Here is a 57,332-nt window from a genome sequence, read left to right as displayed (position 1 = left end):
GTAGTCTACTAGTATCTCAGGCAGTAACAACTTAAGGATATCGATAAAAGAATCTTGCATTAGGGTATAATTTGAAAATACAAATATCTAGATTTTAATATTTCCCCACAACAATATGTGTTGATCCGTTATTCTTGTAAATTTTAAAATCAAGTTTAAAATTTTACACTCGACTATATACTACTTTAGTTTGAATGTATTTTTTAGTATCCGCCTACAATGTTTCCTATTCGCAAAAGAATATCTCGAAAAAATAAAATTTCGTAAATTAATAGAAAAACCTCAATAAATACGGTTTAAAAATTTTATTCCCGTAAATTAAAGTTCTTTTATTTGCGTTATTCTCTTTATTATAATTGCTAATTTAGTATATTTATGCAAATTATATATACATGGAGATTTTATCATGCCCAAAATGCCAGGATAATCATATCATAAAAAGTGGCATCATTAATAGTAAACAAAGGTATTTATGTAAAAAATGCAACTATTTTTTTACCGTTAATAAAATCGGAAAAAAGATAGATGATTACTATGTTTCCAAAGCATTGCAACTTTATCTTGAAGGCCTTAGTTTTCGTGAAATAGAACGCATTATTGGCGTTTCTCATGTTACGATAAGCAATTGGGTAAAAACCTTTAACATAAAAAAACCTTCACATGCCAACTACCACCCTACTTATAAGATTTTAAGTCATTTAGAACTTATTGAATACCTTAAAAACAAAGCATTATTATCCGGAGCAGGAATGATTATTACAGAACTTGGAGACAAATTTATGCTGATAAAATGGGAAAGATTCAAGGACTAACTATACCTTTTACACAAAAATATATCTAAATTTTTTTTCCTAATAAAATAATAGAATTTGGTACTTTATTTACTAACGATCGTAACCAAAATTTTATTTATGAAAAAAATATTTTTTATCACGGCAATACTTTTAATGTCTGTGAAAAGTTTTTCACAAGGCTCTGCAGATTACGGTAGCGGAATGAAATTCAATTTGAACGAAGATGGTTCAAAATACATGCGATTTATTGTGTGGAACCAAATATGGTTTCGATCCGGAGAGATGAATCCCGGAACAATGATTGGAAATGAAGCAACTACAACCGGAACCGATATCGGGAACCGACGATTACGTTTTCTGGCCTACTCTCAATTGTCTAAAAGATACATGATTGTAACGCATTTTGGTATCAACAACCAAACCTTTACCAATGGTGGCGCTGCCGGAACTACGGGAACTGGTGGATACGGTGCCGGAAAAAAACCTGGCCTGTTTTTTCATGATGCCTGGAATGAATACGCATTAGTATTACCCGAAAAAGATAAAAAATTTAGTTTATCACTTGGAGGAGGATTACATTATTATATGGGACTATCCAGATCAACAATGGCTTCTACCTTGAATTTCTTAACCATAGACGCCCCTATATTCAACTGGCCGTTAATAGAAAACTCAGATCAGTTTGCTAGACAAATGGGGTTGTTTGCAAAAGGTAAATTTGGTAAATTAGAATACCGTTTAAGCTACAACAAGCCTTACGCTACAAACTTGGTTCCGGCTAACGCAATTACCGCAGATGAGGCCGTAGCTGTTGACAATAGTGGGAATACAAAATGGTCAAAAGCTGGTTATTTTGAATATCAATTTTTAGATCAGGAATCCAATTTACTGCCTTACAAAGTAGGAAGCTATTTAGGAACCAAAAAAGTATTTAATATTGGGGCTGGTTTTTATACAGCACCAGACGGAACAAGATCTTCGGTTAACAATACCATCAGTAAACATAACATCAATCTTTTTGCAGCTGACGTCTTTCTTGATTTGCCTCTTGGAAACAAAACAAACAAAATGGCTGTAACTGCCTACAGTGTTTTTTATGATTACGACTTTGGCCCTAATTATTTACGTAACGTAGGCATTATGAACATTGGTACTGCAGATCCAGGTTTTACTGGCAGCAGAGCATTGGCAGGAGCAGGAAACGCACAACCTTCTATTGGATCTGGAAACATCTGGTACACACAGGCGGGTGTTTTATTACCCAGCGCAGCAGAAAAACCAAAAGTACGGGTGCAGCCTTTTGGAGCTTTTACTTATAAAAGTTTTGATGCATTAGATAAATCAAGTACTCAATTTGATCTCGGAACCAACTTTTTCTTAGACGGTCAACACGCCAAAATAACGGCACAATATTCAACAAGACCCATTTATACCACACCTTCAACTACTTCAGGATCAAAAGGAGAATTTATACTGCAATTACAAATCTATCTATAAACTAACTAAAAAAAATAATTTATGAGTACTAAATCAACAAAAGGAATTTGGAAAGTCATTTCTGCATCCTCAATGGGAACCATGATAGAATGGTACGATTTTTACATCTTTGGAAGTTTGGCTGTTGTCATTTCCACTAAATTTTTTCCGTCAGATAATCCTACGGCAGCTTTCTTGTCTACGCTGGCAACATTTGCAGCAGGTTTTGTAGTTCGCCCTTTTGGAGCACTTTTCTTCGGTAGACTAGGTGATTTAATTGGTCGAAAATACACTTTTATGGTAACGTTACTTTTAATGGGCGGAGCCACCTTCTTGATTGGATGTATCCCCAGTTACGAAACCATTGGTTTTATGGCCCCTTTATTAGTTCTGATTCTTCGTTTGCTACAAGGTCTTGCTTTGGGAGGCGAATATGGCGGAGCAGCAACTTATGTCGCCGAGCATGCGCCAGTTGGACAAAGAGGATACTGGACTTCGTGGATTCAGACTACGGCAACGGTAGGGTTATTTATTTCTTTGATGGTCATTTTAGCCACAAGAAACATTCTTACACCTGAACAATTTGATGAATGGGGATGGAGAGTCCCGTTTTGGGTTTCGATCATCATGGTTGGAGTTTCGTATATTATTCGAAAAAACATGCATGAATCTCCTGTTTTCGCTAAAGCGAAAAGTGAAGGAAAAACAAGTACCAATCCATTAAAGGAAAGTTTTGGAAATCGTTATAACTTAAAATTTGTATTGTTGGCTTTATTTGGAGCAACAATGGGACAAGGTGTTGTTTGGTATACCGGCCAATTTTATGCCATGAGTTTCATGAAAACCGTTATGTCTATCGACTCCTCTCAGGTAGATACTTTACTCGGAATCGCTCTGATTATCGGCACACCTTTCTTTATCGTTTTTGGATGGCTGAGTGACAAAGTGGGTAGAAAATACATCATGATGGGCGGAATGTTAATGGCCATTCTCTTGTACAGACCTATCTATAAACAAATGTACGAAACCACATCTGTGAAAAATAAAACTGAAATAGTCGAAAAAACCACACTACTTGCCGAATTAAAAGAAAACAAAAAACAAACATCAGACTCTATTTATACTACCAACAAAGAGTACACAGACGGAACAAAATTGGTAGAGATAAAAACGGTATCTTTAGAAAATGGTGTGGCTAAAATTGTCGATGGCAAACCAAAAATAGAAACCAAAACCACAATAAAGATTAACTCCAGTGACAATTGGGCTTTGATATTTTTAGTATTTGTACAAGTATTGTTTGTTACGATGGTATATGGGCCGATTGCAGCGTTTCTGGTAGAAATGTTTCCTGTAAAAATTAGATATACATCGATGTCATTACCGTATCACGTAGGAAATGGAATTTTTGGAGGATTACTGCCTGCTATTTCAACCTATTTTGTGACCAATGCAAAAGATTTAGGCCATACAGAATTCTATCTCGAAGGACTCTGGTATCCAATTATTATTGCTTCGGTATCCTTTATAATCGGAATGGTTTACATTAAAAATAAAGATAAAAACGCTCACGTATAAAAAACACAGCTATGAATCAGATAAAAAGAGTTTTAGGATTAGTTTGGATCGCATTAGCAGTAGCTGCAGCTTATTTTTGCATCTTTACTTTTGGATTACCCAAATTTATGTCAGGAAAACAAGAGGATTTAGTATTCGGAATTATTATCCTTTTTGTACTCACACCCTTAATCGTTTTAGGATTAGGAACCTTTGGCTATTATGCCTTAATGGGTGATTATGACGAAAAAAATAATTAAATTGCCCCAATAGAACAGTCTCTGCCTATATTGGTGGAGGCTGTCTATTTTTAAATAAAAAACACAGATTTAAGTAGATTATCTTTAAGAAATTAAGCAAATTTTGCTACCAAGTAAACAGCATCTTCTTATGAAAAAGAGACACGAACAAAAATTGGTTATCCTTTCACTGCTAATGTTATTAGCAATGAACGTACCGTTGTTGCTGCTATTTGATAGTTCAAAATCACTTTTTGGATTCCCAATCATCTATATTTACATCTTTTCGGCATGGATTTTTTCGATTGCCATATCTTACCTAATCATAAAGAGATATTATGAGTAGCATTGAACTTTTATTAATATTGGTGCTCTATTTATCGATTCTTTTTTACATTGCATATTGGTCTGAAAAAAGAAGCCACTCTAAATGGACAAATAATGCCTATATCTACTCTTTTTCATTAGCGGTATACTGCACAGCCTGGACCTATTACGGAAGTATTGGTGTTGCTGCAGAATCTGGCTTGGGTTATTTACCCATTTATATAGGCCCCATTTTAGTGATACCCACCTGGATGATTATTCTCAAGAGAATTATCCGAATTTCGAGAGTAAATAAAATTTCAAGCATTGCAGATTTTATTTCTTTACGATACGGAAACAGTAGATTTCTGGGAGCCTTGGTCACCATTATTTGCTTATTCGGAATCTTACCTTATATTTCTTTACAGCTAAAATCAATTTCTGACACCTTTTATATTGTTACTAAAACGCAGGCGAGTTCTAATATTTTTACAGATACTACCACCTATGTTTGTATTGCTTTGGCTTTATTTGCTTCCTATTACGGAACAAAATATGTAGACGCCTCAGAAAAAAGACGCGGTATCGTTACGGCAGTTGCCATAGAATCGATCCTAAAATTGATTTTCTTTTTGATAATTGGCAGCTACATTACCTTTTTTGTTTTTGATGGATTTGACGATATTTACGCCAAAGCATCTTTATTGGAAAATTTTGATAAAAAAAATACGATTGGAGGACTCTCGCAAGCCATTAACTGGTTCTTCCTTTGCATTTTGTCAATGTTTGCTATTTTTTTATTGCCAAGACAATTTCATACAGCAATTATTGAAAATAACAAAGAAAGACACATTCAGACCGCAATTTGGCTTTTTCCATTATACCTTTTATTGTTTAATATTTTTATTTATCCTATTGCGTGGGGAGGCAACATTCTTTTTGAAGGTAAAGGATTCAATTCAGATACTTATTCGTTGCTCATTCCGCAATATTTTGATAATAAATTCTTGACAGTATTGGTTTTTCTTGGCGGTTTTTCAGCAGCCATTTCTATGATTATTGTGTCTTCTATTTCATTGGCAACAATGCTGAGCAACAACCTTCTTATTCCCTATGGGTTTATAGGTTCACTAAAAGATATTTCTCAGGAAAAAAACAGCAAACGCATTGTTAATAGCAGAAAAATAGGGATTTTTTTACTGATAATTGTAGCGTATGCCATTTACAGAGGTTTCGTTTTAGACTATTCCTTGGTTTCCATTGGCTTGGTGTCGTTTGTCGTCATTGCACAATTGGCTCCTTCTTTTTTTGGCGCACTATTCTGGCGAAGAGGTTCAAAAAAAGGAGCGGTAACCGGAATCATCTTAGGTTTTTTAGTCTGTCTTTACACCATATTGATTCCGTACGCCATTGGCATAACAAAATCGTCAAGCACCTTTATTCAATCAGGACCTTGGGGAATTACATTACTCAAACCATTTCATATTTTAGGATTGGATTATTTAGACCCTATCCAGCATGCTTTTTTCTGGAGCATGCTCTTAAACACCATGAGTTATTTAGCCGTTTCGGTAAGTTTGAGAGGCAATTACAGAGAACGTAATTATGCCGAAATGTTTGTAGATATTGACCAATACATCACCAATCACGAAAATGCTTTTGTATGGAAAGGAATTGCTTATATATCTGACATTCAGAAAGTTTTAGAGCGATTTCTAGGAGAGTCAAGAACAAGACGAGCGCTTACTATTTTTAACTTGAAATACAACATAGACAAAAACGATAATACTGCAGATGCGCGATTTATCAAATTTGCCGAAAACTTACTTACGGGTCATATTGGTACAGCTTCCGCTAAAATTTTAATAGCAAATGTCATACAGGAAGACAAAATTAGCCTGCCGGAAGTGCTTAGAATTCTGGAAGAATCGAAAGAAAATATTATTATTAATAAAAAGCTAACGGATACTTCAAGAGAATTAAAAACCATTTCTGAAAAATTAAAAGTAGCCAATGAGCAACTCATTAATAAAGACATTCAAAAAGATGAATTTCTGGACACTGTAACCCATGAATTACGAACGCCAATTACGGCCATTCGTGCTGCGAGCGAAATTTTGCATGACGATGATGAGATTCCGCAAGAAATAAGAAAGCAATTTTTAAAAAGCATTATTACCGAATCTGACCGACTGAATCGCCTGATTGACAAAATTTTAGACTTAGAGAAATTTGAAACAGGGAAACAAAAACTTCATCTTTCTAAAAATGATCTGTCAATAACAATTAAAAACACTTTGGCATCCCTTAACCAATTAATAAAAAATAAAAATATTAGTATTGAAGTAAAAGCTTCGTCAAGCGAAATAAAAGCTTTTTATGACGAAGAAAGAATTATTCAGGTTATTCATAATCTACTTTCAAATGCTATAAAATTTTGTTCGGAAAAGGAAGGAAAAATCACTATTAGCATACTTGAAAACACTCAGAATGTGGTGATTAAAATTCATAATAATGGAAAAGGAATTAAAAAAGAAGAAATGGAATCTATTTTTGACAAATTCTATCAATCGCGAGATCAAAATGTAAAAAAACCCATTGGAAGCGGGCTAGGACTTGCGATCTGCAAACAAATTATAGAACATCATAAAGGGAAAATCTGGACAGAAGACACCGATAATAATGGTGCTACATTTGTTTTTACATTACCTAATTACAAGACCACTGAAAGCATATCGATATGAAGAAAATTTTAATTGTAGATGACGAACCCAATATTGTAATGTCGCTTGAGTATACTTTTAAAAAAAATAATTTTGAAGTTTTTATTGCTCGTGACGGTCAGGAAGCACTGGATATTCTTGAAAAACAGCTTCCGGATTTAATTATTTTGGATGTCATGATGCCAATGGTTGACGGATTCGCCACATTAGAAGAAATCAAAAAAGACAGCAGGCTACAGCATTGCAAAGTCATTTTCCTTTCGGCAAAAAACAAACAAAAAAATATTGAAAAAGGACTTGCATTAGGGGCTGACCTGTATGTGGTAAAACCTTTTTCGATAAAAAAATTAGTAGAACAGGTAAACGAATTGATACAATAAGTTTTAATGAAAACCAGAACGATTTTATAAAAAAGGCTGCCTCCTCCAGACAGCCCTCTTCACACTAACAAAATATTTATTTTTTTATAAATTTTATTACTTGGGTTTTATCATTACCATCCATTGCTTTTACAATATATAGTCCTGCTTTTAAATCACTTACGTGAAATTGAAAGTTTTGGTTTTCATTAGGAGTGAAACTTTTTACAAGTTGTCCCGAAACTGAATATAACTGAACTTTTTTGGCAGTCAGATTCAAAGTAAAATAGTCTGCGACCGGATTTGGATATAAAGTAACCAGGTTTCCTTTTTCGAAATTTTCGATAGCTAAATTGGCTTGTTTATTTCCGTAAATTCTAAATTCTCCAGGAGGAAGATTTATAGGAGCCGCAATATCAGCAACGTTGATGGTAGTATTATCCATCAAATTGTACCAAGTTCCGACGTATGGGAATCCCGTTGGAACATTCTGCGCTGTAACATCAAAATTGGCCAAAATTAACACGTCTTTCAACTGAGTCGAAGCTAATTCGGCATTGGTTATTTTTATATTCTGAAGCAATGTATTTGCATTTACGATTGTAGCAGTCCCCAGAAATACCGGTTCTACTGTTTTCATAGTAATCATTTTTGCCCAATCGTTATAAATTTTATTTCTATCTGAATTGCCTAACCAATTCCCTGTCCATTGTGGTTGTGGTTTTGTGTCTAATTTACAATCACCTGATGTTGCATCGCTACTTGTGTTTACAGTACCATTATTACAGGTAAAAATTGAAGATTCCCAGCCTAACTCTCCAAAATGCCAAATCATTTTTGGCCCGGGAACGAGTAATGATACTGCTCCAATGGCAGACATTCTTGACAAAGCTGTATTTAAATTTTTTACGTTATAGCTTCCGTTAGAATTTCCATATTGTACATTTTTATACATTAAGCGTTCTTCATCATGACTCTCTGCATAACCCACTAAACGATTGGCAGTAAAACCATGAGTGCTACTTACCATTCTGGAAATATTACTATCAGACGCATAACCCATTGCCAACTGGTTATAAGCATTATTAAAGTTACCCCAAAGCATAATTCCTTTACTTGGAGATTCTCCAACTCTGTAATTGGCCCATTGCAATTCTTCAGCATCTGTACCTAAATGTTCAAAAATCGTATAATGTGTCGGGTCAAGATTCCAAGAATAATCTGCATACGATTTTAAAACATCTATTCTGTCCTGTTGCAAATCATTGGTACATGCCTCATCGTTGGCAGTACAGTTTTGAGTAAAACCTTTGGTTAAATCCCAACGAAATCCATCAATTTTATATTCTTCTACCCATTGTTTGATCACTCTTTTTACATAATTCTGAGTTCTGATTTGTTGGTGATTAAAATCTTCTCCAACATTATAACTGTGTTTTGCAACTGTATTAAAATAAGGGTTTTCTACTGTTGACGAACCAAAACCATCACCATCTGGATCACTCATCCACATTCTAACCATCGGATTTCTTCCAAAAGCATGATTTAAAGCTACGTCCAGAATAACTGCAATTCCGTTTTGGTGACACAAGTCAATAAGTTCTTTTAATTTATTAGAAGTTCCGTAAAACTTATCCAAAGCCATGTGAAAAGAAGTATTGTAACCCCAGCTTTCATTACCTTCAAACTCCATTACTGGCATTAGCTGAATGGCATTTATTTTTAAGTTTTTAAAATAATCTATTTTATCAATTAAACTTTGATAGCTTCTATTCGCATCAAAATCACGAACCAAAACTTCATAAATTACTAATTTTTCTTTTTCCGGTTTTGTAAAATTGATCACTTGCCAATTGTATGACGTTTCTCCTGTTTTAAGAACGGTAACTTCAAAATTTTGTCCCGCCGGATAAGCTGCCATATTTGGATATGACGCGGCAGGAATCGAAGCGTCATCAAATGGAGATAATACTAAAGTTGAATATGGATCTGCTGTTTTTACTAATGAAGGAGAATTTGTTAATGGTGTTGCATCTACCACCCAATATTGGTAGGTATTGTTTACTCCCGAAACCAAACCATTTAATTCTAACCAGAATTTACCCGAAGCCGGATCTTTTTTCATAGCATACGTTATTGTTGGCTGCCAGTTGTTGAAACTTCCGGCCACATAAACAAAATCTTTTAAAGGCGCATCGAGAACCAATGTTGCTTTTGTGGCATCATCAGCATGATAATTAATTCCATCAACCAAACCAGCTGGCATAGCTTCCATAACTGTATTAGGATTGACAACTACTGAGAACTTTTTTATAATGGTAACCGCTCCTTGTGTTGCAGACAATTCATAATTTTGATTGTTTACAATATTCGTAGCAGTATAGGCGTAATTGGTTGTACTTGCGTTGGTATTTATAACAACCCCGTTTGCTTTTAGACTATAATTTGCAGCACCATTTGTGTTTGTGGCAGCAATATTAAAGCTGGCACCTGACGCAATAATTGTGGCACTATTTTCGACTGGAGCGGCCAGATTAACCTGAAAAGTGCCCACCTCGACCAAAATGTCTTGTGATTTTTTATCGCCAGTTCCGTTTTTAGCTTTAATTAAAAAGCCTATTTTACCGATCCCTGTAGTATTATAATAAGTTGTTGGTGTGATAGTTTTTGTGTAAGTATCTGTTCCGCTGTTATAGGTAAATCTGCTTGCCTCATCTGATGCTTCCCAAGTACCATTTAAAGGAGTGCCTTTTTGGGTGGTATCATTTAAATCAAAAGCCCAAGCCCACATATACAAAGCATTTCCGACAACACCCCAAGTGGTTTCGTTAATACTACTTCCATTAATTGTAATTGTAACTGAAGCTGTTTCTTCAAAAGTAGTAGGACTTATAGAATAAATTACCGTTTGTTGCTGGGCAAAAAGAGATACTGATAATAAAAGAAATAGTGATAGTATGGTTTTTTTCATATTGTGGTTGGTTTGGTTAGTTTTATCAAAAAAGGGCTACCTTTTAGATAGCCCTTTTAAATATTTCAAGAGAGATTAGTCTTGATTTGGAATCAATGAATAACTGCCATCTAAATCATTAAAATAAATTACATATTTAGATTTTGCTACTGGTATATTATCTCCAGTACCGCCCCCTGAGAAAGGAGTATTTCCTCCCCAAGAAACATCCCAAGCATCATTTGCTCTAAATTTAAGTTCTCCATCATTTAATGAAGTTACGCCAAGAGACCAAACATGAGCACTGAATGAGGATTTTACCATTGCAGTAGAAGCATCCCAACCTTTAGAAGTACTGCTTCCAATAATACCAACAGTTGAATGTGTTACTGCCGCAGTTGCGTTGTAGTCTACTAATGTATATTTTAAAGTAGTCGTATTGAATTGAAAAGTATAATATCCGTCGGCTGGAATCGTAAATTCGCCTGCATTATTCTTAATTTCAATTGCATCACCTCCTGCGTTTCCTAATTGAGAATCCCAACTTCCTTTTTCAGAAATAAGCTTAAAATTACCAGCTTTAAAAAATCCTGTAAATTTATAGAGATTTGCATTTTTCCCATCTCTATACATTGGTTGATGTTTAGTGTCGGTATTATTATCCCAACCTCCCTCTACAGCTGCTCCAATTAGATACCAATCTGTAAAATCATAAGTCACTTTACCCGTGTAAGGAGTAACATTTATAGAAATTAATGTTTTTGAAATTTGAGGAACACCACCTGAAACTGTTGATTTCACTTTTATATCAAACGATGAAACCTCTTCTGGTTTTCCTCCAAGCTCAATTGCTACCTGATTTAATTCTCTAACCAAAACTGATACATTTGTAACATTTTTTGTTGTAGCAAGAGTTTTTGCAGCTGTAAAATCACCCCCTTTTTTATCTATTAATAAAGTATATTCTACCACTACATCTTTAGAATATTCAGCAGCTGACCATTCAAATTTAGTAGCTTCTTCTGCTGGTTTATTTACATCCAAAACAAACTCTTTTCCAGTTGCTGGCGAAGTTATTTCTGATGTAGCAACAGCATCTACAATTGGTCGGTTATCTACATCATCAGCATTACATGATACAATCAACACGCCAATAAATGCGATTAAAATTTTATATATGTTTTTCATTTTAATATTATATTAAGATGTTAGTAACCCGGATTTTGTTTCAAAGTTGGATTTGCCTGAATGTTTCTTGCAGGAATAGGCATTAAATCTCTGTAAGACTCTGTTGCACTTCCATTTACAGAACCGCCTTTCCATTGCCAGATTTTAGATCCGCCTGTGAATTTTCCAAAACGAATTAAATCTGTTCTTCTGTGACATTCCCAAAATAATTCTCTCCCTCTTTCATCTAGGATAAAGTCAAGAGTTAATTGTCCAGCATTGATTGGCGCTGCATCCGCTCTATCTCTGATTTGATTGATATAACCCAAAGCTGTAGTTATGTTTCCTGTAGTAGCTCCTCTAAGTGTTGCTTCAGCGTACATTAAATAAGCATCTGTTAATCTGAACATTGGAAAATCGATATCCGGGATATCATTTCTTTGTGCTGCAGAACCATCTGCATTTTTGTTGATGTATTTTGTTACAGCATAACCGTCTGTAAATGTCCCAACATTAGCGATGTCTTTTGCTTGGCCTGTTGTATAAAAAGTTCCTCTTTTATCAGCAGTTGCGGTTTCGTCAGGAAAAAGATTTACAAACTCTCTACGAGTTCTAATTCCTTGCCATCCACCGTCCATACCGCGTGAAGCAGCATCCATACTACCTCCGATGGAAGCGTGCATGATAAAACTCATCCCTCCACCTGTAGCTCTAATAGCATTACCATCACTTACAATTGGAAAAATTACCTCACTTTGTGCACCGTTTCTATTATTATCTGCAGAGAACAAATAAGCGTAAGGTACATTAGCAAATGTATAACCAGAGTTATCAATAATATCTTTGCATAATGCTGCAGCCTCATTAAATTTAGGTGTTCCTACATATACATTCGCATTCAGATAAACCTGAGCTAATAAAAATTTAGCAGCAGCTTTATCCACTCTACCATATTCATTTGTTTTTGAAGCAGCCAAACCAGTATCTAAATCTTTCAATTCAGATTCTACAAAAGCAAAAACTTCTGCTCTGGATTTTTGTGCTGGGTAAAAGAAACCTACAGGATCATTTTCTGTAGTGATTGGCACATTCCCAAATAAATCCATTAAGTTATAGTATGAAAATGCTCTCAAGAAACGAGCCTCAGCTCTAAAAGTAGCGATTTCAGCTTTTAAAGTAGCATCAACACCTCTTGCCGTTAATTTTTCATCTGTAGTTTGTCTTAAAAACTCATTAGCAACACTAATGTGATAAAAAGCTCTAGAGAATGTTCCTTCCAGAAATTCATTTGCAGGCGACCAAGTTTGAGCATTCAATGTTGGTAAAGTACCATCCGCCCAAGCGATAATTGCTTCATCAGTAGTAAACTCCTGTGTTACAAAAAGCAAACGCAAATAACTACTAAAATCCCCACTCAATCCAGCAATATCTGCAGAACCATCTCCATCATTTCCTCCTACATACAGACCTGCATATAATTTTGCCAATACTTGCTTGTACGATGCGGGATCTTGAAAAAAGGTTTCAGATAAAAACTCATCATCATCCTTTGGCGTCACGTTTAGGTCGTCGGTACACGAAGTAAGCGTCATACTTAATCCTAAAATGAATAGGAAAAAATAAGATATATATTTAAATGATATTTTCATTTTGTTTATTTTTAAATTTTTGATTTCAGTCTACTATTAGAAATTGGCATTTACTCCAAACAAGAAAGTTCTGGCTCTTGGGTAAACATTATTATCAATTCCATTGAATCTTTCAGGATCTAAACCATTGTATTTCGTAAGAATGAAAACATTCTGAACACCAGCTGTAAATCTTAATGAAGCGGCTTTAATGATCGTTTTATCAAAAGTATACCCAAGCATAACATTATCTAATTTTACAAAAGAAGCATCTTTTACAAAATAATCAGACAAATAACGTTGTGTTCCATTATCTTCAAAAGTAAAGCCTGTATTAAAGTAATCAGAACTTACGTTAGATAAATCCGTTTGTCTTCTTAATCCAGCATCAGAGTAACCTAAATTTGAACTTACGTTATCAAAAATTTTGTTTCCAACACTAGCTCTCCAGTTCATTGTAAAATCAAAATTTTTGTAGTTTAAAGTAGAAAACAATCCAAAAGTATAATCTGGAGCCGTTTTACCAGCTCTGTAACGATCACCTGCATCAATTTTTCCATCTGAATTTCTATCAACATAAGCTCCTGCTATAGGTCTTTTGTCAGCATCATATAATTGTTCGTAAACAAAGAATGAATTTGGTGCATATCCTACTGAGTTAATAAGAACTTTATTCCCATTTCCTCCAGCTATGTTGTCTCCTGCCAAATAACCTTGAAAACCAGGAACAGTAATTCCTAATTCTGAGATTTTTTGATCGATGTAAGTAGCATTAAAAGCTACATTCCAAGTTAGGTTATCGGTTTTAACTACATCCGACTGAACATTAAACTCAACCCCTTTTGTTCTTACACTACCAATATTAAAGAAACCTTGATTTCTAAGATTTGCTCCATCAGGAACTGCAATATCTGCTAATAAATCTGTTGATTTCTTATCAAAATAGTTGATGGATCCTGTTATTCTTTCATTCAAAAATCCGTAATCAACACCCACGTTCATCTCTGCCAATTCTTCCCATTTGATATTTTCGTTATATCCTTCTGGTCTGGCAGTTGAATAAACAGTATTTCCAAAAATATACTGTGAATTAATTGTTCCTAAAGTTACTCTTCTCAGATAATCATACTGAGCAGAGATATCTTGTTGACCTGTAGTTCCGTAACCAACTCTTAATTTTAAAGTTGAAAGTGTAGCATTGTCTTTTAAAAATTCCTCTTCAGATACATTCCAAGCAAAAGCTCCTCCGGCAAAATTACCCCATCTGTTATCTTCAGAAAAACGTGAAGTCCCGTCTCTTCTGTAGTTTAAGGTCAATAAATATCTGCTGTCATAACCTAAATTCAAACGACCAAAGAAAGATTGTAAATTAACGTCTGGATCCGTAGCAACATCTTCATTTGGATTTGGCTGTCTTATTTCGCCAGATTGATATCTTTCTTTTTGAAACAATTGGTAGTTATAACCCGCTGTTGCGTCTACTTTAATTTTTCCTAAATCTTTGGTATAATTAAAATAAGCATTTAAGTTTTTGTTTTGAAGTGCATCAGTATAACTAGAATAGTTTCCTAAATTTACCCAGTTTCCTGAGCTAAATGGGTTTGGCTGATAACCCAACGCACTTTGAGTACTTACTTCTGTATATCCGCTACTATCAAATCTATCAATACCAGCTTCGGCTACAACTCTCAAATCTTCAAAGAAATGTAATTTATAGTCTAATCTAACATTACCCCATTTTCTGGTAGAAGTAGCTCTTCTATTATCCTGATTTAATCTTGCAACAGGATTTCTTGCCGGCAATAAGGGTAAATTTCCATTTGGTTCTAACCACTCATAATAACCTCCGTAACGTGAATTGGCATCGTAAACTGGCTGTGTAGGATCAAATCCGATAGCACTACCAATTACAGCTCCTTCATCCTGAAATTGATTTTTACCGAAAGATAAATTTCCGCTAATATCAATTTTTAAATGATTATCAAATAAAACAGGATTTAGCGATAACGATGTCGTAGTTCTCTCAAAAGATGTATTTCTTAAGATTCCCGGATTATCAACATTTCCAACTGATAACCTAACTGGCAATTTATTAAATAAAGAACCACTTACAGAAATATTGTTGTTTGTTGTAAGAGCAGTATGAAAAATTTCGTCCTGCCAGTTGGTATTTGCATTACCCAATAAAGCTTGTTGAGTTGCTGTTCCTTTTGTGTTTACTAAATCACGAAATTGATCTGCACTCATTACGTCAACTGTGTTGGCCACTGTATTGATACCTACCTGCGAACTAAAATTAACTTTTACACCACCTTTTGATCCTTTTTTGGTTGTAATCACAATTACACCATTTGCTGCACGCGAACCATAAATAGCTGCTGCAGAAGCATCTTTAAGAACTGTAAAAGACTCAATATCATTAGGATCAATAGTAGATAAAATACTTGTTGCTCCGCTAGGAACTGCATTACTCAAAGGCAATCCGTCTAAAACGATCAAAGGCTCATTTGAAGCATTTAAAGAGGAACCTCCACGAATACGGATATCTGCTTTTGCACCAGGAGCACCTCCTCCAACAACAGTTACACCCGAAATACGCCCACTAATTAAGCTTTCCGGAGTTACGTTGATTCCTTTATTAAACTCTTTTGAAGAGATTTGAGAAACAGAACCTGTAGCATCTTTTTTCTTAACAGTACCGTAACCTACTTGTACTACAACTTCTTTAAGTTGGTTTGTATCTTCCTCTAAGGTAACATTTAGTGTCTTTTGTCCGGTGTAATCAATAGTTGCCGTTTTATATCCAATAAAAGATACGACAATTTTGTTACCATTTTTTACATTTGAAAGTTGGTAAACCCCATCAAATCCGGTAGATGCGCCGCTTGGAGCACCCTGTACATTTACATTTACTCCTGGTATTGGTTGTCCTGTTGCTTTATCAACAACGGTTCCGCTTAAAGTGCTTTGAGCTAACACCGAAAAAGGCAACAGCAGGAATAAAAATAACAACTTTTTATAAATTGCTTTCATACTTTTTGTTTAAATTAGTTTGAGTTTGTGATTGTTAGTTAAGTTTTTAATTTTACTTCGAATTTCAAAATTAGGAATTTATTAACATGCGCAACGAGTTACAATTTTTATTGGTTTACGAAAACGTGATAGTGTTGAAAACTTTCTATTTTTTGTAATCTTTTAAGTCAAAAATTATCAATTATCAAAATATACAATACCTTTATTAATAATTAGATTTTTTTCAAATTAATACTATGAAACGAAAAATAACCTTAAAACAAATTGCAAAGGAGCTTGACGTATCGATTTCAACTGTCTCAAAATCACTTAGAAACAGTCTCGAAATCGGTGAAGAAACACGTCTGAAAGTACAGGCCTTTGCAAAGTTTTACAACTATAAACCCAACAACATTGCTCTTAGTCTAAAAAATCGAAAAACCAAAAGTATTGGTATTATCATTCCGGAAATTGTACATTATTTTTTCTCTACTGTGATCAACGGTATTGAGCAGGTGGCGAACGAACACGGCTACAGTGTTGTAATTTGCCTGTCTGATGATTCTTTTGATAAAGAGGTCCTTAATATGGAGATGTTGGCCAACGGAAGCATTGACGGCTTTATCATGTCGCTCTCTAAAGAAACCCAGTACAAAGGCGATTTTCACCATATTACAGAAGTAATTAATCAAGGAATGCCTGTGGTGATGTTTGACCGTGTGACCAATGATATTTTGTGCGACAAAGTGATTATTGATGACAAATCTGCTGCTTACGAAGCCGTTCAAAGCTTAATCGATAATGGTCGAAAAAAGATTGCACTTGTGACAACGGTAGATTATGTAAGTGTCGGAAAATTAAGGACGGATGGCTACGAAAAAGCACTTCTGGACAACGGATTACCTTTTAATGAAGACCTTATCATCAAAATTGAAGATGTAGATACTTGCGAAATCACCATTGGCCAACTCTTGCACGACAGGGCTTTTGATGCAGTTTTTGCGGTAAACGAACTTTTTGCGGTTACTATCATCAAAACAGCAAATAAGATGGGGCTTAAAATTCCTGAAGACCTGGCTGTAATTGCTTTTACCGACGGAATTATCTCGAAATACTCCACTCCAACAATTACCACTGTAAGCCAAAGTGGCGAAAAAATGGGAAACAAAGCCGCCAAAATGCTAATTGAAAGACTGGAAGCCGCTCATGATGACGACGATGAAGAAAATGAAAATTACACTACAGAAGTCATTGAAACACATCTTATAAAAAGAGAATCTACTGACTAATTTTCTTAAAATCAACATATTCTAAAGCCATAAAAAACATTTATGGCTTTTTTGTTAGTATATATCTAAAAATAATTTATACTTTTACGGCCATCAAAGCTTTTACTTTTACTTCGAAAAAACAGTAAGTTTTGATAAGCATAGCGCTTATCGTCTAATTAATTTTTTAATTACGATAATGGAAAAGCGTAAATTAAGTTTCTGGGAAATTTGGAACATGAGTTTCGGTTTCTTAGGAATACAAATGGGGTTTGCACTACAGAATGCGAATGCCAGCAGAATTCTTCAAATTTTTGGTGCCGACATACATGAACTATCATGGTTTTGGATTATTGCCCCCCTTATGGGATTAATAGTTCAGCCTATCATTGGTCATTACAGCGATAAAACTTGGGGAAGATTCGGAAGAAGAAAACCCTTTTTTCTTGTAGGTGCTATTTTGGCTTCCGTTGGATTAATTTTAATGCCTCAAGCTAATATTTTTATTTCTGTTTTACCTGCTTTATGGGTTGGAGCCGGAATGTTGATGATCATGGATGCATCTTTCAATATCGCTATGGAGCCATTTCGTGCTTTGGTTGGAGACAATTTAAGAACAGATCAGCGTACTGCAGGCTTTAGTATTCAAACTTCGTTAATTGGTTTTGGAGCCGTTATTGGTTCCGCATTGCCTTATGTCCTGACAAAATATTTTGATGTTTCAAATAGTGCTGTTCCCGGAAGTGTTCCATTAAACCTGACCCTTTCTTTTATTATCGGTGCGGGAGTTTTAGTGGGCTCAATATTAGTAACACTCATTACAACAAAAGAATATACTCCGGAAGAACTGGCCAATTTTGAAGATCCTCAAAATCATGACGTTATTGTTTCTGAAGAAAAATCAAAACTAAGCGACATTTTTACCGATTTTGCAAAAATGCCAACTACTATGCGTCAGCTAAGTTGGGTACAATTTTTCTCATGGTTCGGATTATTTGGTATGTGGGTTTTTACAACTCCAGCCATCGCACATCACATTTACGGATTGCCTTTAGATGACACTTCAAGTCAGCAATATCAAGACGCTGGTGACTGGGTCGGAATATTGTTTGGAGTCTATAATTTCGTTTCCGCTATTATTGCGCTGTTTTTCCTGCCGTACATCGCTAAAAAAATCGGACGAAAATCAACACACGCCCTTTCTTTAATTATTGGAGGAATCGGATTAATATCTATTTATTTTATGCCCAATGAAGACTGGGTAGTACTTCCAATGATTTTAATTGGAGTGGCATGGGCAAGTATTTTGGCAATGCCTTACGCAATTCTTGCAGGGTCAATAGCCCCGAAAAAAATGGGCGTTTACATGGGGATTTTTAACTTTTTTGTAGTTATCCCACAAATTGTTAACGCACTTATTGGAGGTCCAATTGTAAAATATCTTTACAACGGCGATGCAATCTATGCCTTAATTACCAGTGGAGTTAGTTTCTTAATTGCCGCTCTTTTAGTCTACAAAGTAAGAGATGTAGATGATACAATTCAAAAATCATAAATTAAGAATCCTACTTATAATGAACAAAAAAGCATTCATATTCGATCTTGATGGCGTAATCGTTGATACCGCAAAATATCATTTTTTGGCGTGGCAAAAAATCGCCAAAAGCCTCAATATTAATTTTACACACGAACACAACGAATTACTTAAAGGTGTAAGTCGCGTGCGCTCGCTCGATATAATTCTTGAACTAGGAAATGTTCAGGCTTCGCAAGATGACAAAGACAAATGGTTAATTCAGAAAAACGAAGATTATTTAACTTACTTGGTTGACATGGATGAAAGCGAAATTCTTCCAGGCGTTTTTAAAATTCTACAACTATTAAAAGAAAAAAATCAAGCGATTGCACTGGGTTCTGCAAGTAAAAATGCAAGACCAATTTTAGAAAAAACCGGAATTCTGTCCTATTTTGATGTTATTGTTGACGGAAATGACGTTACCAATGCCAAACCAGATCCGGAAGTTTTCTTAAAAGCGGCCCAATTATTACAAATTGATCCAAAAAATGCAATAGTATTCGAAGATTCTGTTGCTGGAGTTCAGGCAGCAAACGTAGGCGAAATGGTAAGTGTTGGAATTGGTGAGAAAACAATTTTACATGAAGCCCAATACATCTTTAAAGATTTCACCGTAATAGACGAAAGCTTTATCGAGAAGTTAATCAATTAGAAAATTTGACAATTAGAAAATAAGATAATGTCCTAAGCTAGAATTATCTATTTCCCTAATTTAAAATATGTCAATTTGATCATTAGAAAATGAATAATTATCAAATTAAACAACTAATTAATCGTTACAAACCATCAATCAAAAAAAGTAAAACAATCAGCAATAAAGATAAAATCAAATTAGAAACGTCAACCCAATAATTATCTAATTACCAAATTGACACATTCTCTAATTATCTCATTGCCCCATTATCTAATTAAAGAAAAATGAATCAAGATTATATAAAACCAGACAATTGGTCCATCATAGAAGAAGGATTTGACGCAGAAAGAGTAAAATCGTCTGAAAGTCTTTTCAGTATTGGAAACGGTGCTATGGGACAACGTGCCAATTTTGAAGAAACTTATTCCGGTAAAACGTTTCAAGGAAGTTATATCGCCGGAATTTATTACCCTGACAAAACCAAAGTAGGCTGGTGGAAAAACGGCTATCCAAAATATTTTGCGAAAGTTTTAAATGCTCCTAACTGGATTGGAATTGATATTGAAATCAACGAAGAAAACTTTGATTTGAATAAATGCACTCAGGTTAAAAATTTCCGCAGAGAATTGAATATGAAAGAAGGTTGGTACAATCGCTCTTTTGAAGCTACTCTAAAAAACGGAACTGAAATTGCCGTAAATGTGCGTCGTTTTCTTTCTTTAGATTTTGATGAAACAGGCTTGATCAAATACGAAATCACACCGTTGAATAAAGATGCCAAAATTGTTTACAAACCTTATGTTGATGCCGGTGTTACCAATGAAGATGCCAACTGGGAAGAAAAATTCTGGGAGCCATTAGAAGTAAAAAAAGCAGCTAATGAAGCTTTTGTAACAGCACAAACTTTTAAAACGCATTTTAAAGTGACCACTTTTATGCACAACACGATTTTTGCAAACGGCGAAAACGTCAACATTTCTGCTTCTACAATAGATTCTACTTCAGACAAAGTACAGTTTCATTATGGGACGATTATTGCAAAAGGACAAACCTCAGCGATACAAAAAATTGGCGGCTATACCGTTTCTTTAAACCATGAAAATACTTTGGCTGCAGCCGAAAAATGCATCAAAAAAGCATTGAATTTAGGATACGATCAATTACTTCAAAATCAAATTAAGGCTTGGAGCAAAATCTGGGAAATGTCGGATATTACGATTGATGGCGATGTAAAAGCACAGCAGGGAATTCGTTTCAACATCTTTCAATTAAATCAAACCTATTTAGGAAAAGATTCACGATTGAATATTGGCCCAAAAGGTTTTACCGGAGAAAAATACGGAGGCTCTACTTATTGGGATACCGAGGCCTATTGCATCCCGTTTTACATGGCTACCAAAGATCAGCAGGTTGCGCGCAATTTATTGACATACCGTTTCAATCAGTTGGACAAAGCAATTGAGAATGCCAAAGACAATTTAGGTTTCAAAAACGGAGCAGCTTTGTACCCGATGGTAACCATGAATGGCGAAGAATGTCATAACGAATGGGAAATTACGCACGAAGAAATTCATAGAAATGGCGCCATTGCTTTTGCCATTTTTAATTATCATCGTTTTACGGGAGATTACTCGTATATTCCTGAGAAAGGTTTAGAAGTTTTAATCGGAATTGCCCGTTTTTGGCACCAAAGAGCTTCTTTTTCTAAAGAAAAAAACCAATACGTGATTTTGGGAGTTACAGGCCCAAATGAATACGAAAACAACATCAATAATAATTTCTACACCAATTATATCGCAAAATGGTGTATCGATTATACCGCAGAACAAATTAAAAAAGTCGCTGCCGAGTATCCTGCAGATCACAAACGTGTGCTGGAAAAAGTAGTGCTTTCGGGAGCCGAAATTCAGGAATGGAAAAAAGTGGCCGATAATATGTACTTCCCTACTTCTAAAGAATTGGGTATTTATTTGCAGCAAGACGGTTTCTTGGACAAAGATTTGGTTCCCGTAAAAGATTTAGATCGCTCGCAACGACCAATCAATCAAAAATGGTCTTGGGATCGCGTTTTACGTTCTCCCTACATCAAACAAGCCGATGTTTTGCAGTGTTTTTATTTTTTTGAAGATCACTTTTCTAAAGAAGAATTACAGCGTAATTTTGAGTTTTACGAATCGTTTACTGTTCATGAAAGTTCGCTTTCGCCTTGCGTGCATTCGATTCAGGCTGCCGTATTAGACAAAATGGATATGGCGTATACTTTTTATTTAAGAACATCTCGTTTAGATCTGGACGATTACAATAAAGAAGTAGAAGAAGGCTGTCACATCACCTCAATGGCGGGAACCTGGATGAGTATTGTAGAAGGTTTTGGAGGCATGCGTGTTAAAAATGACCAACTTCATTTTTCGCCAAAAATTCCAAAAGAGTGGAAAGGTTATTCGTTTAAAATTAATTTCAGAAATCAAATTCTAAAAGTATCTGTTCAGCATAATGAAACTACTTTTACAGTTGATGGCGACCAGGACTTAGCGATCAACGTAAACGGAAAAACAATAATGGCTACTCCATTAGCCACAGCATAAACAAAAGTGAATCACTTTTAAAAACTATCAAAATGAAAAAATTATTTTTTACAAGCTTAATTTTATTCGCCTTCAGCACTTTAGCAGAAGCGCAACAATTAAAATCACCCGAAGGAAAATTTGTTATGGAATTTTCGCTTCAAAATGACGGAACACCAACTTACAGTTTAAAATACAAAAACAAAGAAGTTGTAAAAACCAGTAAATTAGGACTTGAACTTAAAAATGATAAAAAATCACTTTTGAATGATTTTGCCATTGCAGATACCAAAACATCTACTTTTGACGAAACCTGGAAACCAGTTTGGGGCGAAGTCGATGCTATTAGAAATCATTACAATGAATTGGCCGTTACTTTAGACCAAAAAAGTACCGACAGACAAATCGTGATTCGTTTTCGCTTATTTGATGATGGACTTGGATTTAGATATGAATTTCCAACTCAAAAAAACCTAACCTATTTTGTAATTAAAGAAGAAAGAACACAATTTGCTATGACGGGCGACCACACAGCATTCTGGATTCCGGGCGATTATGACACTCAGGAATATGATTACACTAAATCTAAATTATCGGAAATAAGAGGATTATCTGAGAAAGCTTATACAGCAAATGTTTCTCAAAAATCTTTTTCAAATACAGGCGTTCAGACTTCGTTAATGCTAAAAACCAATGACGGAATCTATATCAATTTACACGAAGCTGCTTTGATTGATTATTCTTGTATGCACCTGAATTTGGATGATAAAAACATGATTTTCGAATCTTGGTTAACACCAGATGCAAAAGGCGACAAAGGGTATATGCAGGCACCAAGCCACTCTCCTTGGAGAACAATTATGGTAAGTGATGATGCTCGTGATATTTTGGCTTCAAAAATGACTTTGAACTTAAACGAGCCTTCAAAAATTGAGGATACATCTTGGATAAAACCCGTAAAATATGTGGGTGTTTGGTGGGAAATGATTACCGGAAAAAGTTCTTGGTCGTACACAAACGATTTTCCAACCGTACAATTGGGAGTTACCGATTTCTCGAAAGCAAAACCAAACGGAACGCATGGTGCCAACAATGCCAACGTAAAAAAATACATCGATTTTGCTGCTAAAAATGGTTTTGACGCCGTTTTGGTCGAAGGTTGGAACGAAGGTTGGGAAGATTGGTTTGGTCATACCAAAGATTATGTATTTGACTTTGTGACGCCTTATCCAGATTTTGATGTAAAAGGTTTGCACGAATATGCAAAATCTAAAGGTATAAAAATCATAATGCACCACGAAACTTCGGGTTCTGTTCGTAACTACGAGCGCCACATGGATAAAGCCTACCAATTCATGAAAGACAACGGATACGATGCTGTAAAAAGCGGCTACGTTGGCGATATCTTGCCTCGCGGCGAAAATCATTATGACCAATGGATTGTAAACCACTACCAATATGCTATTGAAAAAGCTGCCGATTATAAAATCATGGTCAACGCTCACGAAGCAGTTCGCCCAACAGGAATTTGCAGAACCTATCCTAACTTAATTGGGAATGAAGCAGCAAGAGGAACAGAATATCAATCTTTTGGAGGATCTAAACCCAACCACGTTACTGTATTGCCATTTACACGCTTAATTGGTGGCCCAATGGATTATACTCCTGGGATTTTTGAAATGGATTTAACTAAAATGAATCCAGACAACAAATCGCATGTAAACAGTACGCTTGCCAACCAATTGGCTTTATATGTTACTATGTACAGCCCATTGCAAATGGCAGCCGATACTCCAGAGAACTACAACCGTTTTCCAGATGCTTTTCAATTCATAAAAGATGTGGCGATAGATTGGTCAGAAAGCAAATATATAGAAGCAGAACCAGGTGATTTTATTACGGTTGCCCGAAAAGCAAAAGGAACAAACAATTGGTTTGTTGGAAATGTAAACGGAGACAATTCCCGTACCTCAAATATCGATTTCAGTTTCCTTGAAAAAGGCAAAAAATACACCGCAACCCTTTATGTCGATGCAAAAGATGCGCATTACAAAACCAATCCGCAAGCGTATACCATCAAAAAAATGGTTGTAACCAATACATCAAAACTATCGCAGTTTTCTGCTCCGGGCGGAGGTTATGCGATTAGTATTATTGAAAATAAATAGTTTTTTAAGAGACAGGCGATTTTCCCCGAGATTGCTTGTCTTTTTTTTAACTGATATAGTAACCTGCAAGGTTTCCAAAACCTTGTAGGTTTTATAATCTACACAATCTATACCTATAAGATTTTGGAAACCTTACAGGAAACTAAAACTATAAATTATGAGACTTCAAACAAACCATTTTTTCAATAAATTAATTTTACTGATACTTTTGTTTTCCGCTTCCACAAAAGCGCAAATACAAAAAGTAGAACCGCCATTTTGGTACGCAGGAATGAAAAATCCTGAACTGCAAATCATGTTCTACGGAAAAAACATTGCCCAATACGAAGCTTCGGTATCTAATAATATCGTGATAAAAAACGTAGAGAAGACCGAAAACCCCAACTATCTTTTTATTACAATCGACACACAAAACCTAAAGGCTTCTGAAATGGTTTTCTCTTTCAAAAGCAAAAACAAAGTCGCTTTTACGCAAAAATATTCCCTTAAAGAAAGAAGATCCAATTCGGCCGAAAGAAAAAGTTACGATGCATCAGATGTAATGTACTTAATCATGCCGGATCGGTTTGCCAATGGAAATCCTAAAAATGACAGCGACGCTTCTTTAGCAGAAAAAGGAAATCGCGCATTACCGGGCGGTCGTCACGGCGGAGACATCGAAGGGATTATCAAAAACCTAGATTATATTGCTTCTTTGGGAGCAACCACTATCTGGAGTACTCCGTTATGCGAAGACAATGACAAAGAATACTCGTACCACACCTACGGACAATCTGATGTTTACAAAATCGATTCTCGCTACGGAACCAATGAAGACTACCTACGTTTATCGGCAGAAATGCATAAAAAAGACCTAAAACTGGTAATGGATTATGTGACCAATCACTGGGGAATTACCCACTGGATGATCAAAGATTTGCCAACAAAATCGTGGATCAATCAATTCGAAAATTATACCCAAACACATCACAGACGTGAAGTAATTACCGATATTCACGCATCAAAATTAGATCAGGAAGTTTGTGTTGACGGATGGTTTGTTCCTTCTATGCCCGATCTGAATTTAAGAAATCCTTTGGTGGCAAAATACTTAACTCAAAACGCTATTTGGTGGATTGAATACGCAGATTTAGATGGTTTTAGAGTAGATACTTATAATTATTCTGATGCTAATGCGATGGCAAATTGGGCAAAAGCAATTACTACAGAATATCCAAATTTTAATATTGTTGGAGAAATCTGGATGCACAATCAGGCGAATTTAGCCTACTGGCAAAAAGACAGCAAAATTGGGGCTATTGAAAACTACAATTCGAATTTACCAAGCGTCATGGATTTTACTTTACAGGATCAGATTGGTTCTGCATTTAATGAGGATAATGCTACCTGGGATAACGGAATGATTAAATTTTACAATAATTTTACTTTAGATTATTTATATCCAAATCCGAACAATATTTTGGTTTTTGCAGAAAATCACGATACAAACCGCATCAACGATGTATATAAATATGATTTTACAAAATACAAATTGGTCATGACTTTACTGGCGACAGTTCGTGGAATTCCACAGGTGTATTACGGCTCAGAAATTGGTATGGGCGGCGATAAAAGTAAAGGAGATGCAGGCATTCGTCAAGATTTTCCCGGCGGATGGAATAGCGACAAAAACAATGCTTTTACCAAAGAAGGGAGAACCGCAGAACAGGCCCAATATTTCGATTTTACGGCCAAATTATTCAACTGGAGAAAAACCAATGAAGCGGTTCATTTCGGGAAAATGACGCATTATATTCCGGAAAACAATATCTATGTTTATTTTAGATATACTGATGCAAAAACGGTAATGGTTGTTTTTAATAACAATTCGACAGAACAAACGATCAAAACCAATCGTTTTAAAGAAAATTGTAAAAACTTCAAATCTGGAAAGGATGCTCTAACCGGAAAAACATTTGATATTTCATCTGAAATTAAGTTAGAGCCAAAATCGGCTTTAGTTTTAGAATTGGAATAAAAACCCATAATCCCCGCAGAAACGCACAGCAGTGTGTCTTCTCAGCAGAGTTTGCCACAGATTAAAGATAGTAACACAGATTTTCAAAAATCTTTTTTAATACTTTAATCTGTGGCTATTATTTTTTTAAAGCTGTAAAGTTAAGAAACATTCGTTTTCTTTCTTTGCGCCTTTGTACCTTTGTATTTTAAAGATCATTAAAAAATGAATACATTTTTAAAAATTGCCCATCGCGGTGCCAAAGGTTACGAACCCGAAAACACCTTAAAAGCTTTTCAGAAAGCTTTAGATTTAAATGCTGACGGAGTAGAACTTGATGTTCATTTAAGTGCTGACGGGCATCTAATGGTGTTTCACGACGAAACCATCGATAGAATGACCAACGGAAAAGGTCTTGTAAATGCATTATCTTTGTCTGAATTGAAATCGTTTTTGATTGACGGTCAATATGAAATTCCGACTTTAAATGAAGTTCTTGATCTGGTCAATAAAAAAGGCATGATCAATATCGAATTAAAGAATTTTGAAACTTCAGAAAAAGTTGTCGCTTTAATCGAAGACTATATTGTAGAAAAAAATTGGAATTACGAGCATTTTATTGTCTCAAGTTTTGATTGGAATGCGCTTCAGAAAGTACATGATCTAAATTCAAAAATACAAATTGGCGTCTTAACCGAAGACGATCTGGATTTGGCTTTGGCTTTCGCCGAAAACATCCAGGCAAAAGCAATTCATCCGGATTATCTATTATTAAATTCAGAGAATGTCAAAAAAATGCAAGACAAAGGATTTCTGGTTTTACCTTGGACAGTAAACACGGAAGAAGAAATTCGAAAAATAAAAAGCTACAACGTAGACGGAATAATTTCTGATTTTCCAGATAAATTATAATAAAAAAAATAGCTTTAGATTTCACAGATTAATACAGATTTTTTAGTCTTTTAAAATTGTAAAATCTGTTCTAAAAAATAACATGATAAAAAATTTCGATATCATCATTGTAGGCGGAGGCGCCGCAGGTTTTTTTACGGCGATTAATATTGCTGAGAAAAATTCAAAACTAAAAATTGCCATTTTAGAAAGAGGAAAAGAAGTGCTTTCTAAAGTGCGCATTTCTGGTGGCGGAAGATGCAACGTAACACACGCTTGTTTTGAACCCAACGAACTGGTAAAATTTTATCCACGTGGCGAAAAAGAACTACGCGGACCTTTTCATCAATTCTGTTCTGGTGATACTATAGAATGGTTTGAAAAACATGGCGTTGCACTCAAAATTGAAGATGATGGCAGAATGTTTCCCGTTTCTAATTCTTCTCAAACTATTATCGATTGTTTTATCGAAGCAACCCATAAATTAGGCATAAAAGTATTAACGGGACAAAGTGTTCAATCGATTTTTAAAGCCGAAAATCATTGGAAAATTGATACTCAGGATACCAATTATGCTACAGAAAAATTAGTTTTGGCCACGGGAAGCAATCCTAAAATCTGGGAAATGCTGCAAACACAAGGGCATGCGATTGTAAATCCCGTTCCTTCCCTATTTACGTTTAATATCAAAGATTCCCGCATTAAAGAATTGCCAGGCGTTGCAGCTCAAGTGACAGTAAACGTAAAAGACACCAAACTCGAATCTACAGGACCATTGCTAATCACCCATTGGGGAATGAGTGGTCCAGCTATTTTAAAGCTTTCGGCTTGGGGAGCACGAGTTTTGCACGATAAAAATTATCAGTTTACCATTTTTGTGAATTGGCTAAACGATGTCGATACCAAGGATGCCGAAAAAATCCTAAAAGATTTAAAACAGGAACATGCCAAAAAAGCTGTTTCTAAAAAATCTCCTTTCGAATTCCCAAATCGTTTGTGGGAAAGTTTAGTTGTCGCTTCGGGAATAGAACACGAAACCAAATGGGCCGATTTGTCTAGAAATCAATTGCAAAATTTAGCTTCGCAACTCACCAAAGCACAGTTTCAAGTCAACGGAAAAAGTACTTTTAAAGAAGAATTTGTTACGGCTGGTGGAATAGATTTAAAAGAAATCAATTTTAAAACCATGGAAAGCAAATTGCATAAAAATCTTTATTTTGCTGGAGAAATCATGAATATTGACGCTATCACAGGAGGTTTCAATTTCCAAAATGCCTGGACAAGTGGCTTTATTGTGGCGGATAATATTTAGAATTCTCAGAACTTATTTTATTGAAATTCAGAGCTTAATAAAAAAACTGTTTTTATAGCAATGCTTAAATCAGTAAATTATTGTTTAAACAGTAATATCAAATTAACAAGAATTTACAGGTTTGATAAGTTTTCATTAAGACTATTCTAATAATTTTACTTTCAAATAAATACTATTAGATGAGAGTAAAATTACTTACTACAATTTCTTTATTTACCTATCAAATTGGATTATCGCAGACAGAAAAATTACTCCACGGAAAAGTTATTTCTGGGATTCTAAAACTCAAGAACGTCGAGGTCATCAATAAAACTGCTAAAACCAGCACTCGAACAGATGATTTAGGAGAATTTTCGATCTTGGTAAATAATAAAGATAGTTTGATTTTTTTCTCCAAAGATTATTTTTTTAAACGATTGCAAATTACCCCTGAAGACATAAAAACCAATAATCTTGTTGTAAATATGGTTTTAAAACCCGAGGAATTGAATGAAGTTGTCATTACTACTATAAAATTTGAGTCTGTAAAATTCGATCAATCGGCAATTAATCAGATCGATATAGATAAAAGAGCCGCGAATCTGACTCGGTTTATTCCGGGTTATAAAGACGGAACTATTCCAAACGGAATGTCCTTATCAATACCCATTGGCCAGCGAAAAAAGCCCAAAAAAAATGAATTTGAATTTGAATTTAAGAAACTCATCGCAAAAACCTGTCCGCCAGATTTTTTCTCTAAAGATTTAAAAATCAATACCGAAGAAAAGGATTTATTTATTGAATTCTGTGATGCCGACCCAAAGTCTAAAAAACTTTTAGAAAATAGCAATATCCTGTCTACAATGGATTTTTTATATGCCAAAAACGAGCAATTCAAAAAACTGCAAACGACTGAAAAAAATTAGACCAGAAAAAATCTATCTGTTTAGCCACCAAATGCTTGCATTCAAAATCATTGCAAAACTCACCCAAGCCAAATACGGAACAAGCAAATAACCACCTATTTTATTGATTTTGATGAATTTTAAATACGTTTCATAAATCATCAACCACAAAAGTGCAATTTCGATCAAAGCCAACATTGGATTTTTTAATCCGAAGAACAAATACGACCAAACAGCATTTAGAACCAACTGAATTAGAAAGAAACCTAAAGCTTTTTTTACGGCTTCGTTTTGTTCCTTTATTCTATCCCAAACCAACCCTGCGGCGATTCCCATTAAAACAAAAAGTAAGGTCCAGACGGGAGCAAAAATCCAGTTGGGCGGGTTAAAACTAGGTTTCACGATCGTTGGATACCATGTTTCAACCCCAGCTCTTGTAACTTGCGAAGACGAATATCCAACTGCCAAGCAAAGGATTACGCCTATTATGATTCGAATTATTTTGTTCATTTTTTATCTTTTTGAGTTATAAAGATAAACATTTTTACAACCTGTAAAAAGTGTAAAAGGTATAAACCAAAAAAAGTATCTTTGTCTAAATTTTTATTGAATGTTTACAACAACAGATTTTATTCCAAAAAAATATACGGGCTCAATTGAGAACGGAAACTTCGAATGGAGCGCTCCAAGCAACATTGCATTAGTAAAATATTGGGGAAAAAAAAACGACCAGATTCCGGCCAATCCTTCGGTGAGTTTTACACTAAATAATTGTAAAACGATTACCAAATTGGCTTTTGAAAAAAGATCAAATCAAAAGGTTTTTTCTTTTGATTTACTTTTTGAAGGAAAACCAAAAGAAGATTTTAAACCCAAAATTCAAAAATTCTTAGAAAGAGTCGAAGTTTATTTGCCTTTTTTAAAAGAATATCATTTTACGATTGATACTCAAAACACCTTTCCGCACAGTTCGGGCATTGCTTCTTCTGCATCTGGAATGGCAGCTTTGGCAATGAACTTTATGAATCTGGAAAAAGTTTTAAACCCAGAAATGACTGATGAATATTTTTATAAAAAAGCCTCTTTTCTAGCTCGTTTAGGTTCCGGAAGCGCATGCCGAAGCATCAAAGGAAATGTTGTCGTTTGGGGAAATCAAGAGAATATAAAAGACAGTTCGGATTTGTTTGGAGTTGAATTTCCGTATACAATTCACGAAAATTTCAAGAATTATCAAGATACCATTTTGTTGGTTGATAAAGGCGAGAAACAAGTTTCAAGCACCGTTGGGCACGATTTGATGCACGATCATCCTTATGCCGAAAGACGTTTTGCGCAGGCACATGAAAATCTGGATCAGCTTATTGGTATTTTTGAAAACGGAGATTTAGACGCATTTATAAAAGTAGTTGAAAGTGAAGCCTTGACATTGCACGCAATGATGATGACTTCTATGCCCTATTTTATTTTGATGAAACCAAACACATTGCAGATCATCAATGGTATTTGGAAATTTAGAAAAGAAACACAAATTCCGGTTTGTTTTACACTTGATGCTGGTGCAAATGTGCATGTTTTGTATCCTAAAAACGCTAAAGAAAAAGTACTGCAATTTATTCAGGCCGAATTAGTTGCATTTTGCCAGAATGGTCAGTACATTTGTGACGAAATTGGAGATGGTGCTATTGCATTGTAATTTTACGTATCTTTAATAAAAATTTAGGTTATGGACATTCAATTAGAAAAACTCGAGTTGATAAAGATGTTAGCTGAAACGCAAGATCCAGCGATAATTAAGTCTATTAGGAAGATTTTTAAGAAACAGAAAAAAGATTGGTGGGATGAATTGACTCAACAACAAAAAGAGGAAATTGAGCTTGGAATTAAGCAAGTTGAAAGAGGAGAAGTTGTAAGTTACGAATCGATCTTAGAAAGACACCACTACGTTGAGAAAAGTTAAATTTACTTTGAAAGCGGAAGAATCTTTCGAAATGATTTTAATTTATTTAGAAGATAATTGGTCAGAAAAAATAAAAAATAATTTTTTAAAAATATCTCATAATTCAATTTCAACCATTCTTCTGCATCCTGAAAGTTTTCCGTGCAGCGAAAGAAATAAAACAGTTAGAAAATGTGTTGTGACCAAACAAACGACGTTTTACTATGTTTTTAATGATAAAGAAATAACGATTATCTCTGTTTTTGACACACGACAAGACCCAAATAATATAAAGAAAGACATTAAATAAATATGAAAGGACCATTATTTTACTCAAAAATATTACTTTTTGGAGAATACGGAATCATCCGTGACTCAAAAGGACTTTCTATTCCTTATAATTTTTACAATGGTGCTCTAAAGAAAGACGAAAATCCTTCTGCAGAAGCTATTGCATCCAATGCAAGTTTAAAAAGATTTGCAATTTACCTTGAAAAGCTACAATCTGAACAATCTGATTTGGTTGCTTTTGATTTGGTGACTTTAAAAAACGATGTTGAAACAGGGATGTATTTTGACTCGAGTATTCCACAAGGATATGGAGTTGGCAGTAGTGGCGCATTGGTTGCTGCTATTTACGACAAGTATGCTGTTGATAAAATCACCGTTTTAGAGAATTTAACTCGTGAGAAATTGTTGCAACTCAAAACTATTTTCTCTCAAATGGAGAGTTTTTTCCACGGAAAAAGTTCTGGTTTAGATCCTTTAAACAGCTATTTAAGCATTCCAATTTTAATTAATTCTAAAGACAATATTGAAGCAACCGGTATTCCGACTCAGAGTTTTGACGGAAAAGGTGCTGTGTTTTTATTAGATTCCGGAATTGTAGGCGAAACGGCTCCGATGGTCAACATTTTTATGGAAAACCTGAAAGACAAAGGTTTCCGTGCGATGCTTAAAAACCAGTTTGTAAAATATACTGATGCCTGCGTAGAGAACTTTTTACATGGCGACATGAAGTCTCTATTTACCAATACCAAAAAACTTTCAAAAGTAGTTCTGAATAATTTTAAACCGATGATCCCTGAGCAATTTCACGGAATTTGGCAAAACGGAATCGACACCAACGATTATTACCTAAAACTTTGCGGTTCTGGCGGTGGTGGTTACATACTTGGTTTTACAGAAGATTTAGAACGTGCCAAAATGTCCTTGAAAGACTACAAATTAGAAGTGGTTTATCAGTTCTAAAAAGGATTCAAAAAATCTTTTTTTACGTTTCTGTCGTTATTTTATTTTTATTGAAAAAAATAATTGGATAACAATTAACGTTTAAGTGAAAGTCTGGGAAAATAATCCTAATTATTTATTGCTTTTTTTTAATGCTCTTAGGTTCTCTATGATTCTATGGAAAAAAGTTTGAAGCATATTTAGGAATTATGATCTGATTGTAAAGTCATGTTAAAAAAATTGCTTTTGATATATTTTAAAATAAATAACTTTTAAATTTCGGCACACTAATTATAATCACGATCAAAAAATGTTAAGCAGACAGCACAAACTTTTAGTAATGAAAATTGTTAGTTTGTTCTCTGTGGTAAGAGGCTACAACATTCCGATTATTGTACTGGCACAGTATTTATCTGCTATTTTTATACTGGCTCCAGAAAAAAGAGCATTGGATATTTTACTGGATTTTAATTTATTTTTGATTGTTTTTGCATCAGCAATTACGATTGCTTCGGGTTATATTATCAATAATTTTTACGACAGTCAGAAGGACTTAATCAACAGGCCCAATAAGTCGATGTTGGACAGATTGGTGAGCCAAAAAACAAAACTTTCGGTTTATTTTACCTTAAATTTTATCGCGGCTCTCATGGCACTGATTGTTTCTTGGCGTGCTTTTTTATTCTTTTCTGCTTATATTTTCCTGATATGGTTTTACTCGCATAAAATAAAAAAACATGTTATTATAGGCAATTTGACTGCTTCTTTGCTTGCGGTTGTTCCTTTTTTTGCCATTTTGCTATATTTTTACAATAAAATTTCGTTTGAAGAAATCGAAAATCACAGAAGTCATTTTGCGGTGATTTCTGCGCATGCTGTTTTCTTATTTCTTTTATTGTTGATTCGCGAAATGATAAAAGATTTAGAGAATCTAAAAGGCGATTTAGTAAATAATTACAAAACGATTCCGATTTTATATGGTGAGGCCGTTTCTAAACAAATGATTACTTTCTTGACGATTCTTACGACCTTTCCTGTATATGTTTTGATTAACATTTATGATGTGGGTTTTATGGATCTCTACTTTTATATTTGTTTTACTGTAATGATTTTTTTCTTGTTATATCTATGGAAATCAAACTCTAAGAGGCAATACTTAGTGCTTCACAACGTCTTGAAATTCTTAATTGTTTCGGGTGTTTTTTGTATTGTTTTGATTAATCCTAGTGTTTTGTGGCATGGTAAAAACTTGCTTTTAAAGTAAAAAAACAAATCAATTTTAACATATTTTTCTTTGAACAATGTTTAAAAAAAGCCAAATGCTGTTCTCTAGCCCCGATTGACGAGGAAATCCTTTTGTGTTTGCCGATGGCGATCGGCAAACACAAAAGATTGGAACAAAAGCGGGATAATTGCCTGAAAAAAAGCCTTATGTTGGGCTGCTAAAACACTAATAAATTGTAGCTATTAATCTAAGAACAATCAACTTAAGATTATTTGGGAAGAATAAACTATCTTTGCACAAATTACAGAATTTATGAACAATAAGGAAGGCAATAATAAGGGAGGTAGCTCTAGGCCAAATAGCTCTAGATCAAACTCTAACAAGCCAAAACCTGCCATGCAAAAGCGTGCTCAAGGGCCGAAAAAAGTGAAGCCAGCTGTGAAAGCAGCAGAAGAGGAAGCAGCACAAAAACTAAAAAAACAGAATCAGGCTCCAAAAAGACAAAAAGCTGCAGACGAGATTCGTTTGAACAAATTCATCTCAAATTCAGGGGTTTGCTCGCGTCGTGATGCCGATATATACATTCAGTCAGGAAACGTAAAAGTAAATGGCGTTCCGGTTACTGAAATGGGTTATTTAGTAAAACTTACCGATGTTATTAATTTTGATGGTGCTATTTTGACTCCGGAAAAGAAAGAATACATCTTGTTGAACAAACCTAAAAACTTTACCACAGCGCTTGATGAAGGTCAGGAGTTTCGTAATGTTTTAGAACTAGTTCGTGGTTCTACGACTTCAAAAATTGCTCCGATTGGCAGAATGGATAAAAACACTACTGGATTGTTGTTGTTTACAAACGATACCGATATGATTCGTAAATTTACTTTACCGAGTCAAAAATCTTCAAAAATTTATCAGGTTTCGTTAGATAAAAACTTAAAATTTGAGGATTTAGAAAAAATCAGCAAAGGTTTGGTTCTTGACGGACACCGCGTATTTGTTGAAGAAGTAAGCTATATTGATGGTGAAGCTAAGAGCGAAGTAGGTCTTAAATTGCGTTCATCAAACGTAAAAGTTGTTCGTGCTATCTTTGAACATTTTGATTATGATGTTCTGCGTATCGACCGTGTATCATTTGCTGGTTTGACCAAAAAGAACTTACCGAGAGGCAATTGGAGATTCTTAACAGAGCAAGAAATTATCAATTTGAAAAACGTTTAATACCGTTTGAAATTCGACATAGGAATCCTGTTTTACTTTGTAAAGCGGGATTTTTTTATTGCTATGAAAATCTAAAAACTAAAAGAAATTATGTCCAAAAAGAGTAAAAAGCGATCTTCCTAAATTGGCTTGATTTTTTTCTTCAACTGATTCGTAACAAGAAAATCCAAGTATAATTTTGATACCAGGAGGAATACTGTTGAGAATATCTCTTTTTTGATCTTCTAAAAGTAATTTTAAACTAGATAATAATTGAAGATTATTTTTGAGATAAGAAGTTACCAATAAGGCAGAAAAATTAAGTACTTCACGTGCTGTTTCGCTTTTAATGCCGACTTCGTTTGAAATCATTTCGGAAATTCTTCCTTTTTTGTTGGTAAAAGTTTGTTTTAGAATTGGATTCCCTTCCATTGCATAACAATCATCGACTGATAAAATTCTGCCGGCTTCAAAATCAACCTCTGAATAAAATCTGGAATTATCAACTTTTTCTATTATTTCATCAAAAAAAGTAGCATCATCAATCTTATTATACATTCCCATCAAAATAGTTCCAAGTGAAACATCGATAGCTTTGATGAGTAAAGCATCATTTTCAAAATAAAATTTATTCAATTTTGATACAACATTAGAAGAAATAAAACGTCTAAGTTCAATTTGTAGGTTGGGAGTCATAATTTTATTGTTTTTGGTTATTTTAAAATTATTCTAAATAATCGACAAAACGGGGTTTTTTGACGATTATCCGTATAAAAATATAAAATAAATTAACAATCCCAAAAAAATAGTTAAATATTTTACACTGAATTTTAACATTATTTTGTTCTAAAATTAGCGCAAACCAACAAACATAACCCTTTTAAAATCAAATGGAAGGAAAAAAAAATTTAACATTTTTTGTATAAAATAAGAAAAAGCTTAAAAGTGTGATATACATTTAAAATAATAGGATTCTGTTTTGCCACACAATGGTAAGAAAAACACCTAAAAAAACGATACAGAACAAAAAATTGACAAATCCGGAAGCTAAAAAGCCCAACAAAGAACCGGTTGCTGCTTTTAGCGCACGACGATGATCTTTAGCATCAAAAATTAATTCGCCGACTAAAGCCCCCACAAACGGACCAATGATAACTCCAAAAGGTATCGGAGCAATAATTCCGATTATCAAACCAATATTTGTACCCCAAACACCATAAGAACTACCTCCAAAACGCTTTGTGCCCTGAGCTGGGATAACATAATCAAGAATCGTAATGACTACCATAATTACAAAGGTAATACCCAAAACCCAATAATTATTTTTTACGGCATCTGTTAAATACAGCAACAATAAACCTATCCAACAAGAGGATAATCCCGGTAAAACGGGTAGAAAGCTACCCAAAATTCCAACAATGATGCAGATAAAACCTAGTGTTAATAAAAGTAAATCCATAACTATTTTTTTTGTAAATTTGTCCTTACAAATCACCCACAATGTCGAGATATGCAAAGGATCAAGCTGTTTTTTATTTTTCTCTCGCTGGCAATCGTTATTGCGGTTTGTAATCTTGCATACGGTCAAGCCAAAAAATTATCAGCAGACGATAAACTTATCCAAGATAGTATTTATAAAGTAAATAAAGAAAAGGTCATGGATTTTTCTATGAAAGATTTTGAAGAACTTTTTCTGAATTATTTTCACAAGAGAAATGACACAAAGAATGTATTGACAAAGACTGATTTCTATACTTATACGGTACAAATTTCAATGTATTACGATCGTTTGGCAATCTTATATCCGGGACAAAAGCAAGTAGTCGAAGAAAACAAAGAACGCTGGCTCGAAAAAAGCTACGAAGATTATTTGCAATACAAAGAATCCCAAAAAAAATAATCGTATTTTTATACCATAAATTAGTCCAATACAACGTCAGAATCTTGAAGCATTTTTCTCTTTTTTTAGCCTTTTTACTGTTTAATTCTTGTCAATATTTTGAGAAGCAGGTTCCTTCTGAAAAAGAATTACTTCAAAAAGAATTAAAATCCATTAACTGGAAAGAAGTAGATGAATACCCATCGGTAGTAGATTGCGAAAAAATCGGTAATAAACAAAAACGCAGAGAATGTTTTTTTGAAATTATGGCACAGCTTATTCAAGAAAAATTAGACATTGATTCTTTATCTATTTTATATCCCGAACTGGATACAATAGAGGTAAAAGTAACTGTATTTCCGGATGCGACGATGAAATTTGAACCCCAATTTTCTAAGGATTCTGTAGCATATGACACAATAAAAATTGATAGTATTTTACACGCTCGTCTGGTTGATTTTCCAAAAGTAAATCCTGCTATCAAACGTGGAATCCCAGTCAAAACACAATTTATTTTACCTGTAATTCTAAAAGCGAAAGAATAACAATAATTTTAGACTATATTAAAACATTATTTTTCAAAACGTCTTTCTTTCCATTCGTAAGATCCAAACAAACTGTAAAAAGCAACGCCAGAACCAAAAAAAGGATAGAATAAACTGCTCAATAACAGACTTTTTACACTTGTTTTTGTTAAAAATTGATTGGTGATGTAAAGTAAAACGAAGTCAACTATAAATTTTAAAAAGGCAAACAAAATAAAAAATAACCAAGGCCATATTCCGAGCAATAAAAAGAAAAATCCAATTACAAAACTGAGGTTGGTCAAGAAAACAGTTAATCCTAAAAATTTTCCGAAATTACTTTGATAAGAACTTGTTTTAGCTGCCCAACGCACACGCTGATTAAACAATGACTTCCAGTTTTCACTGGGTTTTGTAATCACAATTGCTTGCTCAGATTTTAAATAATGTACCTGATCAGAAAATTTGTTTACCGCTTTTTGCAATAAAAACACATCATCTCCGCTGGCAATTTTATTATTTCCTTCAAAACCATTTAGCATTTCGAATAAGGATTTAGTATAAGCAAAATTGGCTCCATTGCACATAAATGCTTTCTGAATACCAAAACTTCCAATGGTAGCACCCTGCAAACTCGTGAAATCTAATTGCTGAAAATGATGTAAAAAAGAGTTTTCACATTCGTAAGAAACTGCTCCCACCAACATCGAAACCTGATGTTCCTGAATATAATTATCAAAAACCAAAAGCCAATTTTTGCCAAACAAACAATCAGCATCGGTTGTAATCACCCATTGGGTTTTTACATGTTGCATGGCAGTGGTAATAGCATCCTTTTTTGGAGAATTAGAAACCCGAATGCTTTCTATAATAGTAACTCGGAATTTAGAACTTGGAACTTGAAATTTTTCTTTTGAACTGTCATCAACCAAAATCAATTCGAACAAATGATGCGGATAATTAAGCGCATTTAAACTTTCTAAGAGCTTCGGCAAATTCTCAGTTTCATTCCGAAAGGGAACTATAATGGTAAAATTTGTTTGTGGTTTTAAATCTGTTTTTTCATGCTTTTTTACCTTCAAAAAGCCATAAATAAGCATCTTAATACTGATCAGATAAATGGCTAATATGGCAAATAAAGCAAAAATCATATTCTGGTTTTTGTTTTAAAATTCAATACATAATAACTTCCTAAAATCACTGGTAAAACTACATTCAAAAACCACATTAGTGTACTGATAAACACCACAATCCATTCATTTACATCTAAAATTCCGAAGAAATAAATAGCCACACTTCCTTTTACAGCAAAATCTAAAAACTGAAAAGTAGGCAATGAAGAAGCTAAAAAATAAACTACTGCAATCGTAGCAATCAAAGTAAAATAAGGCAGTTGTACATCAAAAGCCAGAAATAAAAAATAATACTGATGAGAGAAAACAAGGTAACGCAAAATACCTAAAAAAATATTTTTTTGATGAATGGGTTTCGGAATCTCATTGATCTTATGAAGCAATTTTTCGATAGAATATCCTTTGATGGTAATTTTCTTAAAAAAGAATAAAATCACAAAAAAGAAAACAAAAATTGCGAATAAAATTCCAACTGTTTTTGCCGTAATGACTTCATATTTTGAATTAAAATACAACAATCCGAAAAGACCAAAAATCACCGTCAAAATCATCTGAATTCCGTTGCAAATTAAATTCAGAAACACGACTTTTTTAACCTCTGATTTAGGATAGTACAACGCTTTTCCTGCGTACTCTCCCACTCCGTTTGGCGTAAAAATTCCTGCTGTTAAAGCCGCCAACACTTGTTTTGTCGCTTCTCCGAGCGAAATCTCATGAATTACTTTGGCTAAATTTTGCCACTTTAAAATCTCAAAATAGCGGTTCAAAACACTTAAAAGTAAAATAAATCCAATTCCTAAAACAGATTGATTTTTACGAAATACGGTGATAAATTTTTGCCAATCGAGCTTGTCATTATGAGCCAACTGATCGTAAATAAAATAAAATGCACCCCCTACAATCAAAAGTTTGACTAGAAGAACGAGGAATTGTTTAGCTTTGTGAGGAATTAAAATCATGCCGCAAAAGTAATCAATTTGAAAATGTGGCCATTTGAAAATTAGCACTGAATTTTTGCTTTTCAAAAAACTTCAAACCTGAAATAAAAAATCACTTGACAAAAGAACGCATCATATTAGGCATTGACCCGGGAACGACCATCATGGGTTTTGGATTGATAAAAATCATCAATAAAAAAATGGAGTTTTTGCAACTAAACGAATTGCAACTTTCTAAATACGACAATCATTATCAAAAGCTAAAAATAATTTTTGAACGTACCATCGAATTAATTGAGACACATCATCCTGACGAAATTGCGATCGAAGCTCCTTTTTTTGGCAAAAACGTACAATCGATGCTAAAATTGGGTCGCGCGCAGGGGGTTGCAATGGCGGCGGGACTTTCCAGAGATATTCCGATTACGGAATACGAACCAAAAAAAATAAAAATGGCCATCACCGGAAACGGAAATGCCAGCAAAGAACAAGTTGCCAAAATGTTACAACAGCTTTTAGGACTGAAAGAATTGCCTAAAAATCTAGATTCAACAGATGGTTTGGCTGCGGCTGTTTGCCATTTTTTTAATTCTGGAAAAGTAATAGGTGATAAAAGTTATACAGGTTGGGATGCTTTTGTGAAACAAAATGAGGAACGAGTTAAGAAATAGTAGTCAGTGGTCAGTTTTTTTTAGTAATCAGTCCTTTAGTAAAACGTTCCGCTTTAAGTTTTTCAAATTTTATGACACGTTTTCCGTTATGATATAAAAAATACAATGAGATTTCAAGATTTATTAGCATACAAAAAATCATTTTCTTTAGCGATGAAAATATTCGAGATTACAAAATCATTTCCAAAAGAAGAAACTTATTCTTTAACAGATCAAATTAGACGCTCATCAAGAAGTGTACCCGTAACGATAGCTGAAGCATATAGAAAAAGAATTTATCCAAAACATTTTTATAGCAAATTAACTGATTCTGATGGAGAAAATTCCGAAACACAAGTTTGGTTAGAATTCGCCTTTGCTTGTACTTACATATCCAATACTTTATATCAGGAACTTCTTGGTGAAAGTCTGGAGATAGGGAAATTAATAAATTATATGCTTTTAAATCCCGAAAAATTTGGAGCTAAAAGAAGTGACCAATAACTCGTTTTTAGCATTTAATGGCTTTAAATAATTTAAAAATTGACTACTTAAAATCGAATATTAGTACTAACTGAACACTAAAAAAATGAATACTGAACACTAAAAAACATGAGCGGTATCTACATCCATATTCCTTTTTGCAAGCAGGCTTGTCACTATTGCGACTTTCATTTTTCTACTTCGATGAAAAAGAAAGACGAGATGATTTTGGCTTTGGCCAAAGAAATCCGCCTACGCAAAATTGAACTTGAAAATGACGTTGTAGAAACCATCTATTTTGGTGGTGGAACGCCGTCTGTACTGCAAATTTCAGAATTAAATTTTTTGATTAACGAAGTTTATGCAAACTATCAAGTTGCTGAAAATCCCGAAATTACACTCGAAGCCAATCCGGATGATTTGTCTTCAGAACGAATTATTGCTTTGTCAGAAAGCCCAATCAACCGTTTGAGCATCGGAATTCAGTCTTTTTTTGAAGATGATTTGAAAATGATGAACCGCGCTCATAATTCGGCGGAAGCCAGAAAATGTCTGGAAGAAGCGACTCGTTATTTTGATAATATTTCGCTCGATTTAATTTACGGGATTCCAGGAATGAGCGACGAAATGTGGAAACAAAATATTGAAACAGCGCTAAGTTTTGGTGTTCCGCACATCTCGAGTTATGCTTTGACTGTGGAACCGAAAACGGCTTTAAAAAAATTAATCGATACTGGAAAAATTGCCGAACCACAAGACGAAGTGGCATCCAATCATTTTATGATTTTGGTTGAAATGCTCCAAAAAAATGATTTTATTCATTACGAATTATCAAATTTTGGCAAGGAGAATTATTTTTCCAAAAACAATTCTGCTTATTGGCTGGGAAAAAAATACATCGGAATTGGCCCTTCGGCACATAGTTATGATGGTAAAAAAAGGGGCTGGAATATTGCCAACAATTCACTTTATCTAAAATCTATTCAGGAAAGTATTTTACCCTTAGAAACTGAAACTCTATCACAATCCGATCGTTATAACGAATATATTATGACTGGATTGCGAACCATTTGGGGGGTTTCTTTACAGCGAATTGAAGAAGAATTTGGTTGGGAATATTTGAATTATTTAAAGAAACAATCTCAAAAATTCTTAGATGATGAATTGGTTTTTATTGAAAATAATATTTTGAAACCTACTGCAAAAGGAAAATTTTTGACAGATGGAATCGCAAGTGATCTCTTTTACTTAAATTTGGAATGAGAGTTTAACCGCAAGGTTCGCTAAGTTTTACGCAAAAACGCTAGTTTTTATTTGTAAGAATAAATTTATATTAAACAAATTTAAAACGTAGATTTGAGTTTAATTTTATTTTTAATACTCATGTCAGAAAATGAATTATCACGAATTGTATTTAATTGTGCTTTAAAAGTTCATCAATCCTTAGGACCCGGGCTGCTAGAAAATGCTTATGAAGAATGTCTTTTTTATGAACTGAAAAAGTTAGGTCTAGAAATTGAAAAACAAAGACCTTTACCTTTATTTTACGAAGAGGTAAAACTAGATATTGGTTATCGACTAGATATTATAGTTGAAAATAAATTAATTTTGGAAATAAAATCTGTTGATGCTTTAAATGAAGTTCATTTTGCTCAATTATTAACCTATTTAAAATTAACAAATTGCAAATTAGGCTTATTGATCAATTTCAATGTAGCTTTAATAAAAAACGGCATTAGAAGAATTGTAAACAATCTTTAAAAAACTTTGCGCCCTTTGCGTAAACCTTAGCGAACCTCGCGGTTAGAATCATGATAGCAAAAATCCATAATTTTCAAATTGACTTATCAAAACCTATTGATATTTCGATTCCATTGACAAATACAGACGAAAATCCGATTGCTTGGTACATCGAAAAACCAGTTATCGAGCCTGTCGTTTTTGGTGATTGGATTGGGAAAGTTTCTGAAGGAAAGTCTTCGACCAATTTTAATACTATTTTTTTTAATCCGCACGGACATGGCACTCACACCGAATGCTTAGGACATATTACAAATGTTTTTTACAGCATCAATCAATCGCTAAAGCAATTTTTCTTTATTGCAAAATTAATTACAATTGAACCTGAAATTATCGGAGAAGATCTGGTAATTACAAAAATTCAGGTTAAAAATGCGATCGCTTCCTCTTTAGCAGGAAAGACAATCGAGGCTTTGATCATTAGAACACTTCCGAACCAAAAAGATAAAAAATCAAGAAAATATTCTCATACCAATCCGCCCTATTTGTCTGAAGAAGCTGCCGTTTTCATCCGCGAAAGCAAAATTCAACATTTGCTAATTGATCTACCAAGTGTTGACAAAGAACATGACGAAGGTAAATTATTGGCACATAAAGCTTTTTGGAATGTAACAAATACGGTTCATCTAAATTCTGATGCTCGATTATACGCAACAATTACTGAAATGATTTTTGTTCCTGATGAAATTGAAGATGGAAATTACATACTAAATCTCCAGATTGTTTCGTTTGAAAATGATGCGAGTCCGAGCAAACCAATATTATATAAAATTGCAGATTTTAGATTGTAGATTCTACAATGCTGAAAAAATCTAAAATCTGAACTCTAAAATCTAAAATTAAAATGATTACCGTTTCAACAGATAAAACTAAACTTGATGTCCCGTTTATTCAAAATTTTTTGAAAGATATTTATTGGGCCGCAGGACGTACAATCGAAGAGGTTCAAACGACAATTGACGCTTCTGTTTGTTTTGGAATTTATCTGAACGACCAACAAATTGGTTTTGCAAGAGTGATCACGGATTACGTGGTTTTTGGCTATGTAATGGATGTTTTTATAACCGAACAACATCGTGGAAAAGGGTATTCATCGATTTTGATTGAAAAGATGATGAATGAACCTCAGCTTCAAAAAATACAAATTTGGAGATTAGCGACTACAGATGCTCATTTTCTGTACCAAAAATTTGGCTTCAAAGCACTTGAGCATCCCGAAAAATTAATGGAAAAGAAAATACTATGAAAAACATTATTAAACTAGAATCCTTAGGTTTATTTATACTCGGAATTTATTTGTTTAGCCTCTTAAACTATGATTGGTGGTGGTTTTTAATTTTAATTTTAGGACCGGACATCTCGATTTTAGGATATGTTTTTGGTAACAAAACTGGCGCTTGTTCTTATAACTTGTTCCATCATCAAGGCATCGCAATTTTATTATATTTGTTGGGAATTTTTTTCGCTAATTTATCACTTCAATTGCTCGGAATAATAATGTTTTCTCATTCTGCAATGGATCGTTTTTTTGGCTATGGCCTTAAATTAAGAAAAGGATTTAAATTTACACACTTAGGCGAAATTGGTAAATAATATTTGATATGAATTTAGAAACCTATTATGAATATTGTCTTTCAAAAAAAGGAGTTTCTGAACATTTCCCTTTTGACGAAGATACTTTAGTCTTTAAAGTTGGAGGAAAAATGTTTGCGTTATCTTCTTTATCCAATTGGGAAAAGAACGAACCTGCTGTAAACCTGAAGTGTGATCCGGAAAGGGCTCAGGAGCTACGAGCTGAATACGAGGAGATAAAACCAGGGTTTCACATGAGCAAAGTACATTGGAATACCATTGCTGTCAACGGAAATCTACCCACTAATTTTATCAAAGAATTGATCGATCACTCGTATGAATTGGTTTTCAAAAGTTTGACGAAGAAAATTCAGAATGAAATTATTAAATTAGAAAATTAGGCATTACATTTGCGACGTAGGATAAAAAAACTTAGCAACTCAGTTACTTTGTAACTTAGCAACTTATCAAATATGAAAGAACAATTTAAAAAATTTCTGAACGAAGAACAAGACCCAAAAGCGATTGAAAAAATCACTTCTAAACTCAATGATTTATTGATGAAAAACGAAGAAATTGGGTATATTGCGGTTCAAAAAAAGCCTGCCATTACTGTTTTTCCAGATAGTATTGTACTGACAAACAAAAGGATTATCATTTGTAAACCTAAAAATTTAGGCCTATCAATGGATTTTATAGATTATACTTGGGATGATATTGTTGGTGCTTTTGTAAAAGAAAATATTTTAGGATCTGAGTTTTCGTTTAATACCACTACCGATTTACAGATTTCGATAGATTATATTCCGAAAATTCAAGCTCGAAAAATATATACTTACGCCAAAGAACAATTGGATTTACTAAAAAATCCAGTTATAATCGAAACTCCTTTTGCTGAAGCTCCAAAACCTATTGAAGAAGCAACTAATTTTGAACCCGAAGAAATCATCGAAGAAATTGAAACAGAAGAAGTAACAAATTTTGCAGAAATCATGCCTACTGTTACACCTTCTTATACAGAAACATACGAGCCGATTCAACAAAATCAAACTACTACTGGCGAACGTAAATTAAGCGAATTATCAAAAGAAGAACTTTTTGACAAATTACAGAATTATAAAAAACTTTTAGACAACGGTTTAATTCTTCAAGGAGAATATGACACCTATAAAAAAGAGATATTGAGCTATATGTAATTTTAGTCATAAAGTCGAAAGCCAGAAAGTCAAAAGCCAGAATAGTATTTTTCTATTCTGGCTTTTGACTTTATAAAATCTAAATGAATTTCAAACTTTACTACTAAAGCGTAGCTTTTTGTTTTTCTACAAAATTATGCGCTTGTAATTCTAAAAGTTCTATGGCTTTTTTACGTTGTAAATCGTATAGATTTTTATCCTGAGCAATATCTGCATAAACTTTGTCGTGCATCTCCGCACTGGTTTTAACTAACAAATCGCGCTGGTATTTGTTTTGTGTCAAAGTAGCTTTCATAGCTGTTTCTGCCTCTTCCTGCTTGAAATCAAATTCGCCTTTTGGCGCTAATAACTTTGCAATTATTGGAGAAGTTTCGATAGCCAAAAACAATAACATTATAAAAAATGATGGCAACCAAGGCAGTTTATCCAAAGCATTGATTCTAGCCATTAGACCATCAAAACCCTCAATAATAGGTTGGGTTTGGGTTACTTTTTTGTCTAAATCAGCCTGCAATTGCTTGGCTGTTTTTTCTTTTTCGGCAATTTTAATTTCGTTAGCCGCTTTTAAGGTTGCATATTCTTTTAAAGCAGCATCATGTTTCTCTCGTTTTTCTTTATAAACAGGACCTTTCCCTAATTTTTTAGTTCCGGTAGTCCCTTCGGCTTCGGTGATGTAAGTGGCATACAAAGCGTTTACTTCTTTTTCTTTTTTTAGAATTTCACTTTTCAAAGCAGCGATTTCGGCTTTATTTTTATCCAAATCTGATTTGAAATAGTTGCCTACTTGCTTTTTATTAGCCAACTCCATTTCATTTTTTTCCTTCAATAAAACAGTGTTGATTTCTTTTTCGAAAATTTTAATTTCTAAAGGTTTTGAGATCACAATAGCAATGATAATTGCCAAAGCAATACGAGGAGTCGCCTGAAGAAATTCGTCTGAAAAACGATCTCTTTTTTTGATAGTAGCAACAATAAATCGATCTAAATTAAAGATGAGTAAACTCCAAACAAATCCAAAAATTAAAGCCGGATAAATAGAGTCGAAAACGGTAAAAAGAGCATAAGTACCGGCCAAAAAAGCCATAACCGCAGTAAAAAAAACGGTTGCTCCAATACCAACATATTTGGTTTGTTCGCCATCTGAACAACCCTCGAGGAGATCCTTATCGGCTCCAGAACACAGGATAAAAAATTGTTTTAACATGATTGATGATTTTTGATTGATGATTACTTCGTCAGTTCGCCCTAAGGGCTCGTGTGATAAGGCAAATTTAGCGCCAAAATTTCAATTCTGACCTAAATAGTTGATTTGTTTTTAATTGCAGATTATTCTTTTATGATTTTCATGTTATTTAAAGATTAATTCATTTTGTTTTTACTCCTCCAATCATAACAATCTGTTAATTTTTTTTACAAAGTTTAATAATATTAAGGCTATAGTTTTGCGTCAAAATCAAATAAAAAAATGAAAAAAATTTATCTATTGGTTATCTTCCTTTCATTGGCACTTTCAAGCTATGCGCAAAAAGCCATAATTTCAGGAAAAGTTTTAGATGCAGATGACAAACTTCCTTTGCCTGGAGCCATGATTCAAATTGTTGGTGAAAACAAATACACCGTTTCCGATTATAATGGCCGTTTTGAGCTACTTAACATCAATCCTGGAACTTACCAAGTACAAATAAAATATATTGGTTATACTTCCTTAATGCATGACATTACTGTTGAAGAAGGTAAAAATAATGTTCTGGACTTTTCGCTAAAAACTTCAGGAACCGAATTGAATGAGGTGATCGTTGGAGACATTTTAAAAGGTCAGGCAAAAGCATTAAATCAACAAAAAAACAGCAAAAACATTGGAAATGTGATTTCGTCTGATCAAGTAGGTCGCTTTCCTGATGCTAATGTTGGGGATGCCCTAAAACGTGTTCCGGGTATCACAATGCAAAATGATCAGGGTGAGGCTCGAAATATTATTATCAGAGGTTTAGCACCGTCACTAAACTCCGTAACTCTTAATGGCGATCGAATTCCGTCTGCGGAAGGTGATAACAGAAACGTACAAATGGATTTGATTCCATCTGATATGATTTCAACGATCGAAGTCAATAAAACATTAACTTCTGATATGGATGCTGATGCTATCGGAGGATCTGTAAATTTGGTAACAAGAGCGACCCCAAACGGAGAAAGAATCTCGGCAACTCTTGCTGGTGGTTACTTACCAATTCGAGAAAATCCTTCTTATACTGCAGGTTTAGTATATGGAAATCGTTTTTTTGACAACAAATTTGGATTCGTTTTTAGTGGTTCTTATAATAATGTAGATTACGGCTCTGACAACGTTGAGAACGAATGGGTAAAGGATGAATTTGGGAATGAATTTTTGCAAGCTGCCGAAATTAGAAAATATGATGTGCAACGCATTCGCCGCAGTGGATCTATCGCTTTAGATTATAAATTTGACGAAAATAACAGCCTTTTTGCCAATGCAATTTACAATTGGAGAGACGATAGAGAAAATCGTTTTAGAACGACGTACGATGATATTGAAGCAATTTATAATGGTGAAGAAATTACGGGTTTTGAAGGTCGTGTAAAACGCGAAACCAAAGGTGGCGTTGACAATAGTCGTAATAAAAGCAGACGTCTCGAAGACCAGCGCGTGCAAAATTATTCGCTTCGCGGAGAACATTTAATCAACTCAAAATTAGATCTTGATTGGTCGGCAAATTATGCAAAAGCCCGCGAATATCGACCAGGAGAACGTTACATAGAATACCGTCAGGAAGGACTAGTAATTAATCAGGATTTCTCCGAAAATAAATTTCCTTTGGTAACATCAGTTGGAGAAGCTTTAGATGAATTAGAATTTAACTCTGTTTCTGAAAATACAGATGATACGAGCGAAAGTGAATTTGGTGCAAAAGTCAATATTCGTTTCCCTTTTTCTATTATTCCTTCTGAAAAAGGAAGACTTAGAACAGGTCTTAGACTTAGAATGAAAGAAAAAGAAAGAAATAATGTTTTCTATTCTTACGAGCCAATCAATGATGGAATGGGATTGTTATCTGAAATTCCAACTAGTTATTTTGATGGAAAAAACTTTAATCCTGGAAGCAAATATATCGCAGGAAATTTTGCTTCGGCGAATTTCTTAGGAAATCTTGATTTGAATAACGCTTCATTATTTGATAAAGAAACAGATCCATCAGAATATTTGGCCGTAAATTATACCGCAAAAGAAAATATTTATGCTGCTTACGTAAGATGGGATCAGGATTTTAATGATAAGTTATCAATGGTTTTGGGTTTCCGCTTAGAAAGCACAAACATTGATTACACTGGAAACCGTGTTTTAGACGAAGAAGAATTAGAAAGTACAATCAATACTACAAACTCGTATACGAACTTATTGCCAAGTATTTCATTTCAATATAATGCTACCAAAGATTTAGTTTTAAGAGCAGCTGCCACAACTGCTTTGGCTCGACCAAACTATTATGCACTGGCTCCGTACGTAAACAATATTGCTTCTGATAAAGAAATCACAGCTGGAAACCCAGAGCTTGACGCCACTTACTCGTACAATTATGATTTTATGGCCGAAAATTATTTCAAATCAGTAGGACTTATTTCCGGAGGTTTTTTCTATAAAAAATTAAATGATTTTATCTACACTTACAGCGATGGCCAATATTCGGCAGAAAAATTTGCTGCTGATTTTCCTAATCAGGCCAACCCAATTCCGGCAGGAGAAAACTGGGAATTTATTCAATCTAGAAATGGAGACAAAGTAGATGCTTATGGTTTTGAAGTAGCATTTCAACGTCAGTTAGATTTCTTACCTGGAAAATTTTTAAAAGGTTTTGGTATTTATTTGAATTATACATATACTGAATCTAAAGCAAAAGGAATTGCCGATGAAGATGGAAACGAAAGAAACAACATAAGCCTTCCTGGTACAACGCCACACATGTTTAACGGCTCGCTATCATGGGAAAACAAACGTTTTTCAGCGAGAATTTCGACCAACTTTACCTCTGATTATTTAGACGAATTAGGTTCAGAAGCGTATAATGATAGTTATTATGACAAACAGTTTTTCTTAGATGCAAATGCTTCTTACAAAATAACGCCAAAACTTCGTGTTTTTGCCGAAGCTAATAACCTGACGAATCAACCGTTGCGTTATTACCAAGGAGTTGAATCGCACACAAAACAAGTAGAATATTATCAGGCTCGTTATAATTTTGGTTTGAAACTTGACTTATAATAAAATCTATTTAAAAATTCATAAATTAGACAGAATGGTAACATCCTGTCTAATTTTATTAAAAATAAATTCAAAATGAAATACCAAAATACAGTTATAATTTTTCTTTCGAGCGTTTTATTAATTGCTTGTAAAGACCAATTGGCGCCAATTCCTGAAAATGCACTACAACCAACGGCTGTGACCGAAGCTTTGCCACATGATACCGATGACCCTTCTATTTGGATACATCCAACAGATGCCACTAAAAGCATTATTGTTGGAACTGATAAAGATACAGACGGAGGATTATATGCTTTTGATTTAAAAGGTAAAATTGTAGCAAAATCGGAAGTTTTAAAACGCCCCAACAATGTTGATATCGCTTATGGTTTAGTAATTGATGGAAAAAAAGTAGACGTTGCTGTAACAACAGAACGCGAAAGCAATAAAATAAGAGTTTTTAGTTTACCCGATTTGAAAGCAATTGACAACGGCGGAATTCCTGTTTTTGAAACAGAAAAATTGCGTGACCCAATGGGTATTGCCCTGTACACACGCTCAAGTGACAAAAAGATTTTTGCCATTGTGGGAAGAAAATCAGGGCCTTCCGGAAGTTATTTATGGCAATACGAACTCTCTGGTTCAGGAAAATGGGCAACTGCAAAAGTGGTACGAAAATTTGGTTTTTACAGCGGTAAAAAAGAAATTGAAGCTATTGCCGTCGACAACGAATTGGGAATGATTTATTATTGCGATGAACAATTTGGTATAAGAAAATATAAAGCAGATCCAGCTTTGAACGATAATAAAGAAGTAGCGCTTTTTGGCAAAACGGATTTTAAAGCGGATAATGAAGGCATAGCCATTTACAAAAAAACAGATTCTACCGGTTATATTTTAGTATCAAATCAGCAAGCCAATACTTTTATGGTGTATCCTAGAGAAGGTGCAAACGGAAATCCAAACAATTATCCTTTATTGGCTGAGATTCCGACTTCGACAATAGAGTGTGACGGTGCCGATGTAACAAATGTAAATTTAGGGAAAAACTATAAAAATGGCCTTTTTGTAGCAATGAGCAACGGAATGACTTTTCATTATTATACATGGAATTTGATTCAGAAAAGTATTGATGAACAAAGAAAAAAATAAATTTTCAATCAGAATCAATCACAATCAATCATAATTTTTAGTTGTTTATAATTGAACCCTTTTATTCAAAAAAATTGAATCATTTGGTTATTCATCAAAATATACAACTAAAAAAAATCTTGTCATACTGAGTAGAGTCGAAGCAACTTATGACTCTGCGCATTCTACTCCGAAACCCCGGAATTTCTTAGGATGACAAAAGCAAAAAAAGCTGTTCATGACGAACAGCTTTTTTAGTTTGAATTAGTAATTTCCTTATTCTGTAATGGGAGCACCTGCCAAAATCTCGGCATTGGCAAACTCTTCAAATTTGGCAAAATTAGCTTTGAATTTCTGCGCTAATTCGATTGCTTTTTTATCATATAACTCAGGATCTTCCCAAGTATTTCTCGGATTCAAAATCTCGCTCGGAACATTCGGGCAAGATTGTGGTTTTGCGATTCCAAACACAGCGTGATTCTCATAAGCTACATTGTCTAGTTCTCCTTTTAATGCAGCGGTAATCATCGCACGGGTATATTTTAGTTTCATACGGCTTCCTGTTCCGTATGCACCACCTGTCCAGCCAGTATTGATTAACCAAACTTTTACGTCAGCGTCTTTCATTTTTTTGGTTAACATTTCTGCGTAGCGCGTTGGATGCAGCGGCATAAAAGGCGCTCCAAAACATGCTGAAAAATTAGGTTGCGGTTCTGTAACTCCGGCTTCTGTACCTGCAACTTTTGCCGTATATCCTGAGATAAAGTGGTAAGCTGCCTGACCTGGGGTTAATTTTGAAATTGGAGGCAAAATTCCAAACGAGTCTGCCGTCAAGAAAAATATATTTTTAGGATTGTGACCTATAGAACCAGGTTGGATATTATCGATGTGCGAAATTGGATAGCTCACACGAGTGTTTTGTGTGATGGAAACATCATCAAAATCTACTTCGTTTGTTCCTGCTTTAAAAACCACATTTTCTAAAAGAGCTCCTTTTTTGATGGCTCTAAAAATATCCGGCTCATTTTCTTCTGATAAATTAATCACTTTTGCGTAACAGCCTCCTTCAAAGTTAAAAACAGTGTTTTCGCTTGTCCAACCATGCTCATCATCTCCAATTAATTTACGATCAGGATCAGCTGACAACGTTGTTTTTCCAGTTCCTGATAATCCAAAGAAAATAGCCGTATCTCCTGCTTCTCCCACATTGGCACTGCAATGCATTGGTAAAGTATTTTCAAAAACTGGTAAAATAAAATTCAAGGCAGAAAAAATGCCTTTTTTCATTTCTCCGGTATATCCTGTTCCGCCAATAAGTGCTACTTTTTTGGTAAAATCTAAAATAGCAAAATTAGGCTGGCGTGTTCCGTCAATTTCAGGAACGGCCATAAAACTTGGCGCACAAATTACCGTCCATTCCGGAGTAAAATTTGCCAACTCAGAAACCTCAGGTCTTAAAAACATATTGTAACAAAATAAGTTTGACCAAGCTGTTTCTGTTACTACGCGAACATTTAATCGGTAATTTTTATCCGAACAAACATAAGAGTCACGTACAAAAACTTCTTTATTGGATAAAAACTGTGTTACTTTATTATATAATTTTTCAAACGCTTCCGATTCAAAAGGGATGTTTACATTTCCCCACCAAACTTGATTCTCTGTAATACTGTCTTTTACGATAAAACGATCTTGAGGAGAACGCCCTGTAAATTCACCCGTATTAATTGCTAATGCTCCTGTCGAGCTCTCAACACCTTGGCCTGATTGCAAAGTAATCGCATGCAATTCGTCTGCAGATAATTGATAACGAACTGTTGCATTTTCAATTCCTAATTCTTTTAACGAAATCGATTGCGAGAAAAGTGTGTTTGTGTCCATAAATTTGTTGTTGTGTGTTGGTATTTAGTGCACAAATATAATATTACCTTTTTATAAGTATGAAAATTCAAACTTTCTGGGGTTGTTATATTTTTTATTAAAACTGATACAAAATAGCAAAAACTCACATAAGCAAGATTATATGTTATTTATTTATGACAAAATTAAAGATTAATTTTTAGATAGAATTTTTTATTCGGTATTTTATGATTTTTGCCTCAAAATAGTAAAGAATAAATAGCCCCAAGCAACAATTAATAGCAAACCTCCTAAAGGTGTTGCGAATCCGATAATTTTAAAATCAAAAACAGTAAGGTGATTTGTGGCTAGTAGATAAATTGAACCACTGAAAAGAATTACTCCACCAACAACTAAATTGGAGATTGTTTTCAAAACATTTAGCGCAATTTCTTTTCTGGTAGACAGAAAAAACAGAAAAAAAGCATGATACATCTGATAACGAACACCCACTTCAAAAGTATTTAATTGCTCGATAGAGAGCCATTTTTTTAGTAAATGTGCTCCAAATGCTCCAAGAATAATGGACAACATTCCTAAAAAAGCACCAGTCAAAACTATTCGTCTTTTCATATTATATGGTTTTCAGGTTTTAAGCAAAAGTACCTTAATAGTCTCAAAATTACATTCTGTTTTAAAAAAATCTATCAAAAAATTGAAATTATATTTTAAGATGCTTTATTTGAAAAAAATTAATTTTATTATTATTTCAATTGTTATGTTTGTAACATTTTAATATATTTGTGTTATAAATATAAAAAATGAGACGCATTTTAATAATAGGTGCAGGAAGATCAGCTTCCTCATTGATTCGATATTTACTTTCAAAATCTGAAAAAGAAAATCTACATCTTATTGTAGCAGATTTGTCTTTGGCTTTGGCCCAAAAAAAGACGCAGCATCATCCTAACGCAACTCCTATTGCCTTAGATATTTTTGATGTTGAAGAACGAAAAGCTGCGATAGAGAAAGCAACTATAGTAATATCGATGCTTCCTGCTCATTTGCATATCGAAATTGCCAAGGATTGTCTAGAATTTAAAAAACACCTTGTTACCGCATCATACATTAGCGACGCCATGCAGGCATTGGATGAAGAGGCAAAAAAGAACAATTTGATCTTTATGAACGAAATTGGCCTCGATCCCGGAATTGACCACATGAGTGCCATGAAAGTGATTGACGAGATTAGAGCAAAAGGAGGTAAAATGCTCCTTTTTGAATCATTTTGCGGCGGATTAGTAGCTCCTGAGTCGGATAATAATTTATGGAATTACAAATTTACTTGGGCACCCAGAAATGTTGTTCTGGCTGGACAAGGTGGCGCAGCAAAGTTTATCCAGGAGGGCACTTATAAATACATTCCGTATGGCGCTTTATTTCGCAGAACTGAGTTTCTAGAAGTAGAAGGTTACGGCAAGTTTGAAGCTTACTCCAACCGAGATTCTCTTAAATACAGATCCATTTACGGTTTAGACAATATCTTGACTTTGTACCGCGGAACAATACGTAGAGTTGGCTTCTCTAAAGCATGGAATATGTTTGTGCAATTGGGTATGACAGACGACAGCTACATTATGGAAGGTTCTGAAAACATGAGTTACCGCCAATTTATAAATTCATTTTTACCTTATCACCCAACCGATTCTGCCGAGATAAAAACACGATTATTGTTGAAAATTGATCAGGATGATATTATGTGGGACAAACTTCTGGAATTGGATTTATTTAATGCAGATAAAAAAGTGAATTTGCCTAATGCTACACCTGCTCAAATTTTAGAAAAAATACTTTCTGACAGTTGGACATTGGAGCCCGAAGACAAAGACATGATTGTGATGTATCATAAATTTGGTTACGAACTAAACGGTGTGAAATCACAAATTGATTCGAAAATGGTTTGTATCGGAGACGATCAAACCTACACTGCAATGGCCAAAACAGTGGGATTGCCCGTTGCTATTGCCACTTTATTGATTTTGAATGAAAAAATTACAACTCCCGGAGTGCAACTCCCTATAAACAGAGAAGTTTATCTGCCAATTCTGGAGGAGTTAGAAGAATATGGTGTTGTTTTTAACGAGCAAACCATGCCTTATTTTGGATACAATCCGGACTTATTTTAGTCTTACCTTTTTTTTTAATTTTTATTTAAATTTTTTTTAGTTTTTAATTGTTATCCGCTTCCTTAAAGAAGCGGTTTTTTTTTATGTTTTGTCTCAATACTTGCTTATTTAATTTCTTGCTCTGAAATCAGTTGGCCATGATTGTATTTTCTTATGTCTGTTAATCTTCCTTTGTCTGAATAAAATTTCCACTCTCCGAAATAAAACCAATGCGTTTCTAAAGAATCGATTTCAACTTTCGTTTTTCCTTTTGATTGAAGCTTTCCGTTTTTGTAGTAATTTTTTACGGTACAAATTCCATTTTTGTATTTTTCGGTTTTATAAATTGTTCCGTTAATATACGTTTTCCACTTTTTTACGGGCTGATCATTTTTGTATTGCTCAACCGATTTGTAAATGACACTATCCTGTTCATAATTTTCTATCCAGATTCCTTCTTTCTTCTTGTCAACCATCCGATTGATTGGTTTGCTTTTGCATCCTGAAATTAATATTCCACAAAATAATATTATATAAAATTGACGCATATTTGTTTTTGTTTGAGTTTTTGTACTGCAAACGTAGCCTTTAAATTTTAAAATGTAAGAAAAAATACTTCATAGAAATTATTATTCAGGTGACAATTGAAATACGAAGATTTCTGACTAACGAGAATTGCGTTAGGGATGGGAGCGGCATCTCCCGATTTAGAAAAACAAGGCTTTTTTGCCGTAGTTTTTGTTAATTGGGAATACAGCGGACAGCCCGACCCTTGGGGAACGCCCATAAAAAAATCCGCTCATTGCTGAACGGATTTTGCGTTTTATCTCTAATTAAACTATTTTGAAAGTTCTACAAAATACTTGTAAAACAAAGGAATTGTTTCGATTCCTTTGAGGTAATTGAAGATTCCGAAATGCTCGTTTGGCGAGTGGATGGCATCGCTATCTAAGCCGAAGCCCATCAAAATTGTCTTGCTTTTTAATTCTTTTTCGAACAAGGCTACAATTGGAATACTACCACCAGAACGCACTGGAATAGCAGGAACTCCAAAAGTTTCGGTGTACGCCATGTTTGCAGCCTTATAACCAATACTATCAATTGGGGTCACGTAACCCTGACCACCATGATGCGGTGTTACTTTTACAGTAACTCCCGCTGGGGCAATACTGGTAAAATGTTTAACAAAAAGTTCGGTGATTTCTTCCCAGTCCTGGTTGGGAACCAAACGCATGGAGATTTTTGCGAAAGCTTTGCTTGCAATAACCGTTTTGGCTCCTTCGCCTTGATATCCGCCCCAGATTCCGTTTACATCTAATGTAGGACGAATTGAGTTGCGTTCGTTGGTTACATAGCCTTTTTCGCCATAAACATCGTTTAAGTCCAGTGCTTTTTTATATTTTTCTAAACTAAAAGGTGCTTTTGCCATTTCGGCTCTTTCTTCCAGCGATAATTCTTCAACTTTATCATAGAATCCTGGAATCGTAATATGATTGTTCTCGTCATGAAGCGAAGCGATCATTTTTGCCAGAATATTGATCGGGTTTGCCACTGCGCCACCGTATAATCCTGAATGCAAGTCGCGATTTGGACCTGTAACTTCAACCTCAACATAACTCAAACCACGTAATCCTGTAGTGATAGAAGGTTGTTGGTTGGAAATCATTCCGGTATCTGAAATCAAAATCACATCATTTTTTAATTTTTCGTGATTGCGTTCTACAAACCAGCCCAAACTTTTAGAGCCAACTTCTTCTTCTCCTTCAATCATAAACTTTACATTGCAAGGCAGCGTATTGTTTTGCACCATATATTCTAATGCTTTTACATGCATGTACATCTGACCTTTGTCATCGCACGCTCCGCGGGCAAAAATGGCTCCTTCGGGATGAATTTCGGTTTTTTTGATCACGGGTTCAAACGGAGGCGATGTCCATAATTCCATCGGATCCGGCGGTTGCACATCATAATGCCCATATACCAAAACAGTAGGCAAATTAGGGTCGATAATTTTCTCCCCATAAACAATTGGATAGCCCGGAGTATCGCAAATTTCGACAAAATCGCATCCTGCTTTTGATAAACTTTCTTTTACAGCGTCGGCTGTATCGATAACATCTTGCGAATAGGCAGTATCTGCACTTACCGAAGGAATCTTTAATAATTCGATCAATTCGTTGATAAACCGATCTTTATGTTGTTGAACGTAAGCTTTTATATCTTCCATTTAAATGATTTTTTATAGTGTCTCAAAAATACAAAAAAGAGAATTAATATTTTTTTCAGAAATTGCTTTGAAAATTAGAACTTATGATTATCTTTGCACCCACAAACACTAGTTCAATGAACTCCTCTTTACAACAAGAGCCAAGTGAATTAATTGAGCGGATATGGTGAAATTGGTAGACATGCCAGACTTAGGATCTGGTGCCGCAAGGCGTGTAGGTTCGAGTCCTATTATCCGCACTGAAAAAAGCTTCTGAGAAATCAGAAGCTTTTTTGTTTTACTATATGTCTTTCCAGAAATAGCGATACATAAAACATGGATCAACACATATTGTTGTGGGGAAATATTAAAATCTAGATATTTGTATTTTCAAATTATACCCTAATGCAAGATTCTTTTATCGATATCCTTAAGTTGTTACTGCCTGAGATACTAGTAGACT

General features: G+C 34.4%; 49 protein-coding genes and 1 tRNA gene. 36 read left to right on the top strand and 14 right to left on the bottom strand.

Features of this window, described 5'->3' with window-relative positions:
- Positions 1-392 precede the first annotated feature (392 nt).
- From J3495_RS15935 to J3495_RS15910, 6 genes are all read left to right on the top strand, one after another.
- Positions 393-812 carry an IS1/IS1595 family N-terminal zinc-binding domain-containing protein gene (locus tag J3495_RS15935; protein WP_210667534.1) on the top strand — a complete coding sequence of 140 codons (420 nt, stop codon included), beginning with the start codon at positions 393-395 and terminating at the stop codon, positions 810-812.
- Positions 813-911: 99 nt separating this feature from the next.
- The gene (locus J3495_RS15930; protein ID WP_210667533.1) at positions 912-2,291 is read left to right on the top strand and encodes a porin; all 1,380 of its coding nucleotides are present in this window, start codon (positions 912-914) and stop codon (positions 2,289-2,291) included.
- 21 nt (positions 2,292-2,312) lie between these two features.
- Positions 2,313-3,848 (top strand): MFS transporter, encoded by a 1,536-nt coding sequence (locus J3495_RS15925; RefSeq protein WP_210667532.1) that lies wholly within the window; start codon positions 2,313-2,315, stop codon positions 3,846-3,848.
- A gap of 11 nt (positions 3,849-3,859) precedes the next feature.
- Complete coding sequence (locus J3495_RS15920; RefSeq protein ID WP_210667531.1) at positions 3,860-4,087, top strand: DUF6814 family protein; 228 nt, start codon at positions 3,860-3,862, stop codon at positions 4,085-4,087.
- A 317-nt stretch (positions 4,088-4,404) separates the two neighbouring features.
- Positions 4,405-7,116, top strand: coding sequence for a sensor histidine kinase (locus J3495_RS15915; protein WP_210667530.1), 2,712 nt, complete (start codon positions 4,405-4,407; stop codon positions 7,114-7,116).
- A complete protein-coding gene (locus J3495_RS15910; RefSeq protein ID WP_210667529.1) occupies positions 7,113-7,475 on the top strand; it encodes a response regulator transcription factor in 363 nt (120 codons plus the stop codon). Before J3495_RS15915 ends, J3495_RS15910 begins: the two co-directional genes overlap by 4 nt.
- 76 nt (positions 7,476-7,551) lie before the next feature.
- Here the strand turns inward: J3495_RS15910 and J3495_RS15905 are convergent, their stop codons facing one another.
- The 4 genes from J3495_RS15905 to J3495_RS15890 form a co-directional block, all read right to left on the bottom strand.
- Positions 7,552-10,425 carry an alpha-amylase family glycosyl hydrolase gene (locus tag J3495_RS15905; RefSeq protein WP_210667528.1) on the bottom strand — a complete coding sequence of 958 codons (2,874 nt, stop codon included), beginning with the start codon at positions 10,423-10,425 and terminating at the stop codon, positions 7,552-7,554.
- Positions 10,426-10,500: 75 nt separating this feature from the next.
- Positions 10,501-11,592: a SusE domain-containing protein gene (locus J3495_RS15900; RefSeq protein WP_210667527.1), complete on the bottom strand. Its 1,092-nt coding sequence runs from the start codon at positions 11,590-11,592 to the stop codon at positions 10,501-10,503.
- Between the two features lie 20 nt (positions 11,593-11,612).
- Positions 11,613-13,220 (bottom strand): RagB/SusD family nutrient uptake outer membrane protein, encoded by a 1,608-nt coding sequence (locus J3495_RS15895; protein ID WP_210667526.1) that lies wholly within the window; start codon positions 13,218-13,220, stop codon positions 11,613-11,615.
- 36 nt (positions 13,221-13,256) lie between these two features.
- On the bottom strand, positions 13,257-16,232 hold the full coding sequence (locus J3495_RS15890; protein WP_210667525.1) for a SusC/RagA family TonB-linked outer membrane protein: 2,976 nt from the start codon (positions 16,230-16,232) through the stop codon (positions 13,257-13,259).
- A 236-nt stretch (positions 16,233-16,468) separates the two neighbouring features.
- Between J3495_RS15890 and J3495_RS15885 the strand changes: the two genes are divergently transcribed.
- The 9 genes from J3495_RS15885 (at position 16,469) to J3495_RS15845 (ending at position 29,525) form a co-directional block, all read left to right on the top strand.
- Positions 16,469-17,500 (top strand): LacI family DNA-binding transcriptional regulator, encoded by a 1,032-nt coding sequence (locus J3495_RS15885; protein WP_210667524.1) that lies wholly within the window; start codon positions 16,469-16,471, stop codon positions 17,498-17,500.
- A 178-nt stretch (positions 17,501-17,678) separates the two neighbouring features.
- Entirely contained in the window at positions 17,679-19,034 is a 1,356-nt protein-coding gene (locus J3495_RS15880) for an MFS transporter (protein WP_210667523.1), read from the top strand.
- A 19-nt stretch (positions 19,035-19,053) separates the two neighbouring features.
- Entirely contained in the window at positions 19,054-19,707 is a 654-nt protein-coding gene (gene pgmB, locus J3495_RS15875) for a beta-phosphoglucomutase (RefSeq protein WP_210667522.1), read from the top strand.
- A 266-nt stretch (positions 19,708-19,973) separates the two neighbouring features.
- Entirely contained in the window at positions 19,974-22,274 is a 2,301-nt protein-coding gene (locus tag J3495_RS15870) for a glycoside hydrolase family 65 protein (RefSeq protein ID WP_210667521.1), read from the top strand.
- A 32-nt stretch (positions 22,275-22,306) separates the two neighbouring features.
- The gene (locus J3495_RS15865) at positions 22,307-24,421 is read left to right on the top strand and encodes a glycoside hydrolase family 97 protein (RefSeq protein WP_210667520.1); all 2,115 of its coding nucleotides are present in this window, start codon (positions 22,307-22,309) and stop codon (positions 24,419-24,421) included.
- Between the two features lie 157 nt (positions 24,422-24,578).
- Complete coding sequence (locus tag J3495_RS15860; protein ID WP_210667519.1) at positions 24,579-26,438, top strand: glycoside hydrolase family 13 protein; 1,860 nt, start codon at positions 24,579-24,581, stop codon at positions 26,436-26,438.
- Positions 26,439-26,642: 204 nt separating this feature from the next.
- A complete protein-coding gene (locus J3495_RS15855) occupies positions 26,643-27,329 on the top strand; it encodes a glycerophosphodiester phosphodiesterase (protein ID WP_210667518.1) in 687 nt (228 codons plus the stop codon).
- 82 nt (positions 27,330-27,411) lie between these two features.
- Complete coding sequence (locus tag J3495_RS15850; protein WP_210667517.1) at positions 27,412-28,620, top strand: BaiN/RdsA family NAD(P)/FAD-dependent oxidoreductase; 1,209 nt, start codon at positions 27,412-27,414, stop codon at positions 28,618-28,620.
- 179 nt (positions 28,621-28,799) lie between these two features.
- Positions 28,800-29,525, top strand: a complete 726-nt coding sequence (locus J3495_RS15845) for a hypothetical protein (RefSeq protein WP_210667516.1) — start codon at positions 28,800-28,802, stop codon at positions 29,523-29,525.
- A 12-nt stretch (positions 29,526-29,537) separates the two neighbouring features.
- Here the strand turns inward: J3495_RS15845 and J3495_RS15840 are convergent, their stop codons facing one another.
- Positions 29,538-30,014 (bottom strand): TspO/MBR family protein, encoded by a 477-nt coding sequence (locus J3495_RS15840; protein ID WP_210667515.1) that lies wholly within the window; start codon positions 30,012-30,014, stop codon positions 29,538-29,540.
- Positions 30,015-30,114: 100 nt separating this feature from the next.
- On the opposite strand from J3495_RS15840, the gene J3495_RS15835 reads away from it, so the two are divergent.
- From J3495_RS15835 to J3495_RS15810, 6 genes are all read left to right on the top strand, one after another.
- Entirely contained in the window at positions 30,115-31,197 is a 1,083-nt protein-coding gene (locus J3495_RS15835) for a diphosphomevalonate/mevalonate 3,5-bisphosphate decarboxylase family protein (protein WP_210667514.1), read from the top strand.
- 30 nt (positions 31,198-31,227) lie between these two features.
- The gene (locus tag J3495_RS15830) at positions 31,228-31,461 is read left to right on the top strand and encodes a hypothetical protein (RefSeq protein WP_210667513.1); all 234 of its coding nucleotides are present in this window, start codon (positions 31,228-31,230) and stop codon (positions 31,459-31,461) included.
- Positions 31,462-31,468: 7 nt separating this feature from the next.
- A complete protein-coding gene (locus J3495_RS15825; RefSeq protein ID WP_236025486.1) occupies positions 31,469-31,750 on the top strand; it encodes a type II toxin-antitoxin system RelE/ParE family toxin in 282 nt (93 codons plus the stop codon).
- 2 nt (positions 31,751-31,752) lie between these two features.
- On the top strand, positions 31,753-32,691 hold the full coding sequence (locus J3495_RS15820) for a mevalonate kinase family protein (RefSeq protein ID WP_210667512.1): 939 nt from the start codon (positions 31,753-31,755) through the stop codon (positions 32,689-32,691).
- A 289-nt stretch (positions 32,692-32,980) separates the two neighbouring features.
- Complete coding sequence (locus J3495_RS15815) at positions 32,981-33,934, top strand: geranylgeranylglycerol-phosphate geranylgeranyltransferase (protein ID WP_210667511.1); 954 nt, start codon at positions 32,981-32,983, stop codon at positions 33,932-33,934.
- A gap of 273 nt (positions 33,935-34,207) precedes the next feature.
- Complete coding sequence (locus J3495_RS15810) at positions 34,208-35,116, top strand: pseudouridine synthase (RefSeq protein ID WP_210667510.1); 909 nt, start codon at positions 34,208-34,210, stop codon at positions 35,114-35,116.
- A gap of 78 nt (positions 35,117-35,194) precedes the next feature.
- Here J3495_RS15810 and J3495_RS15805 read toward each other — a convergent pair whose 3' ends face one another.
- Positions 35,195-35,791, bottom strand: a complete 597-nt coding sequence (locus tag J3495_RS15805) for a DUF937 domain-containing protein (RefSeq protein WP_210667509.1) — start codon at positions 35,789-35,791, stop codon at positions 35,195-35,197.
- A gap of 262 nt (positions 35,792-36,053) precedes the next feature.
- Positions 36,054-36,554, bottom strand: coding sequence for a DUF456 domain-containing protein (locus J3495_RS15800; protein WP_210667508.1), 501 nt, complete (start codon positions 36,552-36,554; stop codon positions 36,054-36,056).
- Between the two features lie 51 nt (positions 36,555-36,605).
- Here J3495_RS15800 and J3495_RS15795 point away from each other — a divergent pair, with 51 nt between their 5' ends.
- Complete coding sequence (locus J3495_RS15795) at positions 36,606-36,995, top strand: hypothetical protein (protein ID WP_210667507.1); 390 nt, start codon at positions 36,606-36,608, stop codon at positions 36,993-36,995.
- A 44-nt stretch (positions 36,996-37,039) separates the two neighbouring features.
- On the top strand, positions 37,040-37,519 hold the full coding sequence (locus J3495_RS15790) for a hypothetical protein (RefSeq protein ID WP_210667506.1): 480 nt from the start codon (positions 37,040-37,042) through the stop codon (positions 37,517-37,519).
- 26 nt (positions 37,520-37,545) lie between these two features.
- Here the strand turns inward: J3495_RS15790 and J3495_RS15785 are convergent, their stop codons facing one another.
- Together J3495_RS15785 and J3495_RS15780 are read right to left on the bottom strand one after the other, a co-directional pair.
- Complete coding sequence (locus J3495_RS15785) at positions 37,546-38,649, bottom strand: glycosyltransferase family 2 protein (RefSeq protein WP_210667505.1); 1,104 nt, start codon at positions 38,647-38,649, stop codon at positions 37,546-37,548.
- Positions 38,646-39,590 (bottom strand): lysylphosphatidylglycerol synthase domain-containing protein, encoded by a 945-nt coding sequence (locus tag J3495_RS15780; RefSeq protein ID WP_210667504.1) that lies wholly within the window; start codon positions 39,588-39,590, stop codon positions 38,646-38,648. Before J3495_RS15780 ends, J3495_RS15785 begins: the two co-directional genes overlap by 4 nt.
- Before the next feature lie 95 nt (positions 39,591-39,685).
- Here J3495_RS15780 and ruvC point away from each other — a divergent pair, with 95 nt between their 5' ends.
- From ruvC to J3495_RS15735, 9 genes are all read left to right on the top strand, one after another.
- Complete coding sequence (ruvC, locus tag J3495_RS15775) at positions 39,686-40,240, top strand: crossover junction endodeoxyribonuclease RuvC (RefSeq protein WP_210667503.1); 555 nt, start codon at positions 39,686-39,688, stop codon at positions 40,238-40,240.
- 105 nt (positions 40,241-40,345) lie between these two features.
- A complete protein-coding gene (locus tag J3495_RS15770; RefSeq protein WP_210667502.1) occupies positions 40,346-40,723 on the top strand; it encodes a four helix bundle protein in 378 nt (125 codons plus the stop codon).
- A gap of 108 nt (positions 40,724-40,831) precedes the next feature.
- Positions 40,832-41,965: a radical SAM family heme chaperone HemW gene (gene hemW / locus J3495_RS15765; RefSeq protein WP_210667501.1), complete on the top strand. Its 1,134-nt coding sequence runs from the start codon at positions 40,832-40,834 to the stop codon at positions 41,963-41,965.
- Between the two features lie 120 nt (positions 41,966-42,085).
- Complete coding sequence (locus J3495_RS15760; protein ID WP_210667500.1) at positions 42,086-42,463, top strand: GxxExxY protein; 378 nt, start codon at positions 42,086-42,088, stop codon at positions 42,461-42,463.
- Positions 42,464-42,513: 50 nt separating this feature from the next.
- Positions 42,514-43,293, top strand: a complete 780-nt coding sequence (locus J3495_RS15755; RefSeq protein WP_210667499.1) for a cyclase family protein — start codon at positions 42,514-42,516, stop codon at positions 43,291-43,293.
- Positions 43,294-43,346: 53 nt separating this feature from the next.
- Entirely contained in the window at positions 43,347-43,748 is a 402-nt protein-coding gene (locus J3495_RS15750; protein WP_210667498.1) for a GNAT family N-acetyltransferase, read from the top strand.
- A complete protein-coding gene (locus J3495_RS15745) occupies positions 43,745-44,095 on the top strand; it encodes a DUF4260 domain-containing protein (RefSeq protein WP_210667497.1) in 351 nt (116 codons plus the stop codon). Before J3495_RS15750 ends, J3495_RS15745 begins: the two co-directional genes overlap by 4 nt.
- A gap of 8 nt (positions 44,096-44,103) precedes the next feature.
- On the top strand, positions 44,104-44,475 hold the full coding sequence (locus tag J3495_RS15740; RefSeq protein WP_210667496.1) for an MmcQ/YjbR family DNA-binding protein: 372 nt from the start codon (positions 44,104-44,106) through the stop codon (positions 44,473-44,475).
- A gap of 72 nt (positions 44,476-44,547) precedes the next feature.
- Positions 44,548-45,270, top strand: a complete 723-nt coding sequence (locus J3495_RS15735; protein ID WP_210667495.1) for a PH domain-containing protein — start codon at positions 44,548-44,550, stop codon at positions 45,268-45,270.
- 103 nt (positions 45,271-45,373) lie between these two features.
- Here the strand turns inward: J3495_RS15735 and J3495_RS15730 are convergent, their stop codons facing one another.
- Positions 45,374-46,474, bottom strand: a complete 1,101-nt coding sequence (locus J3495_RS15730) for a DUF4407 domain-containing protein (RefSeq protein ID WP_210667494.1) — start codon at positions 46,472-46,474, stop codon at positions 45,374-45,376.
- Positions 46,475-46,735: 261 nt separating this feature from the next.
- On the opposite strand from J3495_RS15730, the gene J3495_RS15725 reads away from it, so the two are divergent.
- Entirely contained in the window at positions 46,736-49,546 is a 2,811-nt protein-coding gene (locus J3495_RS15725; RefSeq protein WP_210667493.1) for a TonB-dependent receptor, read from the top strand.
- 75 nt (positions 49,547-49,621) lie between these two features.
- On the top strand, positions 49,622-50,680 hold the full coding sequence (locus J3495_RS15720; RefSeq protein WP_210667492.1) for a phytase: 1,059 nt from the start codon (positions 49,622-49,624) through the stop codon (positions 50,678-50,680).
- Positions 50,681-50,935: 255 nt separating this feature from the next.
- Here J3495_RS15720 and pckA read toward each other — a convergent pair whose 3' ends face one another.
- Together pckA and J3495_RS15710 are read right to left on the bottom strand one after the other, a co-directional pair.
- Positions 50,936-52,540 carry a phosphoenolpyruvate carboxykinase (ATP) gene (gene pckA / locus J3495_RS15715; protein ID WP_210667491.1) on the bottom strand — a complete coding sequence of 535 codons (1,605 nt, stop codon included), beginning with the start codon at positions 52,538-52,540 and terminating at the stop codon, positions 50,936-50,938.
- A gap of 204 nt (positions 52,541-52,744) precedes the next feature.
- Positions 52,745-53,131, bottom strand: a complete 387-nt coding sequence (locus tag J3495_RS15710) for a DUF423 domain-containing protein (RefSeq protein ID WP_210667490.1) — start codon at positions 53,129-53,131, stop codon at positions 52,745-52,747.
- A gap of 188 nt (positions 53,132-53,319) precedes the next feature.
- Here J3495_RS15710 and J3495_RS15705 point away from each other — a divergent pair, with 188 nt between their 5' ends.
- The gene (locus tag J3495_RS15705; protein ID WP_210667489.1) at positions 53,320-54,684 is read left to right on the top strand and encodes a saccharopine dehydrogenase family protein; all 1,365 of its coding nucleotides are present in this window, start codon (positions 53,320-53,322) and stop codon (positions 54,682-54,684) included.
- A 104-nt stretch (positions 54,685-54,788) separates the two neighbouring features.
- On the opposite strand, the gene J3495_RS15700 is transcribed toward J3495_RS15705, so the two are convergent.
- Positions 54,789-55,139, bottom strand: a complete 351-nt coding sequence (locus J3495_RS15700; protein WP_236025485.1) for a hypothetical protein — start codon at positions 55,137-55,139, stop codon at positions 54,789-54,791.
- A 362-nt stretch (positions 55,140-55,501) separates the two neighbouring features.
- A complete protein-coding gene (locus J3495_RS15695) occupies positions 55,502-56,890 on the bottom strand; it encodes a dipeptidase (RefSeq protein WP_210667487.1) in 1,389 nt (462 codons plus the stop codon).
- A gap of 157 nt (positions 56,891-57,047) precedes the next feature.
- Here J3495_RS15695 and J3495_RS15690 point away from each other — a divergent pair.
- Positions 57,048-57,129 (top strand) — tRNA-Leu (locus tag J3495_RS15690).
- The last annotated feature ends 203 nt before the right edge of the window (positions 57,130-57,332 follow it).

The sequence above is a fragment of the Flavobacterium geliluteum genome (genome assembly GCF_017948595.1).
Classification (GTDB): Bacteria; Bacteroidota; Bacteroidia; order Flavobacteriales; family Flavobacteriaceae; genus Flavobacterium; species Flavobacterium flavipigmentatum.
Note: the sequence above shows the minus strand (reverse complement) of the source record. Positions and strands in the feature narration are given on the sequence as shown.

Bases quoted from the DNA above. Each gene is read 5' to 3' on its own strand.
- J3495_RS15730 (WP_210667494.1), bottom strand. From the start codon at position 46,474: ATGTTAAAACAATTTTTTATCCTGTGTTCTGGAGCCGATAAGGATCTC.
- J3495_RS15855 (WP_210667518.1), top strand. From the start codon at position 26,643: ATGAATACATTTTTAAAAATTGCCCATCGCGGTGCCAAAGGTTACGAA.
- J3495_RS15880 (WP_210667523.1), top strand. From the start codon at position 17,679: ATGGAAAAGCGTAAATTAAGTTTCTGGGAAATTTGGAACATGAGTTTC.
- J3495_RS15910 (WP_210667529.1), top strand. From the start codon at position 7,113: ATGAAGAAAATTTTAATTGTAGATGACGAACCCAATATTGTAATGTCG.
- J3495_RS15785 (WP_210667505.1), bottom strand. From the start codon at position 38,649: ATGATTTTTGCTTTATTTGCCATATTAGCCATTTATCTGATCAGTATT.
- J3495_RS15820 (WP_210667512.1), top strand. From the start codon at position 31,753: ATGAAAGGACCATTATTTTACTCAAAAATATTACTTTTTGGAGAATAC.
- J3495_RS15895 (WP_210667526.1), bottom strand. From the start codon at position 13,220: ATGAAAATATCATTTAAATATATATCTTATTTTTTCCTATTCATTTTA.
- J3495_RS15900 (WP_210667527.1), bottom strand. From the start codon at position 11,592: ATGAAAAACATATATAAAATTTTAATCGCATTTATTGGCGTGTTGATT.
- J3495_RS15735 (WP_210667495.1), top strand. From the start codon at position 44,548: ATGAAAGAACAATTTAAAAAATTTCTGAACGAAGAACAAGACCCAAAA.
- J3495_RS15935 (WP_210667534.1), top strand. From the start codon at position 393: ATGGAGATTTTATCATGCCCAAAATGCCAGGATAATCATATCATAAAA.
- J3495_RS15925 (WP_210667532.1), top strand. From the start codon at position 2,313: ATGAGTACTAAATCAACAAAAGGAATTTGGAAAGTCATTTCTGCATCC.
- J3495_RS15905 (WP_210667528.1), bottom strand. From the start codon at position 10,425: ATGAAAAAAACCATACTATCACTATTTCTTTTATTATCAGTATCTCTT.
- J3495_RS15830 (WP_210667513.1), top strand. From the start codon at position 31,228: ATGGACATTCAATTAGAAAAACTCGAGTTGATAAAGATGTTAGCTGAA.
- J3495_RS15840 (WP_210667515.1), bottom strand. From the start codon at position 30,014: ATGAACAAAATAATTCGAATCATAATAGGCGTAATCCTTTGCTTGGCA.
- J3495_RS15770 (WP_210667502.1), top strand. From the start codon at position 40,346: ATGAGATTTCAAGATTTATTAGCATACAAAAAATCATTTTCTTTAGCG.
- J3495_RS15800 (WP_210667508.1), bottom strand. From the start codon at position 36,554: ATGGATTTACTTTTATTAACACTAGGTTTTATCTGCATCATTGTTGGA.
- J3495_RS15805 (WP_210667509.1), bottom strand. From the start codon at position 35,791: ATGACTCCCAACCTACAAATTGAACTTAGACGTTTTATTTCTTCTAAT.
- J3495_RS15810 (WP_210667510.1), top strand. From the start codon at position 34,208: ATGAACAATAAGGAAGGCAATAATAAGGGAGGTAGCTCTAGGCCAAAT.
- J3495_RS15740 (WP_210667496.1), top strand. From the start codon at position 44,104: ATGAATTTAGAAACCTATTATGAATATTGTCTTTCAAAAAAAGGAGTT.
- J3495_RS15710 (WP_210667490.1), bottom strand. From the start codon at position 53,131: ATGAAAAGACGAATAGTTTTGACTGGTGCTTTTTTAGGAATGTTGTCC.
- J3495_RS15695 (WP_210667487.1), bottom strand. From the start codon at position 56,890: ATGGAAGATATAAAAGCTTACGTTCAACAACATAAAGATCGGTTTATC.
- J3495_RS15750 (WP_210667498.1), top strand. From the start codon at position 43,347: ATGATTACCGTTTCAACAGATAAAACTAAACTTGATGTCCCGTTTATT.
- J3495_RS15930 (WP_210667533.1), top strand. From the start codon at position 912: ATGAAAAAAATATTTTTTATCACGGCAATACTTTTAATGTCTGTGAAA.
- J3495_RS15745 (WP_210667497.1), top strand. From the start codon at position 43,745: ATGAAAAACATTATTAAACTAGAATCCTTAGGTTTATTTATACTCGGA.
- J3495_RS15850 (WP_210667517.1), top strand. From the start codon at position 27,412: ATGATAAAAAATTTCGATATCATCATTGTAGGCGGAGGCGCCGCAGGT.
- J3495_RS15865 (WP_210667520.1), top strand. From the start codon at position 22,307: ATGAAAAAATTATTTTTTACAAGCTTAATTTTATTCGCCTTCAGCACT.
- J3495_RS15885 (WP_210667524.1), top strand. From the start codon at position 16,469: ATGAAACGAAAAATAACCTTAAAACAAATTGCAAAGGAGCTTGACGTA.
- J3495_RS15860 (WP_210667519.1), top strand. From the start codon at position 24,579: ATGAGACTTCAAACAAACCATTTTTTCAATAAATTAATTTTACTGATA.
- J3495_RS15890 (WP_210667525.1), bottom strand. From the start codon at position 16,232: ATGAAAGCAATTTATAAAAAGTTGTTATTTTTATTCCTGCTGTTGCCT.
- J3495_RS15725 (WP_210667493.1), top strand. From the start codon at position 46,736: ATGAAAAAAATTTATCTATTGGTTATCTTCCTTTCATTGGCACTTTCA.
- J3495_RS15795 (WP_210667507.1), top strand. From the start codon at position 36,606: ATGCAAAGGATCAAGCTGTTTTTTATTTTTCTCTCGCTGGCAATCGTT.
- J3495_RS15700 (WP_236025485.1), bottom strand. From the start codon at position 55,139: ATGGTTGACAAGAAGAAAGAAGGAATCTGGATAGAAAATTATGAACAG.
- J3495_RS15870 (WP_210667521.1), top strand. From the start codon at position 19,974: ATGAATCAAGATTATATAAAACCAGACAATTGGTCCATCATAGAAGAA.
- J3495_RS15915 (WP_210667530.1), top strand. From the start codon at position 4,405: ATGAGTAGCATTGAACTTTTATTAATATTGGTGCTCTATTTATCGATT.
- J3495_RS15815 (WP_210667511.1), top strand. From the start codon at position 32,981: ATGTTAAGCAGACAGCACAAACTTTTAGTAATGAAAATTGTTAGTTTG.
- J3495_RS15755 (WP_210667499.1), top strand. From the start codon at position 42,514: ATGATAGCAAAAATCCATAATTTTCAAATTGACTTATCAAAACCTATT.
- J3495_RS15705 (WP_210667489.1), top strand. From the start codon at position 53,320: ATGAGACGCATTTTAATAATAGGTGCAGGAAGATCAGCTTCCTCATTG.
- J3495_RS15720 (WP_210667492.1), top strand. From the start codon at position 49,622: ATGAAATACCAAAATACAGTTATAATTTTTCTTTCGAGCGTTTTATTA.
- J3495_RS15835 (WP_210667514.1), top strand. From the start codon at position 30,115: ATGTTTACAACAACAGATTTTATTCCAAAAAAATATACGGGCTCAATT.
- J3495_RS15920 (WP_210667531.1), top strand. From the start codon at position 3,860: ATGAATCAGATAAAAAGAGTTTTAGGATTAGTTTGGATCGCATTAGCA.
- pckA (WP_210667491.1), bottom strand. From the start codon at position 52,540: ATGGACACAAACACACTTTTCTCGCAATCGATTTCGTTAAAAGAATTA.
- J3495_RS15780 (WP_210667504.1), bottom strand. From the start codon at position 39,590: ATGATTTTAATTCCTCACAAAGCTAAACAATTCCTCGTTCTTCTAGTC.
- J3495_RS15845 (WP_210667516.1), top strand. From the start codon at position 28,800: ATGAGAGTAAAATTACTTACTACAATTTCTTTATTTACCTATCAAATT.
- pgmB (WP_210667522.1), top strand. From the start codon at position 19,054: ATGAACAAAAAAGCATTCATATTCGATCTTGATGGCGTAATCGTTGAT.
- J3495_RS15760 (WP_210667500.1), top strand. From the start codon at position 42,086: ATGTCAGAAAATGAATTATCACGAATTGTATTTAATTGTGCTTTAAAA.
- hemW (WP_210667501.1), top strand. From the start codon at position 40,832: ATGAGCGGTATCTACATCCATATTCCTTTTTGCAAGCAGGCTTGTCAC.